Annotated in this window: 34 protein-coding genes; 30 read left to right on the top strand and 4 right to left on the bottom strand. The window is 37.9% G+C overall.

Annotated elements, in window-relative coordinates; translation table 11 throughout:
• Positions 1 to 441: 441 nt before the first annotated feature.
• The 3 genes from CRO04_RS22600 to CRO04_RS22590 all read left to right on the top strand — a co-directional run bounded on the left by CRO04_RS22600 (position 442) and on the right by CRO04_RS22590 (position 5,341).
• On the top strand, positions 442 to 837 hold the full coding sequence (locus CRO04_RS22600) for a hypothetical protein (RefSeq protein ID WP_097006513.1): 396 nt from the start codon (positions 442 to 444) through the stop codon (positions 835 to 837).
• Between the two features lie 110 nt (positions 838 to 947).
• The gene (locus CRO04_RS22595; RefSeq protein WP_097006512.1) at positions 948 to 2,450 is read left to right on the top strand and encodes a helix-turn-helix domain-containing protein; all 1,503 of its coding nucleotides are present in this window, start codon (positions 948 to 950) and stop codon (positions 2,448 to 2,450) included.
• A gap of 731 nt (positions 2,451 to 3,181) precedes the next feature.
• Positions 3,182 to 5,341: an AAA family ATPase gene (locus CRO04_RS22590; protein WP_097006511.1), complete on the top strand. Its 2,160-nt coding sequence runs from the start codon at positions 3,182 to 3,184 to the stop codon at positions 5,339 to 5,341.
• 1,205 nt (positions 5,342 to 6,546) lie between these two features.
• Here CRO04_RS22590 and CRO04_RS22580 read toward each other — a convergent pair.
• Complete coding sequence (locus tag CRO04_RS22580; RefSeq protein WP_097006509.1) at positions 6,547 to 7,410, bottom strand: helix-turn-helix domain-containing protein; 864 nt, start codon at positions 7,408 to 7,410, stop codon at positions 6,547 to 6,549.
• Positions 7,411 to 7,525: 115 nt separating this feature from the next.
• Here CRO04_RS22580 and CRO04_RS22575 point away from each other — a divergent pair, with 115 nt between their 5' ends.
• The 3 genes from CRO04_RS22575 to CRO04_RS26420 all read left to right on the top strand — a co-directional run bounded on the left by CRO04_RS22575 (position 7,526) and on the right by CRO04_RS26420 (position 8,550).
• Positions 7,526 to 8,155, top strand: a complete 630-nt coding sequence (locus tag CRO04_RS22575) for a hypothetical protein (protein WP_097006508.1) — start codon at positions 7,526 to 7,528, stop codon at positions 8,153 to 8,155.
• Positions 8,156 to 8,158: 3 nt separating this feature from the next.
• Positions 8,159 to 8,326 carry a hypothetical protein gene (locus CRO04_RS26425; protein ID WP_166432658.1) on the top strand — a complete coding sequence of 56 codons (168 nt, stop codon included), beginning with the start codon at positions 8,159 to 8,161 and terminating at the stop codon, positions 8,324 to 8,326.
• A 77-nt stretch (positions 8,327 to 8,403) separates the two neighbouring features.
• The gene (locus CRO04_RS26420; RefSeq protein WP_166432657.1) at positions 8,404 to 8,550 is read left to right on the top strand and encodes a hypothetical protein; all 147 of its coding nucleotides are present in this window, start codon (positions 8,404 to 8,406) and stop codon (positions 8,548 to 8,550) included.
• Between the two features lie 1,169 nt (positions 8,551 to 9,719).
• Here the strand turns inward: CRO04_RS26420 and mobP3 are convergent.
• From mobP3 to CRO04_RS22560, 3 genes are all read right to left on the bottom strand, one after another.
• Positions 9,720 to 12,641: a MobP3 family relaxase gene (gene mobP3 / locus CRO04_RS22570; RefSeq protein WP_097006507.1), complete on the bottom strand. Its 2,922-nt coding sequence runs from the start codon at positions 12,639 to 12,641 to the stop codon at positions 9,720 to 9,722.
• Complete coding sequence (locus CRO04_RS22565) at positions 12,634 to 13,014, bottom strand: hypothetical protein (RefSeq protein WP_166432656.1); 381 nt, start codon at positions 13,012 to 13,014, stop codon at positions 12,634 to 12,636. Before CRO04_RS22565 ends, mobP3 begins: the two co-directional genes overlap by 8 nt.
• A gap of 176 nt (positions 13,015 to 13,190) precedes the next feature.
• A complete protein-coding gene (locus tag CRO04_RS22560) occupies positions 13,191 to 13,799 on the bottom strand; it encodes a tyrosine-type recombinase/integrase (protein WP_097006505.1) in 609 nt (202 codons plus the stop codon).
• Between the two features lie 165 nt (positions 13,800 to 13,964).
• On the opposite strand from CRO04_RS22560, the gene CRO04_RS22555 reads away from it, so the two are divergent.
• The 24 genes from CRO04_RS22555 to CRO04_RS22435 all read left to right on the top strand — a co-directional run.
• Entirely contained in the window at positions 13,965 to 14,414 is a 450-nt protein-coding gene (locus CRO04_RS22555; protein WP_166432655.1) for a single-stranded DNA-binding protein, read from the top strand.
• A 2-nt stretch (positions 14,415 to 14,416) separates the two neighbouring features.
• On the top strand, positions 14,417 to 16,504 hold the full coding sequence (locus CRO04_RS22550; RefSeq protein ID WP_097006503.1) for a type IV secretory system conjugative DNA transfer family protein: 2,088 nt from the start codon (positions 14,417 to 14,419) through the stop codon (positions 16,502 to 16,504).
• 7 nt (positions 16,505 to 16,511) lie between these two features.
• Positions 16,512 to 16,937 carry a hypothetical protein gene (locus CRO04_RS22545; protein WP_097006502.1) on the top strand — a complete coding sequence of 142 codons (426 nt, stop codon included), beginning with the start codon at positions 16,512 to 16,514 and terminating at the stop codon, positions 16,935 to 16,937.
• A gap of 11 nt (positions 16,938 to 16,948) precedes the next feature.
• Positions 16,949 to 17,830, top strand: a complete 882-nt coding sequence (locus CRO04_RS22540) for a conjugal transfer protein TrbL family protein (RefSeq protein WP_097006501.1) — start codon at positions 16,949 to 16,951, stop codon at positions 17,828 to 17,830.
• 32 nt (positions 17,831 to 17,862) lie between these two features.
• Positions 17,863 to 18,114, top strand: a complete 252-nt coding sequence (locus tag CRO04_RS22535; protein ID WP_097006500.1) for a hypothetical protein — start codon at positions 17,863 to 17,865, stop codon at positions 18,112 to 18,114.
• Between the two features lie 17 nt (positions 18,115 to 18,131).
• Positions 18,132 to 18,473, top strand: a complete 342-nt coding sequence (locus CRO04_RS22530; RefSeq protein WP_097006499.1) for a hypothetical protein — start codon at positions 18,132 to 18,134, stop codon at positions 18,471 to 18,473.
• Positions 18,474 to 18,662: 189 nt separating this feature from the next.
• Positions 18,663 to 19,091 carry a hypothetical protein gene (locus tag CRO04_RS22525; protein ID WP_097006498.1) on the top strand — a complete coding sequence of 143 codons (429 nt, stop codon included), beginning with the start codon at positions 18,663 to 18,665 and terminating at the stop codon, positions 19,089 to 19,091.
• Positions 19,092 to 19,099: 8 nt separating this feature from the next.
• Positions 19,100 to 20,986 (top strand): VirB4 family type IV secretion system protein, encoded by a 1,887-nt coding sequence (locus CRO04_RS22520; protein ID WP_097006497.1) that lies wholly within the window; start codon positions 19,100 to 19,102, stop codon positions 20,984 to 20,986.
• Entirely contained in the window at positions 20,986 to 22,692 is a 1,707-nt protein-coding gene (locus CRO04_RS22515) for a phage tail tip lysozyme (RefSeq protein ID WP_097006496.1), read from the top strand. The genes CRO04_RS22520 and CRO04_RS22515 overlap by 1 nt, the downstream gene beginning before the upstream one ends.
• Positions 22,693 to 22,696: 4 nt before the next feature.
• Entirely contained in the window at positions 22,697 to 23,557 is an 861-nt protein-coding gene (locus CRO04_RS22510) for a hypothetical protein (protein ID WP_097006495.1), read from the top strand.
• A gap of 113 nt (positions 23,558 to 23,670) precedes the next feature.
• Positions 23,671 to 24,048 (top strand): hypothetical protein, encoded by a 378-nt coding sequence (locus CRO04_RS22505; RefSeq protein ID WP_097006494.1) that lies wholly within the window; start codon positions 23,671 to 23,673, stop codon positions 24,046 to 24,048.
• Complete coding sequence (locus CRO04_RS22500) at positions 24,020 to 25,135, top strand: hypothetical protein (RefSeq protein ID WP_097006493.1); 1,116 nt, start codon at positions 24,020 to 24,022, stop codon at positions 25,133 to 25,135. Before CRO04_RS22505 ends, CRO04_RS22500 begins: the two co-directional genes overlap by 29 nt.
• Before the next feature lie 368 nt (positions 25,136 to 25,503).
• On the top strand, positions 25,504 to 27,978 hold the full coding sequence (locus tag CRO04_RS22490; protein ID WP_097006491.1) for a hypothetical protein: 2,475 nt from the start codon (positions 25,504 to 25,506) through the stop codon (positions 27,976 to 27,978).
• 20 nt (positions 27,979 to 27,998) lie between these two features.
• Positions 27,999 to 32,021 carry a peptidase A26 gene (locus tag CRO04_RS22485; protein ID WP_097006490.1) on the top strand — a complete coding sequence of 1,341 codons (4,023 nt, stop codon included), beginning with the start codon at positions 27,999 to 28,001 and terminating at the stop codon, positions 32,019 to 32,021.
• 204 nt (positions 32,022 to 32,225) lie between these two features.
• Complete coding sequence (locus tag CRO04_RS22480) at positions 32,226 to 32,585, top strand: type II toxin-antitoxin system Phd/YefM family antitoxin (protein ID WP_097006489.1); 360 nt, start codon at positions 32,226 to 32,228, stop codon at positions 32,583 to 32,585.
• A gap of 217 nt (positions 32,586 to 32,802) precedes the next feature.
• Positions 32,803 to 33,480: a hypothetical protein gene (locus tag CRO04_RS22475; protein ID WP_097006488.1), complete on the top strand. Its 678-nt coding sequence runs from the start codon at positions 32,803 to 32,805 to the stop codon at positions 33,478 to 33,480.
• Between the two features lie 78 nt (positions 33,481 to 33,558).
• On the top strand, positions 33,559 to 33,996 hold the full coding sequence (locus tag CRO04_RS22470) for a TnpV protein (protein ID WP_141401023.1): 438 nt from the start codon (positions 33,559 to 33,561) through the stop codon (positions 33,994 to 33,996).
• 140 nt (positions 33,997 to 34,136) lie between these two features.
• The gene (locus CRO04_RS22465; protein ID WP_097006486.1) at positions 34,137 to 34,841 is read left to right on the top strand and encodes a DUF5710 domain-containing protein; all 705 of its coding nucleotides are present in this window, start codon (positions 34,137 to 34,139) and stop codon (positions 34,839 to 34,841) included.
• 26 nt (positions 34,842 to 34,867) lie between these two features.
• Complete coding sequence (locus CRO04_RS22460) at positions 34,868 to 35,743, top strand: transglutaminase domain-containing protein (protein WP_141401022.1); 876 nt, start codon at positions 34,868 to 34,870, stop codon at positions 35,741 to 35,743.
• Between the two features lie 101 nt (positions 35,744 to 35,844).
• Complete coding sequence (locus CRO04_RS22455; protein ID WP_097006484.1) at positions 35,845 to 50,076, top strand: SpaA isopeptide-forming pilin-related protein; 14,232 nt, start codon at positions 35,845 to 35,847, stop codon at positions 50,074 to 50,076.
• Positions 50,066 to 51,166: a hypothetical protein gene (locus CRO04_RS22450; protein WP_097006483.1), complete on the top strand. Its 1,101-nt coding sequence runs from the start codon at positions 50,066 to 50,068 to the stop codon at positions 51,164 to 51,166. The genes CRO04_RS22455 and CRO04_RS22450 overlap by 11 nt, the downstream gene beginning before the upstream one ends.
• 37 nt (positions 51,167 to 51,203) lie before the next feature.
• Positions 51,204 to 51,965 (top strand): hypothetical protein, encoded by a 762-nt coding sequence (locus tag CRO04_RS22445; protein WP_097006482.1) that lies wholly within the window; start codon positions 51,204 to 51,206, stop codon positions 51,963 to 51,965.
• An 18-nt stretch (positions 51,966 to 51,983) separates the two neighbouring features.
• The gene (locus CRO04_RS22440; RefSeq protein ID WP_097006481.1) at positions 51,984 to 52,304 is read left to right on the top strand and encodes a hypothetical protein; all 321 of its coding nucleotides are present in this window, start codon (positions 51,984 to 51,986) and stop codon (positions 52,302 to 52,304) included.
• Positions 52,305 to 52,468: 164 nt separating this feature from the next.
• Positions 52,469 to 56,054 (top strand): InlB B-repeat-containing protein (locus CRO04_RS22435; RefSeq protein WP_207654506.1); only part of this gene is annotated, 3,586 nt, incomplete at its 3' end.

The following is a 56,054-nucleotide window of genomic DNA, read 5'->3' as shown; positions in this document are numbered from 1 at the left end:
CAAAGAACAATAACAGCTGCAATGGACAACAGAATTAAATATACTAAAACGGTACTAATACTCGTATTAGAAGATGAAGTTGAGTTATATGTTTGATTAGGATTTAAAAGAGAAGGAGTTGTGTATGGAATTAATAATAAAAAAAATAGATGAAATAAATAATGTTATGCATGGTGATAGCATTAATAAAATTTTAATCATGGTTTTATTTATGATTTTATGCATTCACATTACTTTTGGATATGAATTATATAATATTCTATTTTCTGAATTTGAAACATTTGAATTATTTAGTTATAAATTACTGTATCTCTTTTATTGTTCAATTCCATTCTTAATAATTTTATACTCGATGATTTTTTAACCGAACACAACTAAACTGAAACTTGCCGTAGTTACGTATATATAAGAGATTTTATAGGATTTTGTAAAGGAGAAAGTATGTATAAAACATCAGAAGTAGATCTAGATACAACAGTAAAAGCATTATTAGAAAGTGAATTAGGCTTTTTGTTACTTCAATCCGATAGCATTGATATAGATATGTATAGTTTGCTATCAGAAGGAAGTTCTTACGAAGATAGACAGGGAATGTTTGGTTATGGCACTCATGTAACTTATCATTTATTCCCTCTTATGTATCATAAATCACATGAAAATGAATGTGATTATGTAAAAGCCAGAGCAAACGCTATTCATAATGCATTTACTCGTTGGGTGGATTTTGGATATAACAAATTTCATGCTAAAGAGCCATATGGCTGTAAAGCATTTTTAAAATATATAGATAAATTAGAATGGTATAATGCGGATTATATGTTACTTATGGTTGAATAAACTGACAAACTTATATTAGCCAGGATTAGATGTCCGACCGGATTGGTCTGCAGATGACAATCAAGTCTCGGATCAGCCTTGGACTGTATTATTATAAAGGTGCAGTCGCAATGGCTGGAGATGTAATAACCGCACATGAAAAAACAGAGATAAGTGGGTGGGACGTTATGAGAACACAAACAGACATTATAAAATTTGAGGAACATTCGATATATGCATCAGGCTATGGCTTTGCTCCTAAATTTTTAACGCAAGATACTGAGCTGTCAATAGCTGCAAAAGCAGTATATTTATACTTTTGCTCGTTAACTGGAGGTAATTATAGTGTATATCCTACCCGTGCACAAATATTGTATGACTTGGGCATAGGTAAGGATAAATACTATGCTGCCATGGAGAATTTAACAGAGCAAAATTACATACACATTAGCAAAGAAAAAGCAACAGCTAATAAATTTGAACACAATATTTATCATTTGAATCTTAATCCTAAACGATATATGATTGATGATAAATTATCTGGTGATACGATAGTCGTGGATGGACTTCTTTCTGGCGGCTCCGGGATGCTTAGTTATAGAGTTATGAAAAGCAGAGCCATATCCTGTACCGAAAAAGTGATATATGGTTATATTGTATCATTTATGGGGGCAGGAAATACTAGAATGCCCGCACGTGATGAAATACTTGTACATCTTGGAATAAGTGAAAAAACATATAAAAGGTCTATTGCCAAATTAAGTGCGTTGGAATTAGTAAAATATTCTCATGTACGAGACAAATTTGGTCGTGTTGCAGGTGGCAGATATGAAGTAATATTGACACCCACAACATGGACAAGTGTATCAGCTATTCCTCTGAAAGAGCAGGATGAGTCTGTAACTGAGGATAGACAAACAGAACCAAGGGGTCAAATTGGGGACACGCAAAATGAGCTATGGGGTCAAAATAGGGACACGCAAAATGAGCCAGGGGGTCAAATTGGGGACACGCAAAATGAGCCAGGGGGTCAAATTGGGGACACACAAAATGAGCCAGGGGGTCAAATTGGGGACACACAAAATGGAACCATGGGGTCAAAACGGGGACACTACCATAATAATAATATTTCTAGTATTTATAATACCACTACTACTAAAGACATAAATAAATTGTTAATTCTGAAATTAACCAGTAAAACAGATGAAGATGTTGTTGAGGTATTTGAGGAATACATAAAATCTTCAATGAACAAGCAGTGTCTATCTGATCCGGAACGAATGGTGATAGAGTATATTAGTGAACTGTTTATTTTTAATCAAGGAGTGAAGAGCAAAGGGCTGGAACGACCATATGAATATTTAGAGTCAAAGACTATAAGAGCGATTGAAGAAAATAGTTTTGCGAAAACAATAAATCGAATTGTTGAGCTTTATGAAAAAAATAAAGAACCAATATCTTATCCTCAGGGCTGGGTTCAATCTGTTTATGCAAGAATTATAGGTACCACGCAATGGGACATTACTCTGGATACAAAAAAAAGACCACCAAAACCTCTAAATGCTTTTCAGAGTTTTCCGCAGCGAGAAACTGATTACGATTCATTAGTGCTTGAACAGATGAAACTTTTATAAAGATATCGGTATTTAAAGGATTTGACCAACTTTTAGTTGGACAAACAAAAAGATATGTAATGTAGTTGTTAATCGAAAATAACTAATATATAATAATTTTTGAAAGGAGAACGATAGAAAGACAAAATGCTTATTTTGTCACATTGTAATGCCCCTTAATTATATAATACGGGCATGAAGTAGTCAATACCTTTTGATTTATTCAAAAATAAGTTTAAAATTTATAACTAGGATTAAAAAAGTCAAATACAAAAAGACCATAAAAAAATGGCCTATTTCTAAAAATATCATGTCAAAACAAACTTGTCAAGATCAAAACCCTAAAAACAACACCATGATTATTACATACGTTTGCTCTCTCCTATCTAGTCGGCGGTGGAAACCTGGAATTTCTTCGTGATATGCTCGGTCATAGTAATTACATTACTACAAGGGATTATGTGAAAATGGCTAACCAGTATCGCATGATGGCTGCAAATGTGTATAAACTATATGATATTTTCTTCCGGCAGATAAAATAAAATATCTCAATCAACCTTCCCGATCGGCCGGAGCTTCTCTGACCGGGAACTTGGTTGAGATACACTTTTTTAACTTGTAAAATTTACCATTTGTAATATAATTAAATTATTTGAATTATTTATTTTTTATAGCGTAACATTATGAATCTAATATAATAGAAAAACGGGAAGTTGAAAGAAGTATGACCATTTATTATGAAAGGGGCAATAATGCAGGAAACAATTATAGAGATAAAAAAGTGCAATAATATAGAGAAAGCAAGAATTACTATTATGGAAAAAGAACTCAATATTAAATACGCTTTTAATGGAACAGGAAAATCAACAATGGCCAAAGCTATCGATTTAAAAAGTTGTAATGGTAAATTCGATTCATTAATCCCTTTTGAAGTTAAAATAAAAAAGACTAAAGACAAACCCTTTATATCAGATATACCATATAGTAATGTTAAGGTTTTTAACAACGATTACATAGCTAAGTCAGTTTTTCAAAAAACAGACTTAGTAAAAGATGCATTTGAAATATTTATTAGAACCGACGAATACGACAAGGTAAAAAACAATATTGATTTAAAATTTGAAAAAATAAAAAAAATGGCAGTTGAGCAAGATGGTGTTAGTAGATTAAAACAGGCAATAGATAAGATTTCAAGTCAAATAATGATGACGACTGACCAAAGACTCGATTTGCGTAAAGTAGGAATAAAGCAGATTTTAGATAGCTCTAAGACATCATTTGCAAAACCCCCAGAAGCATTGAAAGAATTTGAGCCATTCTTTAATGATGAAAACAAGGTGAAATGGGCTGCATGGAAATATGAGGGAATTGAAGAGTATTCTGAACATGGAAAATGCCCATTTTGTGCTCAAATAGATACACCGCAAAAAAAAGAATACTCAAAAATATTCAAAGAAAAATTTGATAAGGATGCAATTAAATTTGTCGATGATTTAAAAAAATGTTTCGATTCTATATCGGAATATGTAAACGAGGATAAAGTAAAAAAATTAATGTCTTTATTTGAAGATCAAGCTAACAAAGAAGACTTAGAAGTGGAATTGCAAGCACTTGGAAACCAGGTTTCTTATATAAACAATAAATTAGATAGAATCTCTCATTTTAGTGGGTATTCAATTGACACATCTAATTTAAATTCATTTAAAAATGAGATTGAAAGAATGAAATTAAATATATCGACTATTGGATATTTCGAAACAAATATAGTAGATGTAATAATAAGAAACATCAATGAACAGATAACAGAACTGCTAGATATGATAATTGAGTTAAAAAAACAAGTAGCAGATTATAATAAATTATTGGCTAAACAAATAGAAACGCAGAAAGAAGATGTCAACGAATTTCTTGAGCAAGCAGGATATCCATATTACTTCTATATTACAATGGAGCAGCACGGTGAAGCAAAAGCAGTATTATGTAGTAAAAAAGACCCTGATGGAAAACATGAACTGAAAGATCCAAATAATAATCTTAGCTGGGGGGAAAAACATGCATTAGCTTTGTTGCTGTTTATGTTTGACGCAATATATAGTAAAGCGGACTTAATCGTTTTGGATGATCCTATTTCATCATTTGATTCAAATAAGAAGTACGCTATTATGAATAGATTATTTAAGACTGGTGTAGGTGGTAATAGTTTTTATAACAAAACTGTATTGCTATTAACCCATGATTTTGAACCTGTAATTGACTATATACAAGTTGGAAATAAAATCGAAGCAAACGCAAGTTATCTATATAATATGGATGGAGACCTAAATGAAGAACCCATCATAAAGGGACAAGATTTATACCCAATAGCAATCCTGCTAAAAGAGGTATATTCGGATAATTATTTACCAAAGCAACTTAGGATTTCTTTTGTGAGAAAATATATAGAAAGTACAGTAAAAGAACCTAGGGAAAATTGTATGGCATATAACATCATCTCAAGTTTAATACATGGACGAAGCTTCCCAACTTATGATAATGCTGGAAAAGATCCTATGAGCGATAGGGATAAAATCAGTGGTGAAAATTACTTGAGTGACAAAGTCGGTTATTTTATATATGAAGATGAATTAGTGAAATTTAGTCGTGAAGAAATATTGAAATTGTATGCTGAAGTTAATAATCCATTTTATAAAATGATGGTTTTACGTCTATATTCTGAAATTGATTCTTGTATCAGGAAAACTTTACGCAGAGAAAATGATCCATTGAGAAAGTTTATTGATGAGTCATATCATATAGAAAATGATTATATGTACTGTTTGGATTTCAGAAAATTCAATGTAGTTCCACAAAACTTTATTAAATTAGCTACAAAGTTTGTGAATAAGGAAATACAAGAACTAAGTAATACCTAAACAATTTCTCGATTCTAATGCGGCTTCACATTATGTATATACTTGAGTTAGAATTTAAAAATAACTTTTCCATAAGATACAAAAGGTACTGTCCCCGACGCTCACAGCCGTCAAAGACAGTACTTTTTTTACCCTTAAGTCCTTCCCAAAGGACAAATAGATTCCCACCGCTATTTTTACACAAGGAAAGCACCAACCCCTCAGCTCTCCGTCTGAAAAACCAGTACTTTTTTAGTACGCCTTCAGGAACTCGGATCCTGGACAAATAGATTAAGAGCCTATCAATGTATTTAACTGAAAATTTGGATAAGGCATGGGCTACGAATGGATCCGGATTATGGGGAAGTGGTCGCCCAAAGCGCAGAGAAGGCCTTTTACATACTAGTATTAAAGATACACGGATTGACCGAGAGAAGGGGAACCCTTCTTTTTTTGGAATATGCTGATTCTAAAACTGGAAGTTAAGGGTCGATAATCAAAATCCAGTCGGCAGACAGAGCCGGAAGCCAGGTGCCATTAAGATAAAACCGGAACTGGTTCCGGTTGGTAGATCGGAGCCGATAGCCAGGTGCCAGAAAAATAAAACAGGAACTGGTTCCGGTTGGTAGATCGGAGCCGGTAGCCAGGTGCCAGAAAGATAAAAACCAGAACTGGTTCCGGTCGACGGCTCAAAGTTGGTAGCCAGGTGCCAGAAAAATAAAACAGGAACTGGTTCCGGTTGGTAGATCGGAGCCGGTAGCCAGATTCCAGAAAGATAAAAACCAGAACTGATTCCGGTCGGCGGTTCAGAGCTGGTAGCTAGGTGCCAGAAAAATAAAACAGGAACTGGTTCCGGTTGGTAGAGTGGAGCCGGTAACCAGGTGCCAGAAAGATAAAAACCAGAATTGGTTCCGGTCGGCGGCTCAGAGCTGATAGCCAGGTGCCAGAAAAATAAAACAGGAACTGGTTCCGGTTGGTAGATCGGAGTCGGTAGCCAGGTTCCAGAGAGATAAAAACCAGAACTGATTCCGGTCGGCGGTTCAGCGTTGGTAGCCAGGTGCCAGAAAAATAAAACCGGAACTGGTTCTGGTTAGTAGGCCAAAGCCGGGAACCAGGGGGGCGATTGGCAAACGAGAATTTAGACAAAAGAATAAGGAATACTTGTTTATCAATCGTTTTGGTGGGGTCTTTTTTTATCAGAACAGTTACGAATAATCTACCAGAAATCATTTGATATCAAGTTTATCAATATGAGCCTCTCTAGTGGTATCTACAAAATCTTTGTAAGAATCAACATTAGCCGGATAGGAATCAAGAAATGAGGTTACTAAGTCCATGAAGCATGAAGTTAGTGTAAAGTTAGCTTGCTTTTTTCCTTCGGGAGATACTGCTATATAGTTTTCACGAAAGTCATTTAATATGTTAGATATCTTTTTATCATTAAATCCTTTATTCATATAGTACGCTTTCATTGCTTGTGTATATTGGATGATAGCACCTTCTGGTGAAAGCCTGTTAGACATAATTGCAAATTCGACATTACGCGTAATTGATACAGCATTAAAGCCTTCAATAATGTCCGATTTATATTCGGATGCATCAAACCGACGATGTATGTTTTCGACAATTATTCGATTGTATAATGCACTGTCTAGAGGATAGCAATTTTTAATTAAATGATTTAAGAACTGATACATTATATGATAGTAGCCATGTTGGTCCATAGGTTGTTCAAGCAGCGCAGCAAATGGAGCGTGTATTAACTTTATACTTTCTGGAAGCAGTCCAGTTTCAAAACTTACATCTGTGAGTTGCTTGCTTTTTTGATCATATTCGCATAGGAGATATTCTGGAGTGCAGTTGTAGACGCTAGCAAGGTCGAGTAGTTGAACTAGACTTGGAATATTATTTAAGCCAGTTCCATCCTTCCATCCCTTTTCCCAGCTTTGAACGGTAGGCTTTGTGTAACCGGTTTTCTCTGCTAATGTGTCTAATGTAAATCCAGATTTTTTACGCTCGGAATGAAGACGCTTTGCAATATTTATATGCATTTCCTTGCTTGTTAATTGTTCATCTAAATAGTTAAGCATATTTAACTCCTTTGCTTTACGGATGTGTATTCTGGTTAGAATAGGTTAATTTCGCTTTACTATAATTTAGATTATAATAAAAATCATTAAAACACAAGTAGGAGGTAGTAATAAAATGAAAAAAATAATAGGTTGTAAACTAGTAACTGAATATGGTGTTGGAAACACAGAGGTAAATAGAGTGATTGCAAATATAACAATCATAGATACTTATAACAAGCAGCGTAGAAAGCTAAATATATCATTTGATGATGTTAGTCGGATGCTTTCAGGAAAAGGGAGTTATATATTAGAGTGCGATAATATTAATTTTAGTCCTGAGAAATTATGTAATCCAGGAGGGGATAAAGATTTTGGATGGATTGTATCACTACTAATTAATGCAGCTTATTATTATAGCTTTATTACGAAGGATAAGTATATTTCAATGGTGAGGAAACATTTTGACGAATATTACTTACCAAGATATTACTCTAAGAGTAAGTTGTGTTCGGATTTTTTTAATAGGTATTTTCTTAATAAAAGTAAAAATGCTTTTGGAACGTATGAAAATATGTTTCAGCACTATGAGGATGTAATTGAAGCTAAGGGAAGAATAGTCTATTTGCAAAAGGGTGGAAAATTTTGTGGTTGCTACTACGACGAATATAATCGTTGTAGACCAATTACCTCATCTAAATATTCTGAAAGGATTATTCCAATAGCAGAGAAACTATGGGTTTGTTTCTCAGAAGAAACTAAGTAAGCGATGAATAAGCTGCCATATATACAACGATATGGTTGCCGGGAGCCAAGGGCCGGAAGGAAAACCGGAACTGGTTCCGGTCAGCAGATCAGGGTCGGGAGCCATGGTGCAGTAGGAAAACCGGAACTGGTTCTGGTCAGTAGAGCAGAGCCGAGAGCCAGGGGCCTGTAGAAAAACCGGAACTGGTTCCGGTCAGTAGAGCAGAGCCGGTAGCCAGGGGCTGATAACCAAACCGGACCTGGTTTCGGTTGACAGAGCAGAGCTGGAAGCAAGGTGGTGTAAGACTAACCGGAACTGGTTCCGGTCAGCAGAGCAGAGCTGGGAGCCAGGGGCTGGTAGGAAAACCGGAACTGGTTCCGGTCAGCAGATCAGGGTCGAGAGCCATGGTGCAGTAGGAAAACCGGAACTGGTTCCGGTCAGTAGAGCAGAGCCGGGAGCCAGGGGCCGATAGGAAAACCGGAACTGGTTCCGGTCGGCAGGTCAGGGCCAGAAACTAGGGTGTGAAAAGCAAACCGGAACTGGTTCCGGTCGGAAAATCAGGGCCAGAAACTAGGGTGCGGAAAGCAAACCGGAACTGGTTCCGTTCGACAGCACAGGCAAGGATCAGGACTGGAGCTGGGAATATCAGAGAGAGGGAACATTGATAGAAAAATCTGGACAGTTGTTAAGATTATAAGAGCACACCATGGAAATATGCATAACAGATTATTCCGTCATGGAAAACTGCATTCACAAAATATGGAAAGCAAGATCAAGCTTACCACATTTTGCAAACACTGTTTACCACAACTTCATGGGAAATCAGTTATACACATTACCACAGTGTCGGCGTCAACGAACAGCATTTAAAGAGCAGAGCAGACCACCCCGTCCCGTTCCCCTGAGGGGAAGCCCTCCGTTCCAGTCGCTCGATTGTCGCTCCCTTCACTAAAATGCTAACCATGCGATAAAGCCGCATAGCATTTTGAGGCAGGAATAGAAACCGCCACCTTGTGGGACGGTTTGCCCAACAACATACTGGCAAAGCCAGTATTTAAAAGCTTTTAAGAGATTATAAAACAATCCCAAACCATAGTCCCATTTAAGTATTTTTCGCATTTATTTACTAAAAAGTGGGATGCTTTTTTCTAAAAACCTTTTAATTACGTACTCTATCGTGGGATTATCGAAGAAAAAGGTATAAAAAAACAGCGATTAAATAAATCGCTGCAATTTCTACCAAAGAAATCCTTTATTGTATGATGTTAGTAAGTGTGATATAATCCACTCGTTGTCGCACCCATTCTGGCAACAGAAAGGGGGTGTAAAATTGGAAATAGTAATTTCACTTTGTGTTTCCATCATAGCAGGTGTGGTTTGCCACCTCATTTGCAAATGGCTAGATGGAGATGACTGTGACAACTAGCCTAAATGAAAAACCCAGAGGATAGCCGCCTCTGGGTTTTTCGCTTTGTGTAAAATTGGAAATAATTTCACTTTTGCCTATAGACATTATATCATATGTCATTGGCAATATCAAGTATACCCCAAAAACCGATTTTTAATATGAATGAAGGGGAAGCAATTAGACTTCTGGTTCATAAGTCTGGGAATGCTTGTGAGGATTTCTCCGAGCATTCTCTCTAAGTGCTTTTTTGTTACCCTTGATACCTTTATCTGTATAAAGTGAGCCATTCCGGGCTTTGTTGTTTGAGTAGCATAAAGATCTTAACAGGTTTCCGAACAATGAAAATACTTGCTGAGTAGCTTTTTCTTCTTCAAAAGTCTCATAGGCCTGTTTTGATCGTTCAGCAAATTCATTTCCAGCTGCAGCTGATTTATCAAGCCAGTATATCCCTTTTTCCTTGTTTTGCGAAACCCCTTTACCCCAAAGATATATGTTTCCTAATTTGAGCATTGCAAAATCATTACCTAAGTAAGCAGATTGTTCCAGGAAGTCTATAGCTTTATGGATATCGTAGTGACTTGTATCAGGAGCTGATAAGAGTTTTCCAAAAGAATACATTGCCTGGTGATTTCCCATATTGGCCGATTTTTCAAGGTAGGAGATAGCAAGCGGGATATTGGCCAGCAATTTCGGATATTTATCTTTAGAATCACTATACATGTTACCTAGTTTAAGCATAGCAAAATCATTTCCCAGGCTGGCTGCTCGCTCCAAGTGTTCGATAGCTTTACGTATATCGTAATGACCTAAATCTGTAGCTGAGAAAATCTTTCCCAGGGAATACATTGCCAGGCTATTACCCAAATCGGCTGATTTCTCAAGGTAGGAAATAGCAAGTGGGATATTAACTGGCAGTTCTGGATATTTTTCAGCGGGTCTACAATAAATATTTCCTAACTTAAGCATAGCAAAATCATTTCCCAGTTCAGCAGCGTGTTCTAAGAACTTGATGGCCTTAAAGATATCATAGCTTTTTGCCTTTGGATCAGAATAAGCAGATCCTAAAGCATATGATACCAAATGATTCTCTGGAGTAAGCTTATATAATTTCTCCAGGATTTCTATTGCCTTCTTTAACAAATGCTCATCATTGGATTGTATATAAATTTTTGATAATGAGTATAATGCATTAGTATTTTTTAAAGCAGCAGCTTTTTCAAATAATAAGGTTGCCTGTTCAATGTCAACCTCTGTCCCCAAACCTAATTGATGCATTTTACCCAGACGATATAATAAATCATCATTCTTTTCTGATTTGATTAGCATCTCAGAAAAACCATCAAACGCTTGCTTATAATATTTTTTGGATATATCATCATTTAGTGTGTCAAACAATCCCTCATGATAAATACGTCCTAATTCAAATGCAGCGTAGTTATTTTTTTCCGAAGAGCTTTTTAATAAATTGACTATATGAGCTTTGTTGCTGAAATCATCATTTGCCTTAGCCTCAGACATTAATATTTTTGCAAGAGCGTATTGAGCGTAAACATTATTATCAGCTTTTTCGTACCAAGATTTAGCTGATTCAATATTTTCATCTGTACCCTGGCCGTATTGATACATTTTTCCAAGTCGGTATGCGGCATAATTACTCTGCTTTTGGTTCGAATTATAGATGGTATAAAAACCGGAGAGGGCTTCCTGGTAGTAAGTAGCAGCCAGCTCTGGATCAGAACCTGCTAAATTGCGTTCATAGATCTTTCCAATTTCATATGTAGCCAGTATATTCCCTTTACGATGTTCCCCATCTAATAACGATATTGCCTTGTCGAAATCAGGTGAATCTGCGTAAAGTTCAGCTAAGGCAGCTTTAAATTCTCGGTTCCAATTAATAAAGACAGCATCATTGGATAAAGAATGCTCTGAATAATCAATTTTAGGTAAGGCCGTTAAATCAAACTCTTGCCCAGATGAGTCAAATTCATCAATGCTATCCACGGGATCAATTATCTCAATTTCTGATTTTTGATTGATTACTGAAAAATACAAATCTTTATTTGTGCGTAGTTCCTTGACTGAATTTAATACAATATTTCCCAATCGTGTATCAATATCTTTCCTTGCCTTATCGAGCGTAACTTGTCGTTGTTTTTCGGTGGGAGAATAAGTTAAGGCCATTTGTTCAGTATAATTAAAGAATTTTTTATACTCATCTTGTATTTCGTACTTACTTAGTATAGTGCTGACAAGGGAATTTATTTTTTCTTTTACTTCTGGTGGCATGTACTTGTATTTCAAGCTACCTTCTGAGGGAACTGCTTCTACTAATTCCAATATTTTTTTTGTGGAATCGGAAAGTAGTTGCTTATTAATTCTGGATAACGTACGAAACTCAGGAATCCCCAATACCTCTTGTTTAAGTGAGTCAATTTCTTGTTTAATATCTTTTTTGGTTGATTTTGTAAGAAGATCTCGAAAATCTGTTTTCAGACGCGCATATTGCTCACGTTCTTGTTTAAACATCTGTTTTGAAAGGAGTTCACGACATTTATGTTGTTGAGGTATGGAAATAAACGGTTTTATATGTTGCTCTTTTGCTTCACTCCATAACATAAAATGTACATGTGGGTGACGCTGTTCGTTATGGAAGGCTGCAACCCAAGCTAAGTTGGCGTTAGAGATACCAAATGTTTCCCCAATATCAGGTAAGTTTTCATGTATAAATTTAGCCCAGCTTTCTTTATTGGTAAAGTTAAGGTCCTCGGCATCCTCCTGGCTCAGAGAGATAATACCTCTGAATATACATCGTTTATTCGATATTTTTTTCATGTAATTACATATTCCATTTACATCATTTGTATTAATATTACCGAAAAGCCCATTACTTCGTGGACGTTCATTAATATATTTTATGTAGGCTTCATTCTCAGCAGCACTTTTCATATTTTTTTCAAATGAATTCAATTCTTTTTCAAGCGGCTGCAGATCAACACCTTCACGGGTGGCAATATAGTACAAATGATTATAATTCCTTATTGCAGTGGATTTTTTATTAGGAGTGAGGCACCTAATCTTCGAAATTAATGGTTTATGCATTGGGTTTGTACCCCTTGCTCAATATGGAGGCATAGTCAATGTCGTCGCTTATCTGAGAATCCTCGTCTGACTCCATAAAATCTAAATCAATATCAGGAGATTTGCCATTTCGATATACATAATTAAAAGCATCTCTACGAGCTGATTCATATAGCTCCCTGAACTCGCTTTCCTTAAGTCCACTCATGGTGTACTGCATGGATTTGAGTAGTAGGAATTGAGCAGTTGCCGCCGTGCTTAATGCTTTATGTTCCAGATCTTTTAATTCTTTAAATTTCCCGTCATATTCTGAACGAAGTGTTCTTCTGAGTGCTGTAGTAATTATATCAAGACCACGTTCTGCAGCGTCAGAAACTATTGCATCATGTAACATTCTTCGAGCCATCTCTGCTTTACTGATTCCTTGTTCGTCCGCCATGGCTATTATTTGTTTGTGATCATCGTCTAATAGGCGAACATGTAACTCAGGTAAGCAGCAGCTGGTTTTGCTTTTTTTTGTTTTCGCATCCCTCATAATCGTGTAGATAGAAAGAAATTGCAATGCCTATATTATATTTTGCTGTTTGATATTTTATCGTAAAGCCCTTTTTGGGCCTCGATAGAATAATTGAGGTATATCATTGTGTTACTGATATATTTGTGACCAAGCCACCATTGAACGTCTCGCACGTCAATATTAGGAATGGCAATAAGTTCCATGGCACGAGTATGCTTGAGTGCATGGAAATGCCATTTATCCCGACTTATTGTTGTGAAACTACAATAAAATTTCATCAGAATATCTAAAGTTTTGCGATTTATTGGTCGGCCACTTTTGGATGGGAATAAATAATTACTGGTGAAGGGAGTTCTAATTCTTTCCTGATAATATTTCTCTAATTCATAAAATACCCGCTCATCAACAATCTTCAGAACATTACTCACACTTCCTTTTAACCTTCGACAGAAAACACTCCGATCTTTCACATTGAAATCTGTAATTTCAATTAACCCAACCTCGCTGGCACGTAAGCCACAGTATTCAGCAATCAAAAAAATAGCAAGATTACGTGAGTGAAATTTTGATGACGTATCAACTCTTTTAATTACATCTATTAATTCATTGTACTCTGCCGTTGATAAATATTTTATGTTTGAGGTACTAAATGATGATCCCATTGGATATTCACCACCTTTTTTAGTTTAGTTCAAACAGCAATGTGACAAAATAAGCATTTTGGGACATAGAGTATAATACCACATATTTCCAGATTTGCAACCTTGTACTTATTCAGATTAGGAATGTTACCAAGAATAAAAAAAGTCAACAAAAGGAGGAAAGATATGCAGCAAACTATGCTTATTGGAAGAGTAGGTAATGATTTCAGGTTTTTTGATAATGGTAAAGTTCCATTTGCCTGTGTTTCTGTTGCTGAAAATCAGTATTACAGAGATAAAGAAACTGGAGAACGGAAGCAGTATACGACCTGGATACCGGTGATTGGATATGGCCCTAAGGCTGAGTTTATGCGGGACTATTTAAAAAAGGGAAATCGGATTGGTATTACCGGAATGTGGAGAAATCTACACTATGAAAAAGATGGAATAAAACATTATCAACTGGCTTTACGTTTGCAAGAGGTTCAGTTTTGTGATTCAAAAGTAATCTCAGAGCAGGAGACCTCTGATGAAACTGCAAATGATGGTTTTGTCCATGTAGGATCAACAAATCAGCCATTTGGGGAAGATTTCACTATGCCATCATATGTTCCTGGTCTTGATGATGAGGAATAGATATGGCAACACTTGACAAAGAAAAACTTAATAAAGAAAAACAGGAGCGAAAAATTAAAGTTACGATTATTTTCGTAAGTCATATTTTTGTGACAGTGTTTTTTGCATATTTAGCCCATCAATTTGCGACACAGTTCAGCCAGATGGCAAATGGCCGTTTGCCAGAGTTAAGATTTGATCTCAACTACATAAATGCCTGGAAACTTTTGATTTTAAAACGGGAGTTTAGAATGTTCCTTTGGTGGGGGATATTTGAAGTTATGTTTGGTGCAATTATGTTTACTCTGCTACTTAAGCCACGTTCAGAGATAAGCAATATTAGAGAATATACAGTAACAGATAATATTAAGATTCCTATACCTGTTGGTAATGGACAGCATGGTAATGCGTGGTTTGCTAGCAAAAAGGAAGAAGATGAAATTCTAAAGACAATTCAATTTGATGGTACAGATCCATTCCAAGAATTAAAAGAGCGTCCAGGAGTTGTTGTTTCTATGGAGCGTAAAGGAAATACAGATGTAATTCGATATCTTAGAACATTTGCACATTCTATTATTATTGCACTTACCGGAGGTGGAAAAACTAGGCGTGCATTGTTACAGACAATTTGCCTGCAGATGATGGCCGGCAACTGTATATTGATTTCAGATGTAAAAGGAGAGATCTATTACTATACAAAAGGCTATGCAGAAAAAAGAGGGTATAAGGTGATTGCAATTGATTTATGCAATCCAACAAAATCCTCGCACTTCAACTTTTTGCAACCGATCATTGATGCGATTCAAGAAGGGCGGAGAAAACAGCAGAAAGAGATTTCAGAGATAGAAGAAAAAATTCGAGCAGCTGATAAAGCAGGTGATTTGGAGCAGGTAGTTAGTCTTGCTCAGGAAATAGAGGATATAAAAAAGGATTATTCTTGGACAGGAAAGGCACAGGATTACACCTGGGACATTGTTGGTGTTTTTGCAGGAGAGCAGAAAGGTGAACCGCTATGGTACAACGGGGAAACTGCAACAATTGCTGCGTGTATCATGGCAATCTGTATGGAAGCTCCAGAAGAGTATTGGAATTTATATAATGTGTATAATTTTATCGCTTATATGGCTCAGGAACATCCAGTAACTCATAAGACTCCATTGTCAGCGTATTTAAATACTTTACCAGATACACATCCAGCGAAAACTATTTTCATGCAATCACAGGTAGCTGCGGAGCGTACAAGAGCATCTTTTTATACATCTGCCATGGGAACACTAAAACTGTTTACGAATCCCGGTTTGGCAGAGATGACGGCATCTAGCGATTTTAGTTTATATGATGTTGGAAAGGAAAAAATCATTATCTACATGATTATACCTGATGAAAAGAAAACTTATTATCCAGTAGCCTCAACTCTAATAAACCAACTTTATATAGCTCAAGTCGAGACTGCTAGGAAGAACGGTGGACGATTACCAATTCCTACAGATTATGATTTGGATGAAATTGGAAACTTCCCAACTATTCCGGTGCTGGCTAATCTATTGTCTGTTGGAAGGTCAAGGGGAATTATAGCTAATTTGGTAATTCAGGATTACCAGCAACTTGCAACTAAATATAAAGATGATGTGGAGACAATTAAAACTCAGTGTGGTTTAAAGATTTTCCTCAAGTCAGATAATCCCAAAACTTTAGAGGAGATATCAAAAACTTTAGGTAATTATACTGTGGAGGTTACAAGTGCTTCCACGTCGGCAAGTACCAGTATAAAAACAATGGATGCTAATATATCGAATTCCAGTAATTTAGCAGGAAGAAAATTACTTATGGAAGAGGAAATATCTAAATTTAAGCCACCGGATGCTCTTATCATGGTAACCTCGGAACGCCCCATAGTAACAAAGATGCCTGATTTATCCAAATACCATTTTAATGAAATGCTTGGTCTAGGTGATGAAGAACATAATAATCAGTTGATATTACAGATAGAAGAAGAACGGCCAGAAAGAAAGTTAAGGCAAGTTCCGCTCTGGGGAATATGGAATCAATATAAAGAAATGCTTGAAGAAGAAGCTGCAAGACAGATGAAGGAATCAAATATAGGAGGTTGAAGAAGTTATGTATTCCATAGAAAAAAAAGCAATATATAGGATTTTTCAAACAATAATTTTAATACTGGTTATTAATATGTATTTTGTGCTTACGGTATTTGCATCAGAAGTTGATTTTAAAAGCACGAATTTATATACCGGTACAAGAGCAGTGATTTTAGGGGCGACAATAGCTTTGACAGCTATAGTTGTTATCTTGACTATTCTTTTAGCTCTTAAAGCCGGATTAGCTTGGCAGACGGCCGAAGATCAAGAGAAGCCACAAAAAAAGAAGGCGTTAATACAGACAATAGCTATAGGTGTCTTAATAGCATCTCTTAGTGGACTAGTCACCTTGATACTTGGTGCATATGGTTTAACAGATGGAGATTCAGCAGCAGCAATTAGGACATACTATGTTGCTGAAAATGTATGTCGCTACATAATTAGTTAAGTAGGATACTTATGGATTTCTTATTAAAAGCAATTGCTAAATTTATAGGTAATATAACAACAGCATTGCTGGAGTCAGTATTACTAACATTTAATGAAGTATTTCAGTCATTGGTTAAATCGTTTGTGGAACAGTCGGCTGTAATGAGAATACATAACGCTTTTGTAGGGCTTTCCATTTTTCTAATTATGTTGTTTTGCATAAGTAGCTACTTTAATACTTATGTTGCAGAAACAGAGGGGGATCCAGACTCGGACCCTTTGGATATTTTGGTAAGAGGAGCAAAAGCGGTAGCATTTTCTTGTTGTTCAGGTTGGTTCTTTGGAACGTTTATGAATTTTACATCAGCAGTAGCTGATATGGCCATAACTGAATTAGGAGAAAATGAGGATTGGACCATATCTTTGTCCAGTTCAGTACAGGCTCTGATGGCAAATATTACAGGAATGGGATTCATCTGGAATGTGGTTATTTTCATATTAGTCATAGGAATAATTGCATTTTATATAATTGCTACGATTAGAGCAATTGAACTCATGTTGATGTATGTTATCTTACCTACATTTTGTTCAGAGCTATGTTATACAACTCATGAACGATTTAATGGAATCATAACCAGCATATGCGTGACTGGGTTATATTACATCCTGCAGCTGATTTGTTTTTATATGCTATGTCGGGCAATGGTGTCAATGATTGAAGGCGTATCTCCTGATTCAGCTATATCAATGGAGGCATTCCGTTGTTTAGGCTGGTTAATTGCAACACTTAGGTCACCAAAATGGTTGGAAAAATTTGCTTATTCTACCGGACTTGGAGATGGCAGCAAACGAGCAGTTGGTACTGTTGGTACAAGTGCAATGCATGGAGTTTTTAACAAACTTTTTAAATAACAAGCTTAATAATAATAAGTATAAGGAGAAAAATGATTACTTTAGAAATGGGAGCATCTGCCAGTTCCTATACTGATTACATTAGATTGCTGATGAATATTATTACTGGCTTGGTTGTTGCTGGATCTATATTACGCTGTTTAATTGTTGGAATAAACCACATGTCCAACGAACAACCAATAAATGATTTAATTAAAAAAATTAAGAATATTCTTTATGCAGCAATTTTGTGTGGTAGCATTCCACAGATAATTAGCTTAATAGCTGAGGCATACAGAAACTGAGCTGAGAAGGGATAAGCATGGAGAAAAAAAAACCATTATACATACCAATTAAGACACTTGATTCTGAGGATTATGTTACCGGATTAGGAAAACTGGAGCTTGCCATAATATTATTTGCTACAGGGATATCTCTATTAATAGGTATAATTTTAGCGTTTTTAATTAACTCACTTGTGGGTATCGCTACTGGTGTCTTTATTGTAACCACGGTTTTTGTAATCGTAAGAAGGGATAACAATAATGAAAGTATGATTAGAAAACTCCAAATTGTCAGACAGTACAATCGAAGTCAAAAAAGTTACTCGTACAGTTATGATTCTAATTTTGAATATGCAGATGAGGAGGTATTAAATGATTAAGGAAAAAAAAAAGATGCACAATTAACTATACAGCAAAAAACAGCTAACGATCTAGTAAATGTTAAAGACATTAAAGATATTTTTTTATATACAAAAAATGGTTTCCTGATTTGTTTTCTAAACACTGGCAATATTAATATTGACCTCTTGAGTGAAGAGGAATTAGAAACTGTTACTCAAAGGCAGGCGATGTCATTTGAAGGTGACAAGAACGATTTTGATTACTTTACGCTACCTTCCCAGGTGAATTTAGATCCAACAAAAGAGTATTTAAAATTAAAACATCAGGAGACAGAAAACCTGGGCAAACGTAAAGGATTAAATTACATGTTACGTGAAGTTGCTTATTTATCTACTAACGGGGAAAATTTTGAGCATCAGCATTACATAAAGATATGGAAAAAGATCGGACCTAACATAAAAGATACGCAGAAAGAGTTGACAATCAGAATCAATGAATTCAAAGAACGATACGCAGCTGCTGGAAATTTATGTGAAATTCTTAAAGAAAATGAAATTATCAAAATGTGTAATCTATTTGGCAATCCACAGCAAGCTCCATATATGGGAATAGGATCAACTAATTTTTATGAGACAATTACGCAGATTAGGGTATAGGGGGAAGTATGGAAAAAAAATCAGCAAATCAAATTATTTGTAAAGATATTGAGGTAAATACTACTCTTCTTAATATTATTACACCCTCAGCAATAGATTTTGATCGAAGCCACCTGAATATATCAGAGAACTACGGGAGAGTCATGTGTGTATCAAAGTTCCCCTCTGATGCTGATTATGGTTGGTTGGCTCCCATAGCAAATTTGGAGAGTACAATTACTAAGATTGAATATCGACATACGTCACCTACTGTGTTAACAAAGGCTTTGAATAAAAAGATATCAGAATTGAGAGAAAATCTGGATGCCGCTAAGAAGGAATCTGAACGTCAAGCATATGAGTATTCTATTGAAAATTTAATGAATTTGATACATAGGATTACAGTGAAAGGGGAACCGGTTGGGTTTGTAAATATTATGCTTTATGTTTCGGCTGAAAACCCTGTGGAGTTAGCAAGTCGGACAAGAAGGATTCAATCTATTTTATCTGGTCTGGAGTGTAGTATACGCCCATTAGTATATAAACAGTTTTTGGCTTTTTCGGCTATTGCTCCTTATGGTTTACCCAATTACCAAATGGTAAGTAACATGGGAGAACGGCCAATGCCAATTACCACTTTATTGGGAGGTTATCCCAATGCATCTACTGGCCTGTACGATGAAGAGGGCTATTATTTAGGCAAAACAAAAGATTTGTTATTGGTGATTATTAACCAATGGATACGTAATAAAGATCGGACGAATTCTAACTGGGTGGTTACAGGTATCCCTGGTGTCGGAAAATCAACTGTGTTAAAGGTAATATTTGCGAAAGAGAACTGGACAGGGACTAAAGTAATTATTTTTGATCCTGAACGTGAATATGTAGATTTAGCACATAGCGATTATATCAATGGTGATGTTATTGATTGTGCTACTGGCGTTAACGGACGAATTAATCCATTACAAGTTAGAGCTGTCTGTAGTATTAAGGAAGAGGATCTGGATGAAGGGGAATATTTGGGGGATTTTTTTACGTATGACGTAGAAAATGAACATGAAGAATCACAGTTAGCTTTATATATTCAGCAGTTGAGATTGTTTTTTTCGTTATATTTTGGAAACCTAGATTATAACGCAGAGTTGAAGACAATATTAGAGCAAACACTTATAGATTTGTATAAAAGTTTTGGTATTACATGGGATACAGATGTGACAAAAATTCCAAATGACAAATTTCCTATAATGAGAGATTTATATGATTATGCAAAAGAAAAAGCGGAGGAAGAAGACAATGTTTACATAAAAGCAATTAGAGACAAATTGGTATTGAAGCTATACAGTGCAGCATATGGTGCGGATCAGTTTATTTGGAATGGTCACACAACATTAGATGCTAAAAGTGATTTTATTGATTTAGATGTTTCTAAGCTGCTTGATTTGGATGACAATGTAAAACGAGCACAATTTTGTAATTTGACTTCATGGGGTTGGCAGCAAATGTCTGCTGACAGGACACAGCGGGTCTTGTTTGGAATTGATGAGGGATATTTATTTGTAGATCCGGATTATCCGGATATGATGAAATATCTTAGAAATATCTCAAAAAGAGCACGAAAATACGAAGGTGGTCTTATGTTTATTACCCATTCAATTGTTGATATATTAGATCCCGCAGTTAAACGATATGGGCAGGCAATTATTGATAGTGCTTGTTATAAATTGATAATGGGAACTGATGGAAAGAACTTAAAGGAAACACAAGAGCTATTTAATTTATCAGATAAGGAAGTAAATATTTTATCCTCAAAGACCAGAGGACAGGGGGTATTTATGGTGGGTAATATGAGGATTAATCTTACTGTTGATGTATCTGATGAAATGCTTGCTATTTTTGGTTCTGCCGGAGGAAGATAATGCATATAAAAATTGCACTGCAAATAGCAAAACAGTTATTAACTACGGAAGATGGCCGCAAGCTTTTAAAATGGATTGTTATAACTGTAATAGCGCTTGTTTTATTGATAGGTGCAGCATTTTTACCAATTTCAGGTTTTGTCACTGGGGATGATAATGAGGATATAGATGCATTGCTTGATGATACCTTTGTAATAACTCAGACAAAATATTATAAGGCGATTGAACAGTCCAGAGATGCATACATAGAACAGACAATCCAGACGATGTCAAAAATTGCTCAAGATGCCAGGGAAGAGTACAAATATGAAATAGAGGTAGAAGAATATGATGCAGATACAGATTCTTATTCAAGTTCAACAGAAACGGTATATCCAACAGTTGAGGTTATTACCCCATCCCCTCCGATAGTTACTGCAATTGCATATTTTTGTTTTACAGAAGAAGTACAGCTTTCTGATGCCAAGGATAAGATATCTAAGCAGTCGGTAATAGATTTCTATGAAAATAAAATTGCTAATCTTCCATATGTTGTGACCTGTCATAACCAAGATTATTATACTGTATCTCTTACATATAAGACAGATGATGAGTTATCAGAGGCTTTGTTATCAGATGGTACATTCAAAGATGAGGGTGACGTTGATTTTTTTATAACATCTATTGAGCGTATTACAGAATTGATTCGTGAATCTGGTGGAATGGGGTATGATGGTATACCTTCTGGAAATATAAGTGATTCTTCTGTAGCAAAACAGATTTGGGATTATTTTAAAAGTAAAGGCTGGTCAGATTATGCCTGTGCCGCTCTGATCGGAAATATTGAAGCAGAATGCGGCATGAAAGTGGTTCAGCAAGAAACTGGAGGAACAGGCATCGGAATGGTTCAATGGTCGTATGGACGAAGAACCAAGTTCCTGAAGTGGCTGGATGCAAAAGGCTATAATTTGTCAAATGTAGAAGCACAGTGCGAATACCTGTTAATTGAGAATGTCTGGTATAAAGGCAATGTGACATTGTATAACAGCGGAGGATTGAAACATCAGTCAAAAGCAAGCTCTCTCAATGAATTTGGAACTTACTCATACTCTCAATTATCAGATGCGGTTGATGATTTTTTGTGGCATTGGGAATCGCCGAACTATAAGTATGCACAATGGGATCGGAGACAGGGAGCTGCACAGGATGCTTATAATCTATTTGCATCTGGTGGAAGTCCTATATATAACGGAACTTATGCTCAAATCAAGGCTGCTTTTTTTCCAAATGGTAATTTACCAACATCAGAATCTCAAATGGGATCATATTTAACAACCATCTCATTTGTAAATAGTGCTGGAATTGCTAAAAAGGTAAGAGTACACAAGGCGGTGTCTGCTGACTTATTAGGCGCACTGACTACCATATCAGCTGGTGGCTATGAGATAAAGCAAATAGATGGTTATGTCTGGAAAAATAAAACAAATTCTTCATCAGGTAGCCGTTCTTCTCATTCGTATGGTCTGGCGATTGATATAAATTATAACTATGGAAATCCTCAGGTTATTGGTGGGATAGTCAAAGTAGGAACGCCGTATGGCTCACACGAATTGAGTATGCATGAGAGTGGAATTGCAGTAACAACAATGAAGAGTATTGGGTGGAAGTGGGGCGGAAATTGGACCAGTTCTAAAGATTATATGCATTTTTCAGTACCAGGAGATTAATTTTATGAATGATCGCGGTAAAAAAAGAAAACATTTACTTGCTTTAGTTTTATGTGTGCTGGCTGTTTTTCAATTAGCAATGGAAAGTAAGGCGGACATGGAACCAAGTTATAACATAGCAGTAAAGCTTGATCCGGCAGTAATTGCCTATCTAAATGAAAAAATTGAGGTCTATTGTGAAAAGGACGGTCAATTTTATATGAGCATCGATTTGAATAAAAGCAATCACTATGAATATAAAAAGATATTTGTAAATGGTGTATACACCTTCAGAGCAAGGGTTCGCTATGACATGAATGAGGAATATACCATTCTTCCAGATTCACAGACTATTGAACTTACATACAAAAACAATAATTCTTTGTATGAGATAGTCTTTACAATTGAAGGGGCAAGAGAGGATCCAGAGGAACATTCGAATCTTACAGATAACAAGTCTGAACAGGGATCAGATATGAGCCAGGAGGAGAAAATATATAGCGCAGATGATATTGATGAACTGTATGAAATACAGGAATCAATGCTTGCTGAGGCAGAAGAGGCATTTACTGAACAGGAAGTTTGGGAACAGAATCATAATTTCCTATCAAAAAATGGAGTTTCTGATCAAAAATCTCCAACTATGGAAAACGAGAATCTTCCAATGCATGTTTATCCGGAATCAGAGGAAAACATGGATCAAACGGAGAAAAGTCTGGTACAAACTCCGTCAGCAACTGAGAAAAAAAGCATGGAGGAAAGTCAAGATCAAACTTCCACAAGTATAAAAACAATTGGATTGTGGGTGTTAGTTATTGTTGCACTTTTCCTGGCCTTAGTGCTAGTTGTAATAATCAGTGAAAAGGGGAGGAGCAAACATGAATAATAGAGAAATAAAAATATTAAAGATAGCAGTTTGCATGATTGTTTCAGTAATTACACTTTTTGCAAGCTGTCACAGTGGTTAAAAATATATGCAATTTAGATAAGGGGTAGTATATGGCAAGGAAAAAAACTGTCGTGGTTGATATTCCTATAGAGTTACTGAGTGGTGATAGAACCATTATGATTAACAGCGTAAGAACGGCTTTACAGAATGGGTTGCATCATTATTTTGACTCAAATGGAAATTTTATTGGAATCTATATCAACTTTAATCGTTCCATGTTTTTAGCAGATGGTAAGAAGCGCTTAAATGATTGCGAACGACTAACTTTTGAGGTTGAAAATGTTGTTTATGAAATGCTTTCTAAGGCAAAACGTTATACGACTATGTCACTTAAAAACTTTGCAGAGGTGGTGATATTAAAAGAACTACTAAATGACAAAGGCGGAGGAGGTGATGGAAATGCAAATGATGGTTCTGTACATATCTAGCAAGGCAATGAGACAAACCGTGGACCACTCCATAAAAGAAGCTGAATTACTAACGCTAGATTGCAATAATCAAATTGGAAACAATATTTCATTATCTAATTACATGAAAAACAAGGGCTTTTTACTAAGCAAGAATGATGTTGACTATATGATTATTGACCTTTCTGCACTCTCTGACAGCGAGGAAACAATTGGAGAGACAATACAGGGTTTTTTAATCACTCATGAACATGTGAGAATTATTATCATATCTCCGATAAATCAAGCCGGTGATAAAATTCTGAGTGAATTATTTGCTGTAGGTGTTAGGAACTTTGCAGTATCTAGTGACTTTGTTGTTATTAAACAAAAACTCGAAGAATGCTTGACGGATCAGGGGATGAGCTACAAAGAAGCATCTGAGTATAAAGATGTAAAAAAACGGACTCTGGAAGAAAAAAGAGAAGTAAAAGAAGTCAATAAGGTAATGATTGGTGTGATTGGTTCACAGCCAAGAGTAGGGTGCACACATAATTCTATCGTAATTGCAAACCAGTTAAAACGGTGGGGATATAGTGTCGCTTATGTAGAAATGAATGAAAATGGTGCATTACAGCAGATACGTCAAGCAGAAAAGCTAAGTATGATAGATTCATATTTTTCCAGTAGAAATATCGACTACTACCCAGATGCAGATAATTCCTTATTGAAAAAGATATTGAAGGATCAAGTATACAATTTTATTATTCTAGATTTTGGAAGTTTTCAAGATTGTGATATTAATGCGTACAATCGTTGTCATGTAAAAATTGTAATTGGCAATACGCAACCATGGGAAATCACTTTTTTGGCAGAGTTTTGGAATCGTTATGATGATGAGGCCAGACAACATATTAATTTCTATCTGAATTTTGTTGAAAAAGAATCAGATAGAAAGGTGTTAAAAAAGTTGTTTCATAAGGATCTGAAATTTCTCGGTTATTCATCGGATCCATTTAGTGAAAAAGATTTTCCTGGTATGTCAGAACTGCTCGAAGAATATTTACCGGAGAAATCTAAGAAGAAAGGATTTTTCATATTTGGTAAGAGAAAGAGAGTGGAAAACTAATGATGAAAAAGAGAATAAAGCCGTTAAAAGACGAGTTTAATCGGCTAATCATCAATGAGGGATACAACGATTATGAAGCCATGACTATTATGCTAATTCGGTTCATGAAAGTGATAATACCTATTTTGCTTCTCTTCTTAATGTGGATTAAAAAGGAAAATAAGAATGAGCTGGAGCAAATATATAAATTATAAAAGAATCTCGTTGTACATTGAAAAATCAATATGCCATAGTTCAGAGAGGAGGATTTGATAGATAGTGATAGAGATTTCTTATTTTAATAGAGTATAGAAAAGAACCAATGGCATTTGAAATTGCTGTTAGTTCTTTTTTATAAGGGTTTTAAGATGAAAAAGTGGAGGGAAGGAATGAGAACGTATCAAAATTTATTTACAGTTGCAATGATAACAGCATTGCTGTCTTTATTACCGGTGTGTCCAGCATATGCAGCTTGGATAAAAAGTGAGACAGTTCCAGCAGAGGTCGGAAAAACTTCCTGGTGGTATTCAACAGATGCTGCTAATAGTGCCTGGTATGCTGGAAATCCGGTCACGTGGCAATGGATTGATGGAAATAAAGATGGAGTGTTTGAGTGCTATGCATTTGGTATTGATGGCTGGATGTTTGCCAATACAATAACACCAGATGGTTATACCGTCAATGTAGATGGAGCATGGATCATTAATGGAATAGTACAGACGAAATATGCAGGCTGGATAAAAAGTGAGACAGTTCCAACAGAGGCCGGAAAATCTTCCTGGAGGTATTCAACAGATGCTGCTAATAACACCTGGTATGTTGGAGATCCGGTCATGTGGCAATGGATTGATGGAAATAAAGATGGAGTATTTGAGTGCTATGCATTTGGTACTGATGGCTGGATGTTTGCCAATACAATAACACCAGATGGTTATACCGTCAATATAGATGGAGCATGGATCATTGATGGAATAGTACAGACAAAATCAGGATCCACTAAGACGACCAGAAAGATTATCCTTGGTGGAGGGTCGGGTGGAGGTGGTAGAGGGGGATCTTCATCAGGCTCCTACAAACCGAGTGTGAAGCCACAACCGGAAAAACCAGCACCAATACCAGAAAAACCCACACCAGAACCGGAGCAGCCTGAAATCATCACTTATTCTTATACCATACAGTATAGAGACATTGAATCAAAAGAAATTCTTAGAGAGGAAGTGGGACAAGCAGAAAAAGATAAGATCATTGAAATCGAACATAGGACTTTTTATGATTACAATATTTGTGATGAGCAGCCAACGTCATTCCAGTTAACTTATGACAATGCGGAAGAAATTGTGTATTACCAAAGGATTAGGTCGGCTTCTCCAAGTGAAGCGCAGAAAATCCGGTGGGAAGTAAATTTTGTAGATGCGGAAACACATCACAAACAAATCTTTCCGCAAAGGAGCGGTGTTGTTTTAGAAGGCGGTAGCCTGTATGTGAATTATATGCCATCAATCACAATTGATGACACGATATGGGAAGCTTTGGACACACCGCCCTTTGAGACCGAGGTTTACGGACCAGGTGATCAGAATTTTTACATTGAATTTCAGGAAGCTGGGATTAATCCGGAACCAGAAGATTCTTATGCAGAAGAAAAGGAGCTGTTAAGGGAATGGATTATGGCAGCTAAGGAAGCCGAAGCGGATATTACTGGGGAAACGCCAGAACAGATACTAGATTCACGCTTTATCATATCAAATAAGACTCAGAATGACGTAAGAGTCCGCAGTATAACAAACGGTATTTCTGATGAACAAGATTATACCTTCTATATGATTGGAAGAAACTATATTCCAAATGGGTTAGCAATTACTGAGTGGTACGGAAGTAATGCTGATTATGCTGTTACAGCGGAGGATACAATCCAAATTGAAGGTGACCAATACACAGTTGTTCGTATAAATCTTTCTTTGACTTCAGAAAGCGAACATGATCATCAATGGGAATTGGTATATGAGAACCCAGCAACTTGCTCTTTAGAGGGTAATCAGCTGTATGAATGTAAAATTTGCGGCGAGCAGATGGAAGCCGTTTTACCGGCACTTGGCCATATTGATGAGGATAATGATACCATTTGTGATGTCTGTGGTGAGATTATCGGAACCGATGAACCGATAGGTAAACATTGGAATTTAGGTGATATTCAGGTTCAGGAGCTGGACGGAAAGATTTATTTCTTCAAATGCATTGATCAAAATTATTCGGGCGGAGCAGAGAATCACAATCAGATGGCATTGTTTTTGAGTACTACGATTGTTCCGGCCAACTATGGTTCTCAGTATAAATATGAGAAATTGTCAGATGGAAACTATGACTATGTGTTTTACCCAGGACCAGTAACAAGTTTTGGATCTAATAATGATTATAAATATTCAAAAGTACGTAAGTGGTTAAATGAATTGGAATCAGATACTTATAACTTGGGTAATACAAGCATTGGAGTTTCATATGCATATATAGGCGCAACTGCCGAAGGTGCAGGTGATCAGCTGCAAGAATCAGATTTAACGGCATCATACATCGGAGATCAGAAGATGACAGATCAACTATTTATCTTGTCCGTTGATGAAGCGTTGAAATATAAAGAATATTTATGGGATGTGGAAAGTACAGGAGCTTTTTCAAAAGGTTATTGGCTGAGAAGCCCAATGGGAACAAGTGGTCAGTATAAGACTGGTTATGTATATATTGTTGATTTGGTCAATGAGAATATCCGGGCACAGTCAGTTTTGGCTACTGGCAGTGGTTCTGATGAAGAAATCAATGTAACTGGAACAACAGGGGTAAGGCTTGCTTACACCATGCCGCAAAATTAAAAGCGCAAAGAGGAGAGCAAATGAGGAAAAGAGATTTGAAAAAGTGTGTGGTATGGTGGTTAATTGCCACCATGTCAATTGGAAATGTAGTACCGGTTATGGCGCAGCCCAACAGACCGGTTTTGGAGGAATCTACTCCTTCAAAGGGAGATGATGAGATTATTGAAACTAGGGAAGTATTTGATCAAAATATCAAAAAGGCAACAGATAGTAATGCAGAAGCACAAGATCCGTATACTGAGGAAGATGATTTTTCAGATGGTTCGGATATCATCAAAGACAGCCAATCACAAGTTAAGATAGCAACGGACAGTAACGCAAAAGTGTCAGATTTGCCTGCCAAAGACGATATTTTTGACGATATGCCAGAGATTGGAACCGGTGAGTTTACGGAATGGTTTTTCAAGAATGTTGAAAGCAGTGATTTGTGGGAATGGGTATCACAAATCACTGATTCCCCGGATACAGTTGAATATGTTCTGTATATGGATTGGTATGAAAATCATTCGGCGCGTGTTAATGAAGCCATGCCTCAAATGGGAATTTCCTTAATGAGTTCTTCAACTGGCGATTTATGGGGAGACTGGAACGGTGACATGGACTGGCAAGGGGAAGGAACGAAATCAGAACCATATAAGATTACATCTGTATCAGAGCTGATGGGGCTTTCAGAACTGGTGGCTTCCGGAACAGACTTTAAGAATACTTATTTTGAACTGACTAATGATATTGATCTTGGAAGTATTCAAATAAACGCTGGCAGTTGGAATCCGATAGGATGGTACCAGAATGCATCAGAGATGGACGGTGATGTTTCTAATGTTTTTAGTGGAAATTTTGATGGAGCCGGGAATACAATCTCCGGATTACGTATTTCAAATTCCACACAGAACTTGCAAAATATCGGGTTATTTGGATCAATTGTGGGTGGATCAATTAAAAATTTGACCATTGAATCAGAAGAGATATATGGAAATGATAACGCTGGCATTTTAGCAGGAACGATAGCAGAAGATACAACCGTTTTTAACGTCACTGTGAAAGGATATGTATTTTCAGCAAAGGATGCTGGTGGCATCGCCGGAGAGATTGCCGGAGGAAGTAACAATGTGACTGTTGAAAATTGTACAGCAGATGGTGTTGTCATTTACTCAGAAGGAACTACGGGTTTTGTTGGTGGGATTGTTGGAAATGCGAGTAAAGCGGATCTGATCGACAATACCGTATACACCTATGATGGTGATGGCAATAGAATCGCTGGCAAAGGATATGTTGGTGGGATTGCCGGCAGAATGAAGCAGATCAATATTTATAATTCCTATGTTGGAGGAACTATAGGCGGCAATGGTTCAGTTGCAGCTGGCGGCCTGGTCGGAAAATATGAGAGCGGAAATCTGATACTGGGCCGGTTTGCTGGAGATATAGGTAGAACTAATAATGGTACAGCGTCAAGAGAAGGTACATTTGTTGGAACTCGTGGGAGTGGGAACAATTTTACATATGGAACTGGATCCAACAATAACATTGCGTATTTATTTACAACCAGTGCATCGAAAGCGAAGGTTTCATTTGGAAGTAATATTGATGGGGACAATTCATTTACGAGGGCTGCTCACATTGGATATTGGAGTAATAATGAAAAATCCTACTACCTGGTAGCTGGAAAAACAGAAACACTTGGCAGCAACTATTTTTATGAGGAATTGGAAGCTGGAATTAAACATGTGATTACGCAGAAACTCAATAAAGAGTTCACTGCTTCTGGGTACTACGATGGAATTAATTTTAGGTTAGATCACTATGCACCAGGCTTCCAGGGAGAACCGGTTCGTGGCTATTTGGTTTCCGTACCTAGAATTGACGCCTTAAACGCAAATGGAACATATGATACCGATGTCGCTACTTTAACTGCAATGCCAGTCAGCAATAATTCCTTCTACCGCCAGATCGACAAAGATCACCCGGCAGCTGTGGCTTATGGTGTATCTGTAAGCGTATCTACTGCGGCAAAAAATAGCAGTGGGAACCGTTACCAGATGATATATAATACTGATCCGACTTACACAGATGAACATGGTGATGTTATACCCATGACATATGCTAGCGGAGGTACTTATACCTTTGATATGCCGGAGTGCGATACAGAATTAAAAGTTAAGTATGAGAAAGTAACAACGGAGCTGACCATGACTCCTGCCGAAACAACTATTTCCGTTACACAGACCAGGAGTGGTGATCGGAAGAATCCAAAGATTACAACCGAGGTAAAAAATCAATCGGGCATATTAATTGCTAGGTATATTGATGGAGTACAGGATACCAGCGTTGAAGTACAGCCAGTATCCATCCATGCGGAGCATAATAATGATGGTAGCACGGTTAATAAAACTGTTCAGTGGTCCGTTGACGATACAAACCTTATTACAAGTACTTCAGCAAGTGGATATACGTTGACAGATGCTAAGATAATGCCGAATTTGCAGTCGAATTTTATTCAGAATATCATTACCCAAGAAGTTCAGGCTCAGACCAATGCCGGTTATGCAAATCCGATCAGTAATACAGTTTATACAAAAAATGCAGTTGTTACGGCAGCTACAAATCCAGAAACAACAGTAGATAATCTGACGGTTTATGGAAATACGAAAGTAACAGTATCATTTCAGATCATTGATTTAACAACAATTCGTGTAGAAGGTTTAGCACTGAATAAGAGTAATATTGCTTATACCGTAACCAGGACACTTTCAGGAGATCGGTTGGACCCGACAGAAACAATTACCTGCAGTGCGCCAGTGAGTTTAACAGCAACATTAAACCCAAATCATCCATTTCTAAGAAATGTAACATGGTCGGATAAGGAAAGCGGAAAGATAATCACTCTTGCACCATCAGGGGGTTGGACACAGGATTGCTCAGTAGCTATTCGATATGATTCGTCTGGACAGCAGAATCCAGTATGGATTCAAAACGTTATTAACGCAGATAATGCCGCCAGGACTGCGGATCCATATACAAAGCTTTCAGGTAGTACGACGTATACCGAGAAGGTGACAGCAGTCAGTGAAGATCAGACTCATGGTCACGTTATGGCAGAGTGTGATATAACCATTAACTTTGTCACCATAGATAATACCGTTATCCATCCGGAAAGTGTATCTCTTGATAGAAATTCTCTAACATTTGACCTGATACTGACAAAGACTGGAAGAAGGACAAGCCCAACATTGACCTGGATCGGCCAGGATACTCAGATGTTACAAGCTACTGTGAATCCCAATCTTGCAGACAGCAGCATTTATAAGCCATATGACAAAACTATTACCTGGAGTGCCGGCAATGCAGCACTTAATGTTGTTAACGGAAATGTTTCCCCTAACTTAGATTCAGAGTGGATCAAGGAAACAATTTCAAAATCTCCATACACTGGCACAATTGAAATACCAGTGCAAGTAAAAGCTGTTGATAATGGGAAAATAGCAGTTTGCGCAGTAACAGTTAATGTGAAGGTAGTTGATAATACATACTCCAGTAGCTCCGGTGGTTCTGGTGGCGGCGGAGGTTCTTCAAGTGGAGGTGGTTTCCGGTCAGTGGGAGTAACTACAACAGGAAACACCCAAGGACCAGCAGCTCCGGCCGGATCAGTAACAGGAACCTGGACACAGACGGCAGATGGAAGATGGATATTTGCAACCAATCGGACTTATACGAATGAATGGGCGTATATTAGTAATCCATATTCTACAGGAAGTCAGCCAAAAGCGAGTTGGTTTAGATTTTCAGAAACAGGTGATATGGTAACCGGCTGGTACACAAATACAGATAGATATGTATATTATCTAAATCCAATATCTGACAATACACAGGGTGCTATGCTCACTGGCTGGCATTGGATATCTGGAAAATGCTATTTCTTTACTGAGATAAAAAGTGATGCAAATCCAGAAGGTTCACTTATGAAAAATGCAACAACTCCAGATGGCTATATAGTAAATACTGATGGGGCATGGGTAATTGATGGTGTGATTCAAACTCAATATTGATATTTGTAGTCTCGTACATTGACAAGAGAATATAGAAATTTAAGATTACTTCCAATAATTAGAGGGTGGATCGACCACCCTCTAATAATGAAAAAGCATAATTAAGACCAAAATTAAGACCTAAATTATAATTGACCTTAGAGCTTAAATGTGTTATATTATAGTTAGTATAGTAGATTTAAGCTCTGAAAGGTGGAAACTTTAATGTTAAAAAAAGGAACAACGATAGTTTCAGCAGCAAATTTTAAAACTCATATTTCTAAGTATTTGAAAGAAATTAATAAAGATCAGGAGCCAGTATTTCTTACTGTTAATGGAGAAGGCAATCATGTAGTTATGCATATTGATGTGTATGATGAATTACGAAGGTATAAGAAGTATTGTTTGGAACATGGAATTTATGTGGATACATTTAAATGTGTAATGTGTAAAAATGATTTTCCAATTACCGAAAGAGTGGATTTTCCGTCTCAGGGTGAACTGATGAATGGGGTTTGTAAGGAATGTGCAGGTAAGTATCTTGAAAAAATAAAAGCTGAGCGGATCGTTTATACAGAAAATTAGGATTTGCAGAAGTACCAAGGGGAAAGGAAGAGAAATAGATATGGATAAAGTATTGAATAACTAGTGGAATATCTTGAGGGTCAAAAAACAATAGAAGGAATTACTACAGGTTCAAGAAAGTATGGTAGTTCAAGCAAAGAGGATATTGAAATTGGTGTATACGTTGTTAATGAACAAAGAAGTCAGAAGCCATTAAAAGATATAATGGGGTAATGTTATGGTTAATAATATTAAATTAATAGAAAGCAATTTTTTGAGTTTGAAAGAGCAAATTAAATTCTGGGATTTTAAAAGTATGCATGAAATAAAAAGAGCACTTTCATTATTACATACAATAAAGCAAGAAGCTATTATTTTTGATTCAAATGCTGAAGAAATTTATCATAAAAAGAGCATAGAAATTTTTTCGCATAGAACATTGTATTTTGAAAATGAAATTGAATATATATGGAATATTAATCAAATTACAGATGCAATAATAAGGGAACAAGGTACTGCGAATATTATAGCGACCGAAAAATTAATTAGTTGTATTTCAGACAAAGACATCAGAGAAAGAGTTTTTGAAAATAATTATCAGAAAATAAATGATGAAGTTGCTCCATATAAAGCAAATAATCCGATCATATTTATGGGCCGAATTAATAATCATAATGCAGTGGGCATATTGCTTAATGGAAATCATAGAGTGATAGGAAATAGCTTAAAAAAGATTGAACATACCGAAGTATATATTATTGATCCCAATTATGGGCGTTACTTTTTAGTATCTGAAGAGTATATGAAATTGTATGAAGTAATACTGATTTATAATATTATAAAGTATAAGATTACAGGAAAGTACGTTTATGAATGGCAAAAGGAGAACAGGGAAAAAATAGCTCAAAAATATTAAAAAGAGATTATATATGTGAAAATAGGTGAATCGCTAATAAGAATAAATAAGCTGAATTATCAGCTCAGAGAAAGGATTATGATGGATAAAGAGATGATACAAACTGTACTTACAGAGGAAAAAAGAGAATATTATACCGATCCGGATTCAGGATTAAGGTGTTTTGATGAGAATGAACTTACTTATGTGGAAGAACCGGAAAGTGGGATTTTTTATCCTAATATTGTTATGGAAGAATCAGAACAGAGCCTGTCAAAGTGGGGAATGATGAGACTTAATTATATTAAGGATCATAAAAATGTACTGTGGTCAGAACTTACTTTGACAATGAAATTGTATCAGCATTGTTTGGATGTGCAAGAGGAAGCTCTAGAGATGCATCAGCAATTGTTAGAGAAGAGAATAGAACCTTATCGGCATTTACAATCAGAAGACTATTTTACTTATCTTCAGACACTCAATAATATGATCAACCAGGTGGATGAAATTGTTGCCAATGAACTCATTTATGTTTAAGTTAGAAATAGAGAGAGGAGCAAATAATCAACGCACAACAACATTGATATAGAACTTTAGTGAAATTGCTATACCCCTAGAAGGAAATATATGGTAAAATTAAGAAAGCAAAATTATCATTGGGAGTTAGGGGTAAGTATATGCCACTTTATTTACAGGTTCCATACGAAGAAAGAGAACAGGCAAAAAAATTAGGGGCAGTATGGGATAATGGTAGGAAACAATGGTATGTCGCAAATAAAAATAATTATCAAAAATTTCTTAGATGGTATCCTTACCTTGATGGGTGTGACGATATCATATGTGATTGGGTGTATATAGTAAGAACAAAATATAAATGTCCCAAGTGTAATAAAAATACAAGTGTAATTGCTTTTGCTATTCAAAATCACTTTGAAGTAGAAGTGACAAAGAGTGGTAAAATCAAGAAGTGGGATTATCATGATGAATTTATTCGTCTTATACAAAGAGAAGATGAGGTTTTGTTTGGGTCAGATGAGGAGCAAAGAAACCATAACCGTTTTGAAAATTATCTAAGGAACCGATTCGGATATTATTATGAATCTTCTAATTGTTACGTGAATCACTGCTGGGAATGTGGAGCAGTTTTGGAGTTTAGCTTGTTGCACGAAATTCCGGGAGGACCATTTTACTTAGACACTTTATATTTTAAAGGTGTGCCACAACCAAAAGATTTTAGATTATTTAAACTCTTTTTATGTGAAGATGGTTTGTTCACACAGTATTATACAGGTGATGGTATTTATACCTATGATCAATTTATACTTGATGAGAATAAGAAAATAGAAATTCTGGATTTTAAAATAAGCATTATGGATTTATAGAAGGGGATATAATTATGAGGAAAAGAATGAAGCAGATTGTGGCCATGGCAATTACAATGACAACTTTAGCAGTAAATGTGTTTCCAGCATATGCAGCACAATTTGGTAGTATTCTTGATGGTGATGGGAGTTGGAGCAATACAAATAATATGACATGGAGCTTTAATAATGGTGGCAGCGTAACTATTGGGAGAGGGCCAGTGTTTAGTGATGTATATCCAGAAATAACTGATCCTGAACACTTTTTAAAAGAAGCTGTTATTTATCCAGGAGAGGCAGTAAATTCTTTAAACAGTGAGGGGCTTCCTAAAGCAAATTATACAGAGGGTACATTACCATTATTACAGGAATTTGTAAACAGTTTTGATTGGATTCATAGTGATGAACTGACAAGGCTTGAAATGGTTTTTGATAGACTTCACAATGGCAAAGACGGACGTGAGGATCAGACCTCAGGGAAACATTTTCCATCTGTTTCTTTTAAAGTGTTAGAAGGTAAGATTGGAAATTGTGGCGATTATTCAGGAGAGTTTCAAAGGCTGGCATCATATGTGGGATTGGAGAGCATCGCCTATGATCAATCAGCAGTGCATGCGGCTTGTTTGGTAAAGATTAATGGACAATGGATTACTGTTGATCCTATGAGAAAAGAAGGGTTATATAATAATCTAACAACAGTACCTGTTGATTATGATACAGAATATAATCGGTATGCTAATGAAGCAAAAAGTAGTCAGTGGTATCAGGATCAGATGCAGCAAGTAGAATGGCAGAGACAGGCCGAAGCTGGAAAAATAACCTGGATTGAGTATTATCAAAGGCTTTATCCGGGAATGAGTGAAGCCGAAATTCAAAAAAAGTTTATGAGTTGGGACGGATATGTAGACGGACTCGGTAATTAAAAACAGAATAGAAATAAAGAAAAAGAGAAGTAATCATTTAGCAATTTGCTGACTGGTTACTTCTTTTTTTGTTTTAGTTAATTAAAAAGTAGGAGGGAAAAATGAATAAGCGAATGAGGAAACGAAACAGATACATTTCATTGTTGTTATCTGTTGTGATAACGGCAATGGCTTTCATGCCTTATCTTCCGGTACAAGCAGCAAAGTTGCATAATCCAGGAGATAGTCTACCGGCTTTTGGAGATAATTGGCATTTCTACTGTATAGATGCTTATGGGGTCGCATCTAATGGTATTTTACAAAAGGGTGATATGTACACATATGTGCTACCATCTACCAGATTGAATGATACAGAAAGAGCCTATTTATTTTGGGCAACATTATCAATGCTTGCAGGATTTGGTAATCAGCAAAAGATTAATACTGTAATTGATAACATCAATGCTCAGGCACCAAGTCAGGGATTACCCACAATTGCTCCTCTTGTGACTGAAGCAGATTTAAAAACAATCATACATAAGGCTGAGACAAGAGCGAAATATCCATGGCTTGCAGCGGTGGTAAATAATGCTGAGGAATATATGAAGCTAGGTGGAATTATTAGTTCCGGAACAGGAACTAGTAATTCAGGAAAATCAATTCCAACTGTATTGCAAGGGCATACAGACTTAACAACGGCATTAAATGTGGGTAATACTTTTACTATTGAGTTTAATGCTGGTGGAGATGATAAAGATTTTATTCAGAAGGTTCCGCTAAAATTTTCGTTAGATGGCAGTGATGGTTCTTTTCTTCCTAAACCAATGGGAGGGTGGACATATCAAAAAACGGATAATACTATCATATTTTCCAATCCAAATCCAGAACCACCTCAGTTGTATATTCAGTTTGATACAGTAGGAACCGATTATGCTACAAATGGTGCTTATTCTACTGTTGAAGAGGCTTATGAAGAAGGCTTACAGTTATGGGTTTGCACACAATGTAGTGGGACCCATGTAAGTCATTCAAAGACGGTCCCTTTGGAGGATCACCAAAGGTTGGTTTTCTTGGAATTACAAGGTGCTCCTTTGCCGCTTTATGCTGCAATTGGTACCGATCCGGTTCCTTCTCTTACTGATGGCAGTATTGATTTTAAAATCTATCGCCATAACGAGGAGATGAAATCTACATATAACTTACAACTTAATAAATATGATGATGAAACCGGAAAACCACTTTCAAACGCAATATTTAAGCTGTATGAGCGTTTTGATGATAAAGACCGGGTAAATACGGAGCGTGACGGAGCAGTAGAGTTGTATGAGGGGGGTGAGCCTTACAAGAGCTATTATACGGACAATCCTGTCATATGGGATAATTTCCGCTTTGCTGGTTCTGTAACAACGGATGAATCTGGCTATGGTAAAAAGACTGTTAATCATACTTATAATTACGATAAAACATTTTGTGATGGGCATCCGGCTCCGGAGTTTGTTTCCGTTCCGGAGGAGGAAATTGATGAGGAAACCGGAGAGGTAACCAATGAAGCAGAAATTGAAGATGCTAAGGCTGAAAATCAACGGCTTGCAAATGCCTGGGTAAGCGCTGTGGCAGATTGTGAAGAACATGCTTCCGGGGATTTCTCTGGTGTACATTTCCACTGGATTCAGTCAGGAGTCAATGTATCAGAAATTGAAAGTGTTCTGTCTGATGGGGGGAGCGATACACCTGATGGTGGCGTGACGACATCAGCCAGTGAAGAAGAAGCATATCAGGAATCCGGATGTCGGGCAGACTGTCAGGCCACTTATGAAAAATTTATTTCCATGAAATATAGCTATACCTGGAAAGAATCAACGGCGAAAGACGGATATACTCTGCATGATTTGCATCCGGATGATGTTCCGATCGAGGTTGTAACAACAGATGCTTCTGAAAACGGAGCCAATGCTACTTTTTCAGGATTATACAGCAAAGATATTGCGATTAATGCAAAAGTTACCGGAAGCCCCGCTTCCATGGTCAAAGCTCAAAGAGCAGCAATTGAAGCATTTCAGATGGAGGAGCCTGTTGTAGAGGAGGATTTAAATCTTGAACAGGAGAAGAAATCAAATATTATTCAGAAAATTATTAATTTCTTTTTGCCATCTGATCCAGAATACGAGGATATAAAGGTTGAGGAAGAAATTGATAATGATGATCCAGTGTTTAATGATAGTGATAAGATAGCCACCAACTCAAATGCATATGATTCTTCACAATATTTTAAGTTATCATCTTCTAATGTTTCTAATTCCATTCTGTATAGCCAAAATGAAGAAGTGACGAAGGGATCCGAAACAGAAGCGGGGGAATCCGAAACAGAAGCAGTGGAGAAATCCGAAACAGAAGCAGTGGAGGAACCCGAAACAGAAGCGGTGGAGGAATCCGAAACTGAAGCAGTGGAGGAATCCGAAACAGAAGCAGTGGAGGAATCCGAAACAGAAGTAGTGGAGAAATCCGAAACAGAAGCAGTGGAGGAATCCGAAACAGAAGCAGTAGAGGAATCCGAAACAGAAGTGGCTGAGGAATCAAAACCGGTAGCAACAGTAGAGAATGAAACAGAGGCAGTGAAGAAAGCAAAAACGGAAGTGAAACAGAGAAGTTCAAAAGTAGATAAAGCCACAAATTCTAATGCACTGGTCCCGTCAGAAATTCTTTTTACAACAATATCTAACGCAAGGTTAGGTTTTAATTTGTTGGCTGAAGAAGGTAACGATGAAACTGGTAGTACCGGCAATTTGTTCGTATCAGCTTACAATACTGCTTTAACATCAGCAAGTGTAGGGGATGATGTTGAAGCCGAACCATCTACTAATTACAGTCACTGTAATGATTCAGATAGAGAAGGTAATCGGTGGAGGATATATGATCACCGGACAGAAGGGGAAATTCATGTAAAAAAATATGATATGGAGCTTTTAAAAGGAGAATCGGAAGAGTATGATCCCAGCGGTGACGCGCAGGGGGATGGAACTGTTGAAGGAGGTGTGTATGGGCTGTTTGCTGCCAGTGCACTAACCCATCCGGATGGAAAAACCGGAACCGTCTATGAAGCGAATGATCTTGTCTCTATCGGAACCGCTGATAAAAATGGTGAGTTGTCCTTTATGGCATATACAGAAGCTCCTGGATTTACTTACAACTATGAAACCGGAACTGTAGTGGAAACAGCGAGCGGCTGGGCGGGAAAAGCTCCTTCCAACCTCTATGTGGCTGACAGTTCCTATGACGATTACTCAGCAGATGCCCAGTATACAAGAGTATATTATGATAATAAATCCAATAATGGAAATGGGTGGATTGGACGACCGCTTTTAATGGGTGATTATTATGTAAAAGAATTAAGTCGTTCTGAGGGATTTGAACTTTCTGTAGGAAGCAAAGAAAACAGTCATACAAACAAAGGTCAGGATGTAAATGCAGGAGTACCTGCTAATGCAGGAAGTGGCTATGCTGCCATAACCAAAAATTTGTATCCGGAGGGACAGATCTCAGATAATCCAACTGGTGAATGGGGAAATCCTGATTATAACGAATTGTTTTTTGCTGCGGAAAGCAAAGAGACTGGAATGAATGGATTTGATATTTTGCTTAATAACCTGCCAGAGGGGTCAAAGATATACCGCTTAGATAACGGGGCGGAAAGTCGGGCAGTAGAAGTAGGAACGGGTGTTTACGATAAGGTAATGCTTGGTTATTATGTTACAGCAGAAAATGACTTTCAGTATCCGAAATATAACCCGGACGGCAGCTTGATGACAACAGAAGTTTCAACGAATTATCAGGCCAACCAATTCCAGGTTGCACAGTGGCAGGATCTCGACACAACAGCGGTTAAAGCGGCCCTAGAGAGTGAAGAGCCGGCTATGACTGATGTGGAGGTTCTGGATAAGCTGGCCAGCGATTTTACTGCTGATGATTTTAACTTTCTCAAAGGGAAAGCTGAAAAAGCACTCCGCAGTAGTGGAAAGAATACTCCTAAAATAAAAACTAACGGTACCGGTTATTCCAGTATTTATGCAGGAGTCTTTGATGCCGGAGTGAGAGAGGGCGATATTGATGCATATGGTGTGTCTGGGGTAGCGCCTGGAAGTCCTGCAAGCCGCACGGTTTATGGTTCCCCAATTGTAACACTGCAAATCAACAAGCTGGACAGTCAGGATAATCCAATTAAAGTCGGAGATGCAATTTTGTCTGTCCTGGATTTTTATAACACGAACAGTTTTTACAACTATGGCGGTGTTCACAGCATAGAGGAGGATTCTGATGCTTACTATATTACAGTTTATGCAAGCCAGTATGGGAACCCAAAGACCTTTTTTGCATCCGGCAGCGATCCGGAAACAGACAGTATTATTTATAATCGGGTAGAGTACCTTCCAGATGATACGGGTGAAAGTCCAAGATACATATATGCAACGTATTCTAATAATCCGGACAATGGAGCATTTGGTACCTATGATGGATTTAAATCAGAACTGATTGGAAGCCGCAACTACATATCGGCTCGTCTGATTACAGATGCCGCAGCAACCGAAACGGGCGGTCTGATCAGTAAAACCATTACTCAAAATGTGTATTATCAAAAGGGTGAAACGCCATGTGATAAGGACGGAAATCCAATCGAAGCATATGAGTATGTAGAACAAACCACAAAGATTATGCAGGATGTAACTGTCGGACAGTGGACAGAGCTACCCCTTTCCACTGTGAATGGAGCTACTATCTGCCATACTGACAGCAGCTATACGGATGCTTATGGAGCGGTCCATGCAGATGATGATTTACAGTCTTACACCTTCCGGATTGTCGTACCTGAAAAACAGATTACCCTGACTCAGGCACATATTGATGCAATGGGGAACCCGGCCGAGTGGTCTGCAGGGGATAAGATGGGAGCGGCCTCCTATTATGTGGCAGTAAGAAATGCAAACGTTAAAATATACCTGGATTATGAAGAACTAAGTATTGCCGGTGAGGGAAGCTATATTAAGACAATTACCCTAAGTTATCCGGGACAGGAATATATCTGGCAGGATGGAGAAAACAGTCCGGGAACGAATACCAGATTAAATCCTGTAAGAGTAGAACAGAGAGCAATCAAGCAACAAATCAAGGTTACAAAGAAAATTGATCCTGGTTCTTATAAAAACACAAATTCTTACAGCGATGTACAGGAAGATTGGTTTACGAAACTTTTTGGCAGTCCTAAGGTCAACAAGATGGGTGATTTTCGCTTTAAGACATACTTACGATCCAATTTATTGAGGCTGTATCGGGACGAGGCCGGTTCCGTCACATGGGTAGATCGAAAGGGTAATGAGATTGATGTTTTGGCGATTAATGATGCTTACCCGGAGCTGGTGAACAAGATATATACAAAAGCTCTTCATCAAACGGATCCGCTCTATAGGGATTCCAATGATGCGGTTATTTACAACAAGGAATTGTATAGTTACACCGATAATCTCATCAATGATGGGCAAAATAGTGGTTATACGGCCATTTTGGAAACATCAGATCAACTGGTGGAAGATGCAGCCGGCACAAGAGTTGTTTCAGGCTACAATTACGAAAAATTCTTTGATGCTGTTGCAGTAGCCAATAATGACAAATGGGATCTTGCCGCACCGACTTATACTTCTTATCAGCCAATCGGAAATGAGACAAATCGAACAACTTACACAATAGAGAATGCCAAAGCTTCTGACATGGTACGTCAGTTTGCCATCACCTGGTACTTAGATGATGAAATTGCCAAACTGGTACAGAATGTTTCATCAAACAACCAGGAAACGGAAACTGCCGGTGAAGTCACTTATTCTGACGAATTGTACGATAAAGCCTTGTATCACGCAATTATCAAAGCAGAAAACTATTTAAAACCATTTTTCAGCTATGATATTGACGAGATTTATGCTGTTGATTGGGATACAGAAGGCAACGGTGGAACTGATGACGATCCATCAACGCTTTCTGCCAATATAGAAGCAGACGAATGTTACTTTAACACTTCTAAATATCTGCCATACGGAGTTTATGTAGTGGCAGAGCAGCAACCACAATATAGCAGTTTAGAGGATTTTGCTAATAAGCATTATCAGATTGATAAGCCAAGAGAAGTAGTCGTTCCTACGGTATATGCTTCTTATGATGGTTCCCAGCAGAATCCAGCAAAGCTTAATAATTATTATAACTATGATGCAGAAGAAACGGCAGAGGAGCTGGCGGCTAAGTATCAGATCCGGTTTGTTGAAGAGGATCATGTGATAAAGGCTCATAATTATAACGGTAATTTTGAAGTGTATAAGCATGGATTAAGTATCAGCCAGATTACAAACGAAGTACCTGGTACACCGGGAGCCGGTGATTATTTTGCCCTTACTCAGTCAGAATACCGTCCACTTAAAAATTATTACAATGTTCAGGATGACCGGATGTCTGGTGATGTGCCGTATTACCTGACAGAGGGACAAAGCGGAAGAGATGGAGTTTCAACATCATATCGTTATAGTTCCGTTTCAGAATCTTTTGGAGTGGCGAATGATGTGCCATATCCAGGAGCTGCTGTTACAGAAGATAACCTGCTTGGAATTATGTACCAGGACAATGTGAAGTCCATGCAGGGAAACCTTACTGCTTATGACGGAAAATTTGCTGCAATGCTGGTACCTTATACCGTAACTGCGCCGGCCAGTGCCAGCAGTGAGGTAAATGAGGTAACGCCACAGCCAAGTGGGGAGAGTTCCTACATTGGATATGCTTATAACCAGTTTGAAAATCGTTTCTATACCTCTAAACTGAGGATTGAAAAGCTGGATAGCGAAACCCATGAGAACATTCTTCACGATGGTGCGATCTTTGGAATTTATGCAGCAAAACGGGACGATTCGAAAGATGGTGACGGAGCAGTATTATTCTACAAAACAGACACTTTGGTTACCGGTACAAAAGAGTTTCTGGAAGCAATGGGAGCAACTGGAATCACTCCGTTTGTGCAGAAGCTTTCCTGGTTTGAAAAACTGATTGGAAAAGAAGCCGGCCCTGGAAATCTCTATAGCGGAACTGTACCAGCTGGAACCCCGATCTGCGAGGAATCGGATCAGGTGATATTAGGTGATTCCTTTGGGAACCAGACAGTGGCATTTAAAGCCTACAGTACCGTTCTGGACGGCTTGATGAAAGATGAAACAGATAATTCTACCCTGAGATACCAGTATCAGACGGTCGGATATATTGAAACACCTCAGCCATTAGGTGCAGGTACTTATGTTGTGGCGGAACTGAAACCAACTTCCGGATATACCAGGAGTAAGCCGGTAGCACTTGAAGTGTATTCTGATAAAGTGGCTTATTACAAAGAGGGAAACAAAGATGACCGTGTGCTTGCGGCAATGTATGAAGATCCTTCCGACAATCAGACCACGAATGGGAATAAACCCCAAGATGTTGTGAATGTGGCCAGAATTAATGTAGAAAATGCTCCGATCAAGCTTACTGTAGAAAAGGTGAAGGAGTCCAGTGTTAATACAGCAGAGACAACCGCAGATAAGACCGTAACCTATAAGGTTAGCGGACGTGTGGACGGTACCCTTGCTGAAATTGGTAACAACCCTGATCTTATATACGCCTACAGTGAAAATGGTACTTACTTAGGGTACGCATGGAAAAAAGGTACCTTAGAGCAGCTTGCAGCAAGAAAAGCAGATGGTGAATTGGTAGAACTGGCCTATGAAGGAAATGTATTTACCGGCTATGGTTTTGTAACACGAACACTGGAAACGGCCAATGATACCAACCAATATGTTGCTGGGGCAACGATGACTTTGTACGATGCCCTGGAACTTAAGCCAACCGGGGATACCCAGGATCACGCCTACAATGGGCTGACAATTGAACGAAACCGCACCAATAACATTACCAGAATGTATGTGAAAGAAGGCTTTGCTGGCGAAAAGGTCGAGTTTGTCAAAGAAACAGATGAGGCTGAAAATGAATGCCAGGTGACCGTCCAGACCGGAGTAGATAAAAATCAGAATCCTATTATGGAATCCGGAGCGATCTGGACAGCAGAAACGGTTCAAAGATTAGATACGGATATCCTCTACTATGACCTAGACAGTCTAAATCTTTTTACTACCAAGACAATTGAAGGTCAGAGCGTTAAATATGGGTATGACAGAAAACATGTTCCGGTACCGTTATCTACGTTGGAGTCAGATAAAGTAAACTTTGACAAGACGGATAGTGAGTATTCCATTTACGCATTCAAAAATGGAGCGGCCTACTTAGAATTTGTTGGCGGTGATTTCACACAGATCCGTTATTCAGCAAATGATAAGATTCTTGAGGTCGGAGAAGATACGATTGTTTATCACATTGACCGGGCTGGAAACCGGGATGCACTGGTTGATCCTTACACCGGTATGGCATATGTTCTCGAAAAACAGCCTGACGGAAGTCAGAAAGTCCTTGTGTGGGCGGTTAATATCCGGAGAGATATTTATGGAAATATAATAGCCAGGGATAAAATTACAACTTCTAGGATAGCAACCGTTGGTGAAAATAAAGCAGGATACTCTGATAACGGAACAATTGAAGTAACTAATAATTCAGGGACAGCAGTCACAAATCCAATTTACAGCCACACGGAATCCGGATATATTACCGGCTCCTGGGGTTCCGATGCCGGAGAAGAAAGCCATAAACAATCATCAGTGCTACAGAATAACAATGGTCAGAGTATGAATGACAGTACACTGGTTGATGAAAATAATGGAAGTTTTGAGAAAGACATGAATCCGGTATACGATGAACACGGTCTGCCCTCATACTACCAGCGTAGTTATGAAACTTACGATAAAGGGACAGAACTTTATGACAGAAACGGTGATTTTGTCCGCTATCAAGATTCCAATAATCTGGAGGAATATAATCAAGCAGCCTATCGTATCAATGAGCCGGGCGAATTACTTGATGGAGATGAGACAGCAGAGAACCAGGATCAGAAGGATCTGTACCACCGGATGGGAGAAGCCTATATTGTGCAGAATACCTGGGTCACCTCTGATACCACTCCCAATGATCCATTTGATCTTACCATGACAGATGGTCAGGCAGATATCTTAAAACGATTACCAGAAGGTAACTATATCCTGGAGGAACTCATAAGTCCGGAGGGTATGAACAAAGGCCTGCCGGTGGGTAAAACCGTTTTAGAAACAGCAGATATGCAGAATACAAAAATGGTAGATACGTCCACTAAGACGGAAATTGAAAAACTGGACGGAACTAATAAATATACCGTAAATCGTATTGATATGCTTTCCGGAAAAACGATGGGAACTGTGTTAGAAGGGAAAGGTACTTACAGCTACGGGCATGTTTCCGGTGCGGATCTGGCTCTTTATAAAGCAAAACGGGTTTATACCTCTTCCGGATATTATTTACAGAAAGCAGCAGATATCCCGGTAGCGTTTGCAACAACAAACGACACGGTTTCGGCTCCTGAAGTGATTCATGCAGCCTGGACAACGGGAACAACGCCGGTCTATTTTGAAGGATTGCCTACCGGAGACTATTTGCTGGAAGAAACAACAACACCAACAGGATATGTAACTGCTACACCAGTAGAAATTACCGTTACAAATACCAGAGAAGTTCAAAATTTCACTATGAATAACGATCATACAAAAGTGGAAGTAGATAAGTATGTAACAGTCGGAGATGAGAGGATTTTCCTGGGGAATGTTGGCTTTACCTTATATCCGGCAGTTATGGATAAATCTGGTGTGGTGTATCAAGATGGAAAGCCGGTTTACGATGACACAACGGTTATTGACACCTGGGTGACCAATGATGCTACCGATTACACAGAAACTATAGATTTCAGAAACTATCCTAACAGCAATCAGAACGGGCAGAGCGGCTTCACCTTAGAATTTGAGTCCATGTACAAGTTAAACGGCACCAAGCCTGGGACAAGCATTTCCTGGGCAGTAGAGAGAACTGCTACCAGAACCAGCGAAAATGACACCGTTTGGGTCATGGAAGATGGAACGAAAATTCCTATCATCAATGGTGTGATCACCTACCCGGCAGGAATGGATCAGCAGGATATGGATGGATTTTTATCTGCTTATGATGCCAATCATGGAGCCAACACCATTAAATGGATCGTCAACCGGTCCGCAGCTTATGTGTCTCATACTCAGATTGACAGCGGAAATACAACTGCATTCCCAACAGAAGCTACTATGTTTTTTGAAGCTGATAATGGGGAAATGATTAGGATTACCGTATATGAGGGTACCGCAGACAGAAATGGACGAAATTATACGTTTGAATATCAGTATGATTATAAGCAGCTGTCCGCAGTTAATTCTAAAGCGTATTCTTACTTGACCGCCGAGGGTTACCGCCGGTTCAATTATCTGCCAGCTGGTATGGCCTATGTGCTGGTAGAAACAAGTGTCCCGGAAGGGTACGCAAAAGCAGAGGATACGGTGATTATTGTAAAGGATATTGCTGATGTGCAGCACTACGCCATTGAAAACGAAGTGAGTGCGATCCGGATCAGCAAAATCGGCGGTGATGGAACCAAAGAATTTGCTGGCAATGAATTAGCACTTTACAAAGCAGCTTCTGATGGCAGCCTTATAAAAACACCAGAGTATCTTCTTACAACATGGCTTACCGGAAGTGATGGAGAGTATACCGAAGCTGATTTTATTAATGGCCGGATTCCGGAAGGATACAGTCAGGGCGATTTAAAACCGCACACCATAACTGGTATGGACAATGGAATTTATTATGTGGTAGAGAATGCCAGTGCAGACTACTACACATTATTTGAGCCAATCCGGATCGAATATAACCGGGCTGATAATATAAGGATTGTCCGGGCCAGCAATCAGGTAGCGGAAGGTCAACTGGAACTTATCAAAGCGGATGAAACTGGTACAAATTTGTTATCCGATGCTGTTTTTGAAGTCAGTGCATATTTACAGCAATCAGGAAGCAGAGAACCAGTATTTACAAGAACGGTAAGTACGATCAATGGTAAGGCTACATTAACAGGGCTGCCGGTCGGAAGAATCTTATCAGACGGAAGTTTAGAACCATACCGGTACCGGGTAAAGGAGACCGTGCCTCCGGATGGATATGCAGTGAATACTTTGATCGAAACCTTTAGTTTTGCTCCTGATAACGGTGGTGTGTCTTATCAACCAGGAGAAACAGCAAAGTATAGCATTACAGTACTAAATGAGAAAACCAAGATTACTATTGAGAAACGAGATTTTGACAAGCTGGAGGATTCCGGTATTGATGGCGCCTTCGTTGATGGTGCACAAATGGCTATCTTTGAACTATTGGGACGGGATGCAGAGGATAACTTCATCTACGATGAAACCAAAGCATTTACTGAATGGACAACGACTGCAGAGCAGCATATGGTGGAAGGTCTGGTTGCTGGAAAGAGCTACCTGTTGTTAGAGAAAAAGGCACCGAAAGGCTATAACCTAATGAATCCAGTCATGTTTACGGTATCACAGGACGGCCGGAAGATTACAACGATATCTGACAAGCTTCATACAGTAACGGTCAATACCATTCAAACGGATGATTTTACGATGGATACTTATAATCCGGATGTGGACTCCATACAGTCCGTAACAATCAACGGCCGGTATCCAACGAAGATGGAAAAGAGCATGGTAAATGAGGCCGGCTATGAAGTTCTTAGATGGACCACAACAGGTAATGGGTATGATATATATCCATCAGAGGATCTGGTTGAAGGAGGACTATATACCATTCGGGAGATCGTGTATTTTTCCGATGGTTCCGAGTTATTAACCGGAAAAACTACCCGGAGGCTGCATTTTAATGATGGCAGCTATCATGTTGAAGATCGAACGATCGGCAGCAATAATTTAACGCTTGCCTATGCAGACGGAACGGAAATCCACTCCTATAATCCACAAGAATATTTAACTGAAGCAACCATACAGAATCATGTTAATCCGGAAAATCCAAAGATATTTTTATGGAACCGTGATGGTCAGCCGGGAGATGTGTTGAATCCGAACCAGGCAGTACTTGGATCAGTATTTTACGCAAATACATCACATACAACAACGGATGTTGAATTAACACTTCGGTTTGATAATGCGGTAAGGATTATTGACAGCGGAGCCGGAAATCAGGATGATAATAAGCTTACTTTTACGATTCCTGATGTGAAGCCGTTACAGGGCGGATATGTAACATTTGAGCTTGAGGCAGATCATGTTTCTAGTTCAACAAGTGTAATAGCTACACTAACATCCAGTGGAAAGACGACTGTCACAACCAAAGAAACGCCGATCCTGCAGGCCAATAAACTGACGATATTCAATGATCTGACCGGAAGCGGTAAATATTTATTTGCAGATCAGACAAGCCAGTTTAAGGTTCAGTTGTATAGCAATGCCGGCGTGGAGTTAAAAGGCAGTTATGAGTACACTGGCAGCAAAAATGGGATCATTAAGAGCGGAGATACTATTTCAATGGCAGGAAACGAGTTTATTGTCATTGATCCGGGCAGTATTTACAAAAATATTCGGTATGATGTCACAAGAATAGGAGATGGCCTGGAGGTGGAAGCCAGGAATACTTCCGGAACGGCTTCATCAGAACTGGGAGCGGCTGCGATCTTTACCAGGCACACGGTTGATACGTCAGAGCGGGAAATTTTCATCAAAGGTGAAGAGTATTTGTTAACAGAAACGACTGTATTTTCCGATGGTGAAATTTTAAAGACAAATCAGTTGAAATTTATGATTTCGAAAGATGGCAGCATAGAAGGAATTGGCGTATATGATAAGCAGACCAAACAGGTGATCCATAAAACGGATATTACAACCGGAGAGGAGCTGCCTGGCACGCATATTGTCATTGAAGATGAAGATGGAAATATCATTGATGAGTGGATTTCCATTGATGAACCCCATGAGATTGAAGCTGAGTTGGAGCCGGGTAAAGAATATATCATGATTGAAAAGAATCCTACACAAGGGTTTGCCTATGAGAAGGATATCAAATTTTCTGTGAATGAAGATGGAGCTTTTGATGTGGTAGTGATGGAGGACAAGCCAAATACAGAACATATCTACAAATTGGCCACTGCTTCTGAGGCGGTTCCGGATTTTAAACGTGATGGCAATCAGGCTGGTGCTGTTATGCAGATTCTTGATGCAGATAAGCAGCCAGTTAAGGCCATTCGTGATGACAATTTGTTTAAAGTGGGAGAAGATTTGATTTTTACTACAACCAATGATTTTACTGTTATTACAAAGCAGCTCATTGTAGATACGGCTTATTATCTGCATGAGTTAACACCGCCGGCCGGCCTTGCCTATGCAGAGGATGTTCCGTTTACCGTTTCTCATGATGGTACCATTGATAAAGTTATTATGTGGGATATTCCTACTCATGTAGTGATAAGCAAGACGGATATTACTGGCGAAAAAGAGCTACCTGGTGGCCATTATTCCATCCATGAAGATGACGGAGGTGTAAAAGGTAAGAAGATCTATAAATATGATGGAAATGCTGATGGCAGTCCGCAGGATGTAACAGGAGTATTAGATGCTGGTAAAGATTATTGGCTGGTGGAAGATCTTTCTCCTACAGGCTATGCGTTTACAGAAGCTATAAAGTTTTCGGTAAGTACAGATGGAAGTACGGATTACGTGGTAATGAAGGATAAAGAAACCAATGTTGATATCCGTAAAGAAAATAGTTCGGGTAATCTTCTGGGGAAAGCTGTGCTGCAGGTCATTGACATTGATGCTTCAGAAAACGTGGTGCTAGAATTTGAAACAATCACCGATCAGGTATATTCCATCGTTGGTAAGCTAAAAGCTGGAGAAACATACCGGCTCAGGGAGAAACAAGCTCCTTCTGGCTACCGTACAGCTGCTGATATTGTGTTTACGGTCAGCAAGGACGGATCGGTTGATACCATTACCATGATTGATCAAAAAATTACTACTGATGGAAACACACCAACGCCAAAGCCGCCAACGCCAGAGCCAGAAAAGAAGGTTGGACGAATTGTACCTGAATACAATAGTAATATTTCAGGCGAGGGTCATATACTATTTGGTTCTACGGGTTTCCCGTTTAGTATCTTAGGTTTACCAAAGACTGGAGTTGAGAGTAATATCATACTTTATGCGTTATTATCGTTATTCTTTGGTGGTTTGGCACTTGTGCTTTATATATTCATCAAAAAAGACAGGAGGAATGAAAGTGAAAAATAAGCAAATAGTTCTTTTTCTGGCGGTAGTGGCCGTATCCCTAATGGGATATGGCACCACACCAGCCTTGGAAGAGAATAAAATGGTTATTGAAGATACTTATGAAAGTTATAATCCCGATGATGATGGTATTGACCAATTTGAAGTTGAATACTCTAAAGACGGAAAGATATATAGGCTATTGGATGTTAAAACAAAGATTGTTGATTCATATCCTGAAAAAGAAGAAACGGTAATAAATATTGATTCAAATAGGTTTTATGATATTAATTCAGCTGAGGAAAATCCACCTGCAGAGACAATAGAACAGGACGGATTCTATTATCTGAAAAGCAGTGAATTATTATCTGGAATGACGGAAGAGCGCACTGAAAATAAAAAAACGGAGATTCAGTACAATAAAGTAAGTTATATTGATGAGCTGCCTGAGCGGGGACCGGTAACAGTGACGGATTCCTTAACTGGTAAACAATATAAGCAGGAGCTACCACGAACCGATTATCGAATTATAGGTGAAGATTGGGTAGATGATTTTTCTTTTCCTATTACCATATTTTCAGTAGATGCAGATACATACATGCTAGGAACCACTGAAATACCTAAGGGAGCGGATTTAGGCCAATATGGAACTGAATTCTTAAATGTTTTGGGGCTTAGCCCTGATTATTATAAAATTAGCAGTATTGAGCTGCAGGGAGAGCCTTATGAACAAGATGGGGAGATGCTACAGGCCGCCACTGCCCATGGCCGTCGCCGGGTTGCTAATATAGTAGCTGTTTTTGAAGGAAATGTTACCATTCCTTCAGAACCATACTGGTATTATCAATGTGAATACAGCAGCATTGTACCAGAGGAAAAGATACAAACAATATATAAGATTCAAGCAACAGCAAGTTATGAGTTAATAGATCAAACAGAGGCTGATCCTATTGAGAAATCATTATGGCAACAGATTATAGAGATTGTGAAAAACCCCGTTACCATAGCAGTACTACTCATTTTATTCTTTATTGTAATGTTTTTAATGCTCATTAAGCGAAAAAAGAAAAAAGATAAGCCATCTGTAACATATATAAATGATTCTGATAAATAAATGAAGGGGGATAGGCTTTAATGAGCCTTAAGGAAATATGAAACCATCTTTATCAAAAACGATTACGATTGCTTTATGTGGGGCGCAGCCAAGAATCGGAACAACAACGCAATCTTTTCAACTGTTACAGTATCTCCAAATTAGAGGCTATGATGTTGCTTTCATTGATTTATCTGGAAATGGGTACATTGATAAACTTCGTAAGTTATATGGTGGAGTTGAAAAAAATGGTAATTGTATTATTTATGAAGGCATTCATATGTATCATTCTGTGTTGGATTTAAATGAGAGTTATCAGTACCTGGTGAAAGATTATGGTTCGTTTCAAAATGATAACTTTAATGAAATTTCATATCTCGAACAAGATATACATATTGTGTGCTCCGGGGTGAAACCTAATGAAATTTTTGAAGTAAGCCCTATTTTACAGAAATTGGAGTTTAACCATGCAAAATTTATTTTTTCATTTGTTCCACCTGACAATAGAAGTGCAATACTGAAACAGATGACAAACCGGGCAGCAAACACTTTTTTCGTGGGATATAATCCTGATTCATTCTCTTATGATGCAACTAGCAATAAAGTGTATCGACAGATTATTGGAGACTTTTTATCTGAGGATTTAGTTCGACCATCTAAAAAGACAAATTTAGTTGCGAAGATGTTAAGAAATACAAAACGCCTGGGTTCTATATTGGGAAGCCGATTGAAAACACTTCCTGGAATCTTGACATTGATCTGTGTGTATACCATATTTTTACTTACTATATTGTTTAAAACCGGTGTTGTAAATTTTTAACTATGAAGAGGAGCGGAGATGAAGGAAAAATATAATTCTATTTTACAGCAACAGGCAGACGAAGAAAAAGAATATGAAAAGAAACAAGATAAATTAAAAGATAAATTCGGGATTAAAGGCAAAGATGTGGTGGTGGTTGAAAGAACAAATACTTTCAAGTTTACGATTAACACATTCATCTCACTTGTTTGCTTAGTAAAAAATATCATTGTTTTAGCCTTAGCTTTGACGGGTATATTGGCATTGTTTTACCCTGCTCCTCGCACAGAGGTATTGCTGATATTACAGCAAGCGTTGGATGAGATATATAAGATATTGCCAATTGAGAAGTTTGTGTAAGTTTATATGAGACATTATAATGAGACATTTAAATAGGACAATATACTTGATCTTTTATGGGGGCTAATATGAATAGTATAGAGCGAAAAGAGAGTATTTGTTAACTTGGGAAGAATCGTTGCAAAATTCGCACCAGTTATGGAAATTCAATAGGAGAAAAATGTATGAAAACATATGGAAAAAGAGTATTAAGTTTTTGTCTTGCTGTTATCATTGCAGTAACCACAGTAGGGTATGCGCCGCCATCTTTAGCGTCCGCTGCAATAAAATCAAGTATGGAAGACGCAGTAAGTGCGCTTGCGTCTCCGTCACAAGCAGCGGAAAATGTGGCGAATAAGGCGACCCCCTCAGAAGCAGAAAGTCCGGGGGATAAAGCGACACCCTCTGAGGCTGAAAGCTCAGGGGATAAAGCAACCCCTTCGGAAGCCGTAAGAAAGTTTGTCCAAATGGAACCAGAGGAAATCCCAGAATATTACTCCGAGGTTAAAAAATCCGGGAAACGGTTCTGGAAATTTGAAGACCGTAACGGAATGGTACAGTACCGAGACTTTGGCTATGTAAATGGTGAGGCGGAATTTCCTCTTTGGTATGAAGCGGATCAGATGGGAAGCGTTGAGGATATGTCCTCCTCTATCACTCTGGATGAGGAATACTATGATTTAGCTCCTTATCTTTATGAAAGCACTTGGCCAGAAAAATCTGATTGGGAAAAATTATCCAACAAGCTATTCGGTGACAATGAAACCATATCAAAATGTACAAGAGATATGAGTAGTTATCAAAACTGGGATAAAAGTGATTATACTGTGTGGAAATTAGCACCTATTGATCCAGATGATGAAAATCTTATTGAAATCGGAACTAGATATTATTTTTACGGTGTTATTAAAAACGCAGAAAGAGAAGCGCAAGCAAGCTGGTTTGATGCGGATCAGAATGGAGATGTATTTTTTTATAGATATCCGTTGACGACAATGTTAGCTGTAGCACCTTCAAATTACATCACAGTTTCATACAGTGCGCCTGGAACTCTTTGGTCAGCAGACTCTAAAACTACTATTAATTCAAACACATATTTAGCACCTTCACCCGCTAATAGATCCCCATACCGAGACTATGATGGAGTGGTACAGGATAAGCTGGGATACAGCGATTATAAATTAATTGGCTGGGTTACAGGAAGTGTGAATATCCCTACATTATCAGTTAAAGATACGAAAGGAGAGAAATCAGTAACTGTATATGGAAATCCCGCAGATGTGGGGAGATATGTGGGAGAAACCACATTGTATAAGCCTGGGTTTGATATTAATGTGTATTCTGGTTTTAAGATAACTGGAGTCTGGTGTGCTACGTCTTATTATCATACAGCAATTTTCTATAAAGATGATTTATCAACTTATGTAGATAATAATTATGAGCGCAAACCATCAAAAGTTCAAGCAATCATATCGACCCCGCCGGGTCCAATTGATATGACTATGGTAGCGAAGCCAACTAAACCAGGATATACGTTTCAATGTTGGCAACATGTTAATATTAACGCAGAATCACTTTATTTTTATGATGGAGACACGTTCTATGGTGATAGTAACTATCCCGTTGAGTATTATCCAGTATATAAGGCAAATGAAAATACAATTAGATTTTTAGGTATGAATGGTGAGTTGATTGAAGAAAAGAAAGTATTATCCGGAGATTCGCCAACTGCTCCAACACCACCACAAATACCTGGAAAGAGATTTAAAGGTTGGGATAAAAGTTTTACCAATATTACCAGTGATATGACGATAACCGCACAATATGAAGATGTTGCGACGGTAACAATTGTTGGAAATGGTGGTTTAATAGATGGGCAAGAGACGTATACTCAGGAGGTTAAGGTTGGTTCGTACTTACATGATTTGACAAGAAACTTAAAAAGCCAAGTTTCCAGAGCGGGTTATAGTACCAATCCTGATAAATGGTATTACTTCAAAGAAGATGGGTCTAAAAGTAATGTTTATTACAAACAAGTAACTGATAATGTGACTGTATACGTGGACTGGCAGATTAATAAGTACACTATAACCTTTGAAAATATCTATGGATCAAGTAAGGGGACAAAAACGGTTACGGCTGAATATGGAACTTTATTTAAGGACCTTAACGTACCATCTTTTGAGGTGCCATATAATTACTATGAATTTCTTGGTTACTACACAAGCTATAGTAATGGAGAATTGATTTCTCCGGAAACTCCAGTCACTAAAAATATAACATATTATGCACGGTGGAAGCCGGCTACTGCAGATGTTACATGGCATGATTGCTTTCAAGGCCAGGAGCAGATTTATAAGTCTACTATAAATATTGGAAGTACTCCCAGTCCTTCCACTTGGGGGATTCCAGAGTTAACACGTAATGGATACCAAAAAGTATATGTCACAAAATGGTATACGGAGCCTAATGGGCAAGGAAAGCCTATAAGCAATGATTTACTATTTGAGTATAGGACTTTAGATGTATATGCTTACTGGCAACCAATGAAATATTACATATACTGTTATCAAAATTCGCCTTCAAATCCTTATGCATATAAATATATTACTCATTTGTATGATACAGATGATGTGGAATTACCTGTTCAAGAGGCACCAGGTGGAAAAGTGTTTATTGGGTATAGTATGAATATGGAAGGAGGAACAGTATATAAAAAAATTGGTGAATTACCTTATTCGGATAGCTCCAGTTTTTCTATCTATGCTCAATACGCAAATGCAAATAACACGGTTACCTTTAAGGATTGGAATGGAACAATCATAACAAAAAAAACGGTAGCATATGAAGAAGATGCAGAATTACCTGAAGCACCAAAAAGGTCGGGATACCGATTTATCGGATGGGATAAATCTTATAAAAATATACAAGTAGATACGATTTTAACTGCTCAGTATGAGGTGAGTACTCAGCGCCTTACTTTAGATGGTAATGGAGGCAGCATATCTGGTGACCAGGTGTTAAATATGGATTTTACGGCAGGAGATTCACTGGATCAGACACTTGCAGATGGTAAAGCCGGTGCATCCCGAAAATATTATACTTTTGATGGTTGGTACACAGATCCAACCGGAGGAAGTAAGTATCCGGAGAACGGAAATAAAATGCCGGATACAGATTTAACGATCTATGCTCATTGGGAAAGAAGTTCCAGCGAGGTTGTATTTAAAGATTGGAATGGATCTGTCTTAGATACGCAAGAAGTAACAATCGGAGATGATGCAACACCACCACCGGCAGTCACGGAGAGGATTGGATATACATTTACTGGCTGGGACAAACCTACGACCAATATTCAGGATCATGTAGAAATTAACGCTCTTTATTCCATTAATGGATATTTGCTGACTTTGAATGGAAATGGCGGAACCCTGGAGGGAATGCCTAAAAAAGAAGTAGTTATTTCCTTTGATCAATCCTTTGACCAGGTACTGAAAGACGGTAGGGATCAGGTTACTCGACCGGGATATCATTTTGATGGCTGGTATAACAGTGCGTCAGGTGGAAGCAGCTATTCCTACAATGGAAATCAGATGCCGTCTATAAATATGACTGTGTATGCTCATTGGTCTCCCAATACATATGAAGTAACTTTTGATACGGATCACGTAAGGTGGACCGGGGAGAAACAAAAGGAAGATCATACCTTTGATACAGAGCTGGGGACTCTTCCGGTGCCGGAAATCTATGGTTGGAAATTTAACGGCTGGT

The sequence above is a fragment of the Lacrimispora amygdalina genome (assembly GCF_900205965.1).
Taxonomy (GTDB): Bacteria; Bacillota; Clostridia; order Lachnospirales; family Lachnospiraceae; genus Lacrimispora; species Lacrimispora amygdalina_A.
The sequence above is the reverse complement of the archived record's forward strand: the minus strand, read 5'-3'. Positions and strand labels throughout refer to the sequence as shown.

Excerpts from the sequence above, each read along its gene's own strand:
- CRO04_RS22600 (WP_097006513.1), top strand. The coding sequence starts at position 442 with ATGTATAAAACATCAGAAGTAGATCTAGATACAACAGTAAAAGCATTA.
- CRO04_RS22595 (WP_097006512.1), top strand. The coding sequence starts at position 948 with ATGGCTGGAGATGTAATAACCGCACATGAAAAAACAGAGATAAGTGGG.
- CRO04_RS22590 (WP_097006511.1), top strand. The coding sequence starts at position 3,182 with ATGCAGGAAACAATTATAGAGATAAAAAAGTGCAATAATATAGAGAAA.
- CRO04_RS22580 (WP_097006509.1), bottom strand. The coding sequence starts at position 7,410 with ATGCTTAACTATTTAGATGAACAATTAACAAGCAAGGAAATGCATATA.
- CRO04_RS22575 (WP_097006508.1), top strand. The coding sequence starts at position 7,526 with ATGAAAAAAATAATAGGTTGTAAACTAGTAACTGAATATGGTGTTGGA.
- CRO04_RS26425 (WP_166432658.1), top strand. The coding sequence starts at position 8,159 with ATGAATAAGCTGCCATATATACAACGATATGGTTGCCGGGAGCCAAGG.
- mobP3 (WP_097006507.1), bottom strand. The coding sequence starts at position 12,641 with ATGCATAAACCATTAATTTCGAAGATTAGGTGCCTCACTCCTAATAAA.
- CRO04_RS22565 (WP_166432656.1), bottom strand. The coding sequence starts at position 13,014 with ATGTTACATGATGCAATAGTTTCTGACGCTGCAGAACGTGGTCTTGAT.
- CRO04_RS22560 (WP_097006505.1), bottom strand. The coding sequence starts at position 13,799 with ATGGGATCATCATTTAGTACCTCAAACATAAAATATTTATCAACGGCA.
- CRO04_RS22555 (WP_166432655.1), top strand. The coding sequence starts at position 13,965 with ATGCAGCAAACTATGCTTATTGGAAGAGTAGGTAATGATTTCAGGTTT.
- CRO04_RS22550 (WP_097006503.1), top strand. The coding sequence starts at position 14,417 with ATGGCAACACTTGACAAAGAAAAACTTAATAAAGAAAAACAGGAGCGA.
- CRO04_RS22545 (WP_097006502.1), top strand. The coding sequence starts at position 16,512 with ATGTATTCCATAGAAAAAAAAGCAATATATAGGATTTTTCAAACAATA.
- CRO04_RS22540 (WP_097006501.1), top strand. The coding sequence starts at position 16,949 with ATGGATTTCTTATTAAAAGCAATTGCTAAATTTATAGGTAATATAACA.
- CRO04_RS22535 (WP_097006500.1), top strand. The coding sequence starts at position 17,863 with ATGATTACTTTAGAAATGGGAGCATCTGCCAGTTCCTATACTGATTAC.
- CRO04_RS22530 (WP_097006499.1), top strand. The coding sequence starts at position 18,132 with ATGGAGAAAAAAAAACCATTATACATACCAATTAAGACACTTGATTCT.
- CRO04_RS22525 (WP_097006498.1), top strand. The coding sequence starts at position 18,663 with ATGTCATTTGAAGGTGACAAGAACGATTTTGATTACTTTACGCTACCT.
- CRO04_RS22520 (WP_097006497.1), top strand. The coding sequence starts at position 19,100 with ATGGAAAAAAAATCAGCAAATCAAATTATTTGTAAAGATATTGAGGTA.
- CRO04_RS22515 (WP_097006496.1), top strand. The coding sequence starts at position 20,986 with ATGCATATAAAAATTGCACTGCAAATAGCAAAACAGTTATTAACTACG.
- CRO04_RS22510 (WP_097006495.1), top strand. The coding sequence starts at position 22,697 with ATGAATGATCGCGGTAAAAAAAGAAAACATTTACTTGCTTTAGTTTTA.
- CRO04_RS22505 (WP_097006494.1), top strand. The coding sequence starts at position 23,671 with ATGGCAAGGAAAAAAACTGTCGTGGTTGATATTCCTATAGAGTTACTG.
- CRO04_RS22500 (WP_097006493.1), top strand. The coding sequence starts at position 24,020 with ATGCAAATGATGGTTCTGTACATATCTAGCAAGGCAATGAGACAAACC.
- CRO04_RS22490 (WP_097006491.1), top strand. The coding sequence starts at position 25,504 with ATGAGAACGTATCAAAATTTATTTACAGTTGCAATGATAACAGCATTG.
- CRO04_RS22485 (WP_097006490.1), top strand. The coding sequence starts at position 27,999 with ATGAGGAAAAGAGATTTGAAAAAGTGTGTGGTATGGTGGTTAATTGCC.
- CRO04_RS22480 (WP_097006489.1), top strand. The coding sequence starts at position 32,226 with ATGTTAAAAAAAGGAACAACGATAGTTTCAGCAGCAAATTTTAAAACT.
- CRO04_RS22475 (WP_097006488.1), top strand. The coding sequence starts at position 32,803 with ATGGTTAATAATATTAAATTAATAGAAAGCAATTTTTTGAGTTTGAAA.
- CRO04_RS22470 (WP_141401023.1), top strand. The coding sequence starts at position 33,559 with ATGATGGATAAAGAGATGATACAAACTGTACTTACAGAGGAAAAAAGA.
- CRO04_RS22465 (WP_097006486.1), top strand. The coding sequence starts at position 34,137 with ATGCCACTTTATTTACAGGTTCCATACGAAGAAAGAGAACAGGCAAAA.
- CRO04_RS22460 (WP_141401022.1), top strand. The coding sequence starts at position 34,868 with ATGAAGCAGATTGTGGCCATGGCAATTACAATGACAACTTTAGCAGTA.
- CRO04_RS22455 (WP_097006484.1), top strand. The coding sequence starts at position 35,845 with ATGAATAAGCGAATGAGGAAACGAAACAGATACATTTCATTGTTGTTA.
- CRO04_RS22445 (WP_097006482.1), top strand. The coding sequence starts at position 51,204 with ATGAAACCATCTTTATCAAAAACGATTACGATTGCTTTATGTGGGGCG.
- CRO04_RS22440 (WP_097006481.1), top strand. The coding sequence starts at position 51,984 with ATGAAGGAAAAATATAATTCTATTTTACAGCAACAGGCAGACGAAGAA.